41 protein-coding genes (1 of these 41 only partly in view) are annotated in these 41,062 nt (G+C 71.8%); 24 read left to right on the top strand and 17 right to left on the bottom strand.

Annotated features, from left to right (window positions below; translation table 11 throughout):
• Positions 1-296, top strand: partial view of a Xaa-Pro dipeptidyl-peptidase gene (locus tag ACFYWS_RS27865; protein ID WP_389280927.1) — the end only. The gene continues 1,633 nt to the left of window position 1, outside the view; 296 of the gene's 1,929 nt are visible here — the last part of the coding sequence; its start codon lies off the left edge, out of view; it ends in the stop codon at positions 294-296.
• A 15-nt stretch (positions 297-311) separates the two neighbouring features.
• On the opposite strand, the gene ACFYWS_RS27870 is transcribed toward ACFYWS_RS27865, so the two are convergent.
• Positions 312-782 carry a hotdog fold thioesterase gene (locus tag ACFYWS_RS27870; RefSeq protein ID WP_389280928.1) on the bottom strand — a complete coding sequence of 157 codons (471 nt, stop codon included), beginning with the start codon at positions 780-782 and terminating at the stop codon, positions 312-314.
• Between the two features lie 69 nt (positions 783-851).
• Complete coding sequence (locus ACFYWS_RS27875; protein ID WP_389280929.1) at positions 852-3,146, bottom strand: FdhF/YdeP family oxidoreductase; 2,295 nt, start codon at positions 3,144-3,146, stop codon at positions 852-854.
• Between the two features lie 238 nt (positions 3,147-3,384).
• On the opposite strand from ACFYWS_RS27875, the gene polA reads away from it, so the two are divergent.
• Entirely contained in the window at positions 3,385-6,054 is a 2,670-nt protein-coding gene (polA, locus tag ACFYWS_RS27880; RefSeq protein WP_389281069.1) for a DNA polymerase I, read from the top strand.
• 56 nt (positions 6,055-6,110) lie between these two features.
• Here the strand turns inward: polA and ACFYWS_RS27885 are convergent, their stop codons facing one another.
• Positions 6,111-6,923 carry a DUF4184 family protein gene (locus ACFYWS_RS27885; RefSeq protein ID WP_389280930.1) on the bottom strand — a complete coding sequence of 271 codons (813 nt, stop codon included), beginning with the start codon at positions 6,921-6,923 and terminating at the stop codon, positions 6,111-6,113.
• Positions 6,924-7,105: 182 nt separating this feature from the next.
• Here ACFYWS_RS27885 and ACFYWS_RS27890 point away from each other — a divergent pair, with 182 nt between their 5' ends.
• The 3 genes from ACFYWS_RS27890 to ACFYWS_RS27900 all read left to right on the top strand — a co-directional run bounded on the left by ACFYWS_RS27890 (position 7,106) and on the right by ACFYWS_RS27900 (position 10,175).
• On the top strand, positions 7,106-8,827 hold the full coding sequence (locus ACFYWS_RS27890; RefSeq protein ID WP_389280932.1) for a lytic transglycosylase domain-containing protein: 1,722 nt from the start codon (positions 7,106-7,108) through the stop codon (positions 8,825-8,827).
• 169 nt (positions 8,828-8,996) lie between these two features.
• On the top strand, positions 8,997-9,131 hold the full coding sequence (locus tag ACFYWS_RS27895; RefSeq protein WP_389280933.1) for an SPW_0924 family protein: 135 nt from the start codon (positions 8,997-8,999) through the stop codon (positions 9,129-9,131).
• 39 nt (positions 9,132-9,170) lie between these two features.
• A complete protein-coding gene (locus ACFYWS_RS27900; RefSeq protein WP_389280935.1) occupies positions 9,171-10,175 on the top strand; it encodes a DUF3068 domain-containing protein in 1,005 nt (334 codons plus the stop codon).
• Here the strand turns inward: ACFYWS_RS27900 and hrpB are convergent.
• Both hrpB and ACFYWS_RS27910 read right to left on the bottom strand, forming a co-directional pair.
• Entirely contained in the window at positions 10,165-12,678 is a 2,514-nt protein-coding gene (gene hrpB / locus ACFYWS_RS27905) for an ATP-dependent helicase HrpB (protein WP_389280936.1), read from the bottom strand. The two genes, ACFYWS_RS27900 and hrpB, sit on opposite strands and share 11 nt — an antisense overlap.
• A 25-nt stretch (positions 12,679-12,703) precedes the next feature.
• Positions 12,704-13,531, bottom strand: coding sequence for a class I SAM-dependent methyltransferase (locus tag ACFYWS_RS27910; RefSeq protein ID WP_389280938.1), 828 nt, complete (start codon positions 13,529-13,531; stop codon positions 12,704-12,706).
• Between the two features lie 364 nt (positions 13,532-13,895).
• Here ACFYWS_RS27910 and rpsA point away from each other — a divergent pair, with 364 nt between their 5' ends.
• From rpsA to ACFYWS_RS27935, 5 genes are all read left to right on the top strand, one after another.
• Entirely contained in the window at positions 13,896-15,422 is a 1,527-nt protein-coding gene (gene rpsA / locus ACFYWS_RS27915) for a 30S ribosomal protein S1 (RefSeq protein WP_389280940.1), read from the top strand.
• Positions 15,423-15,631: 209 nt separating this feature from the next.
• Positions 15,632-16,570 (top strand): PAC2 family protein, encoded by a 939-nt coding sequence (locus ACFYWS_RS27920; protein ID WP_389280941.1) that lies wholly within the window; start codon positions 15,632-15,634, stop codon positions 16,568-16,570.
• Positions 16,571-16,593: 23 nt separating this feature from the next.
• The gene (gene coaE, locus ACFYWS_RS27925; protein ID WP_389280943.1) at positions 16,594-17,202 is read left to right on the top strand and encodes a dephospho-CoA kinase; all 609 of its coding nucleotides are present in this window, start codon (positions 16,594-16,596) and stop codon (positions 17,200-17,202) included.
• Entirely contained in the window at positions 17,199-17,591 is a 393-nt protein-coding gene (locus ACFYWS_RS27930; RefSeq protein ID WP_389280945.1) for a DUF3592 domain-containing protein, read from the top strand. Before coaE ends, ACFYWS_RS27930 begins: the two co-directional genes overlap by 4 nt.
• 91 nt (positions 17,592-17,682) lie before the next feature.
• Complete coding sequence (locus ACFYWS_RS27935) at positions 17,683-18,045, top strand: tetratricopeptide repeat protein (RefSeq protein WP_389280946.1); 363 nt, start codon at positions 17,683-17,685, stop codon at positions 18,043-18,045.
• A gap of 6 nt (positions 18,046-18,051) precedes the next feature.
• Here the strand turns inward: ACFYWS_RS27935 and ACFYWS_RS27940 are convergent, their stop codons facing one another.
• Positions 18,052-18,333: a DUF6343 family protein gene (locus ACFYWS_RS27940; protein WP_389280948.1), complete on the bottom strand. Its 282-nt coding sequence runs from the start codon at positions 18,331-18,333 to the stop codon at positions 18,052-18,054.
• A 100-nt stretch (positions 18,334-18,433) separates the two neighbouring features.
• On the opposite strand from ACFYWS_RS27940, the gene ACFYWS_RS27945 reads away from it, so the two are divergent.
• Positions 18,434-19,126, top strand: a complete 693-nt coding sequence (locus tag ACFYWS_RS27945; RefSeq protein WP_389280950.1) for a class I SAM-dependent methyltransferase — start codon at positions 18,434-18,436, stop codon at positions 19,124-19,126.
• A gap of 189 nt (positions 19,127-19,315) precedes the next feature.
• Here ACFYWS_RS27945 and ACFYWS_RS27950 read toward each other — a convergent pair whose 3' ends face one another.
• Positions 19,316-19,792 (bottom strand): RNA-binding S4 domain-containing protein, encoded by a 477-nt coding sequence (locus ACFYWS_RS27950; RefSeq protein ID WP_389280952.1) that lies wholly within the window; start codon positions 19,790-19,792, stop codon positions 19,316-19,318.
• A gap of 149 nt (positions 19,793-19,941) precedes the next feature.
• Between ACFYWS_RS27950 and ACFYWS_RS27955 the strand changes: the two genes are divergently transcribed.
• The 5 genes from ACFYWS_RS27955 to pip are packed head-to-tail and all read left to right on the top strand — an operon-like array spanning position 19,942 to position 25,875.
• A complete protein-coding gene (locus ACFYWS_RS27955) occupies positions 19,942-21,333 on the top strand; it encodes a M20/M25/M40 family metallo-hydrolase (protein WP_389281070.1) in 1,392 nt (463 codons plus the stop codon).
• A complete protein-coding gene (locus tag ACFYWS_RS27960; RefSeq protein ID WP_389280954.1) occupies positions 21,330-22,871 on the top strand; it encodes a YfcC family protein in 1,542 nt (513 codons plus the stop codon). The genes ACFYWS_RS27955 and ACFYWS_RS27960 overlap by 4 nt, the downstream gene beginning before the upstream one ends.
• Positions 22,872-22,888: 17 nt before the next feature.
• The gene (locus tag ACFYWS_RS27965; RefSeq protein ID WP_389280955.1) at positions 22,889-23,635 is read left to right on the top strand and encodes a uracil-DNA glycosylase; all 747 of its coding nucleotides are present in this window, start codon (positions 22,889-22,891) and stop codon (positions 23,633-23,635) included.
• A 9-nt stretch (positions 23,636-23,644) separates the two neighbouring features.
• The gene (locus ACFYWS_RS27970; protein WP_389280957.1) at positions 23,645-24,853 is read left to right on the top strand and encodes a nitrate/nitrite transporter; all 1,209 of its coding nucleotides are present in this window, start codon (positions 23,645-23,647) and stop codon (positions 24,851-24,853) included.
• Between the two features lie 41 nt (positions 24,854-24,894).
• On the top strand, positions 24,895-25,875 hold the full coding sequence (pip, locus tag ACFYWS_RS27975; protein ID WP_389280959.1) for a prolyl aminopeptidase: 981 nt from the start codon (positions 24,895-24,897) through the stop codon (positions 25,873-25,875).
• On the opposite strand, the gene ACFYWS_RS27980 is transcribed toward pip, so the two are convergent.
• Together ACFYWS_RS27980 and ACFYWS_RS27985 are read right to left on the bottom strand one after the other, a co-directional pair.
• Positions 25,853-26,260, bottom strand: coding sequence for a (2Fe-2S) ferredoxin domain-containing protein (locus ACFYWS_RS27980; RefSeq protein WP_389280961.1), 408 nt, complete (start codon positions 26,258-26,260; stop codon positions 25,853-25,855). The genes pip and ACFYWS_RS27980 overlap by 23 nt on opposite strands.
• 41 nt (positions 26,261-26,301) lie before the next feature.
• Complete coding sequence (locus ACFYWS_RS27985) at positions 26,302-26,967, bottom strand: GntR family transcriptional regulator (protein ID WP_389280963.1); 666 nt, start codon at positions 26,965-26,967, stop codon at positions 26,302-26,304.
• Between the two features lie 79 nt (positions 26,968-27,046).
• Between ACFYWS_RS27985 and ACFYWS_RS27990 the strand changes: the two genes are divergently transcribed.
• On the top strand, positions 27,047-27,820 hold the full coding sequence (locus ACFYWS_RS27990; protein WP_389280965.1) for a nucleotidyltransferase domain-containing protein: 774 nt from the start codon (positions 27,047-27,049) through the stop codon (positions 27,818-27,820).
• On the opposite strand, the gene ACFYWS_RS27995 is transcribed toward ACFYWS_RS27990, so the two are convergent.
• Complete coding sequence (locus ACFYWS_RS27995; protein ID WP_389280967.1) at positions 27,814-28,362, bottom strand: 2'-5' RNA ligase family protein; 549 nt, start codon at positions 28,360-28,362, stop codon at positions 27,814-27,816. The genes ACFYWS_RS27990 and ACFYWS_RS27995 overlap by 7 nt on opposite strands.
• 137 nt (positions 28,363-28,499) lie before the next feature.
• On the opposite strand from ACFYWS_RS27995, the gene ACFYWS_RS28000 reads away from it, so the two are divergent.
• Positions 28,500-30,413, top strand: a complete 1,914-nt coding sequence (locus ACFYWS_RS28000; protein ID WP_389280968.1) for an FUSC family protein — start codon at positions 28,500-28,502, stop codon at positions 30,411-30,413.
• Positions 30,414-30,427: 14 nt separating this feature from the next.
• Here ACFYWS_RS28000 and ACFYWS_RS28005 read toward each other — a convergent pair whose 3' ends face one another.
• A complete protein-coding gene (locus tag ACFYWS_RS28005) occupies positions 30,428-31,390 on the bottom strand; it encodes an endonuclease/exonuclease/phosphatase family protein (RefSeq protein ID WP_389280970.1) in 963 nt (320 codons plus the stop codon).
• 163 nt (positions 31,391-31,553) lie between these two features.
• On the opposite strand from ACFYWS_RS28005, the gene ACFYWS_RS28010 reads away from it, so the two are divergent.
• Positions 31,554-32,246, top strand: coding sequence for a DUF899 domain-containing protein (locus tag ACFYWS_RS28010; RefSeq protein WP_389280972.1), 693 nt, complete (start codon positions 31,554-31,556; stop codon positions 32,244-32,246).
• A gap of 163 nt (positions 32,247-32,409) precedes the next feature.
• Positions 32,410-32,592: a hypothetical protein gene (locus ACFYWS_RS28015; protein WP_389280974.1), complete on the top strand. Its 183-nt coding sequence runs from the start codon at positions 32,410-32,412 to the stop codon at positions 32,590-32,592.
• A gap of 25 nt (positions 32,593-32,617) precedes the next feature.
• On the opposite strand, the gene ACFYWS_RS28020 is transcribed toward ACFYWS_RS28015, so the two are convergent.
• Positions 32,618-33,094, bottom strand: coding sequence for a hypothetical protein (locus ACFYWS_RS28020; protein ID WP_389280975.1), 477 nt, complete (start codon positions 33,092-33,094; stop codon positions 32,618-32,620).
• 58 nt (positions 33,095-33,152) lie between these two features.
• Positions 33,153-33,551 carry an ATP-binding protein gene (locus tag ACFYWS_RS28025; RefSeq protein WP_389280976.1) on the bottom strand — a complete coding sequence of 133 codons (399 nt, stop codon included), beginning with the start codon at positions 33,549-33,551 and terminating at the stop codon, positions 33,153-33,155.
• Between the two features lie 377 nt (positions 33,552-33,928).
• On the opposite strand from ACFYWS_RS28025, the gene ACFYWS_RS28030 reads away from it, so the two are divergent.
• Together ACFYWS_RS28030 and ACFYWS_RS28035 are read left to right on the top strand one after the other, a co-directional pair.
• The gene (locus ACFYWS_RS28030; protein ID WP_389280978.1) at positions 33,929-34,798 is read left to right on the top strand and encodes a helix-turn-helix domain-containing protein; all 870 of its coding nucleotides are present in this window, start codon (positions 33,929-33,931) and stop codon (positions 34,796-34,798) included.
• Positions 34,799-35,071 carry a DUF397 domain-containing protein gene (locus ACFYWS_RS28035; RefSeq protein WP_389280979.1) on the top strand — a complete coding sequence of 91 codons (273 nt, stop codon included), beginning with the start codon at positions 34,799-34,801 and terminating at the stop codon, positions 35,069-35,071. It abuts the gene before it with no gap.
• A 79-nt stretch (positions 35,072-35,150) separates the two neighbouring features.
• On the opposite strand, the gene ACFYWS_RS28040 is transcribed toward ACFYWS_RS28035, so the two are convergent.
• The 3 genes from ACFYWS_RS28040 to ACFYWS_RS28050 all read right to left on the bottom strand — a co-directional run bounded on the left by ACFYWS_RS28040 (position 35,151) and on the right by ACFYWS_RS28050 (position 38,139).
• The gene (locus ACFYWS_RS28040) at positions 35,151-36,686 is read right to left on the bottom strand and encodes a glutamate synthase subunit beta (RefSeq protein WP_389280980.1); all 1,536 of its coding nucleotides are present in this window, start codon (positions 36,684-36,686) and stop codon (positions 35,151-35,153) included.
• A 114-nt stretch (positions 36,687-36,800) separates the two neighbouring features.
• Entirely contained in the window at positions 36,801-37,286 is a 486-nt protein-coding gene (locus tag ACFYWS_RS28045) for a DUF1772 domain-containing protein (RefSeq protein WP_389280982.1), read from the bottom strand.
• 64 nt (positions 37,287-37,350) lie between these two features.
• Positions 37,351-38,139 (bottom strand): DUF2293 domain-containing protein, encoded by a 789-nt coding sequence (locus tag ACFYWS_RS28050; RefSeq protein WP_389280983.1) that lies wholly within the window; start codon positions 38,137-38,139, stop codon positions 37,351-37,353.
• Positions 38,140-38,183: 44 nt separating this feature from the next.
• Between ACFYWS_RS28050 and ACFYWS_RS28055 the strand changes: the two genes are divergently transcribed.
• The gene (locus ACFYWS_RS28055) at positions 38,184-38,816 is read left to right on the top strand and encodes a uridine kinase (protein WP_389280985.1); all 633 of its coding nucleotides are present in this window, start codon (positions 38,184-38,186) and stop codon (positions 38,814-38,816) included.
• A gap of 27 nt (positions 38,817-38,843) precedes the next feature.
• Here the strand turns inward: ACFYWS_RS28055 and ACFYWS_RS28060 are convergent, their stop codons facing one another.
• Positions 38,844-39,971, bottom strand: coding sequence for a magnesium and cobalt transport protein CorA (locus tag ACFYWS_RS28060; RefSeq protein WP_389280987.1), 1,128 nt, complete (start codon positions 39,969-39,971; stop codon positions 38,844-38,846).
• A 173-nt stretch (positions 39,972-40,144) separates the two neighbouring features.
• Between ACFYWS_RS28060 and ACFYWS_RS28065 the strand changes: the two genes are divergently transcribed.
• Entirely contained in the window at positions 40,145-40,945 is an 801-nt protein-coding gene (locus ACFYWS_RS28065; protein ID WP_389280988.1) for a methyltransferase domain-containing protein, read from the top strand.
• Positions 40,946-41,062: the final 117 nt, after the last annotated feature.

The following is a 41,062-nucleotide window of genomic DNA, read 5'->3' on the forward strand; positions in this document are numbered from 1 at the left end:
GCGCGAAGCACCGCACCGAGACCGCCGACTACAAGATCGTGACGCGGGGCTGGCTGGATGCCCGGAACCGGGCGTCGTACGAGCGTCAGTCCAAGGTCGTCGAGGGCCGCGAGTACCGGCTGCGCTGGGACCTGCAGCCCGAGGACTACGTCTTCAAGGCCGGGCACCGGCTCGGCGTCGTCCTGATCTCCACCGACTACGACTACACGCTGCGCTACCCGGCGGGCACGCGGATGACCGTGCGCGCCGGGGACAGCTCGGTGACGCTGCCGGTGGCGCCCACCCGCAAGGGGTAGGCGCCGGGGCGTCCGCTACGCGGTGGGCGCGTCCGGTACTTCCTTGAGCATGCAGGTCAGGCGGGCCGAGCAGACCCGCCTGTCCTGCTCGTCGGTGATGACGATCTCGTACGTCGCCGTGGAGCGGCCGCGGTGCAGCGGTGTGGCGACGCCGGTGACGAGGCCGGAGCGGGCGCCGCGGTGGTGCGTGCAGTTCAGGTCGACGCCGACGGCGATCTTGCCGCTGCCGCCGTGCAGCATCGCGCCGATGGAGCCGAGGGTCTCGGCGAGCACGGCGGACGCGCCGCCGTGCAGCAGTCCGTAGGGCTGGGTGTTGCCCTCGACGGGCATGGTGCCGACGACGCGCTCGGCCGAGGCCTCCTTGACGTCGATGCCCATGCGGGTGCCGAGGTGCCCGGCGGAGAACAGGGCGACGAGGTCGATGCCGAGTGCCGCGTACTCGTCGATGACCTCTTGCGGGAACTGCGTGTGGTTCTGCTCGCCCATGGCGCCCGGCTCCGTTCGTCGTGCAGTGCTTGAGTCGTCTGTGTGGCTGTTACCTGGCTGAGCAAACGCTCAGTCGGTCCTGGATTGTTCCAGGCGGACCACGACGGACTTGCTGGCGGGTGTGTTGCTGGTGTCCGCCGTGGCGTCCAGCGGCACCAGCACGTTCGTCTCCGGGTAGTAGGCGGCCGCGCAGCCGCGGGCCGTCGGGTAGTGCACGACGCGGAAGCCGGGCGCGCGCCTCTCGACGCCGTCGCTCCACTCGCTCACGAGGTCTACGTAGGAGCCCTCGGCGAGGTCGAGGTCCTTGGCGTCGTCGGCGTTGACGAGGACGACGCGGCGGCCGTTCCTGATGCCGCGGTAGCGGTCGTCGAGGCCGTAGATCGTGGTGTTGTACTGGTCGTGCGAGCGCAGCGTCTGCAGCAGCAGGCGGCCTTCGGGCACGCGCGGGTACTCGACGGGCGCGGCCGTGAAGTTGGCCTTGCCGGTGGTGGTGGGGAAGCGGCGCTCGTCGCGCGGGGCGTGCGGGAGCGCGAAACCGCTCGGGTCGGCGACCTTCGCGTTGAAGTCCTCGAAGCCGGGGATGATGTGGCCGATGCGGTCGCGGATCGTCGCGTAGTCCTTCTCGAACTCCTCCCAGGGCGTGGCCGATTCGGCGCCCAGGACGCGGCGGGCGAGGCGGGCGACGATGGCCGGCTCCGACAGCAGGTGCCGGCTCGCCGGGTCGAGGCGGCCGCGGGAGGCGTGCACCATGCCCATGGAGTCCTCGACGGTCACGAACTGCTCGCCACTGCCCTGGAGGTCGAGCTCGGTGCGGCCGAGCGTCGGCAGGATCAGGGCGCGGGCGCCGGTGACGGCGTGCGAGCGGTTCAGCTTCGTGGAGACGTGGACGGTGAGACGGGCGCGGCGCATGGCCGACTCGGTGACGTCGGTGTCGGGGGACGCCGAGACGAAGTTGCCGCCCATGGCGAAGAAGACCTTGGCCTGTCCGTCGCGCAGGGCGCGGATGGCGCGCACGACGTCGAAGCCGTGTTCGCGCGGCGGGGCGAAGCCGAACTCCTTCTCCAGGGCGTCGAGGAACGCCGGGGCGGGGCGCTCGAAGATGCCCATGGTGCGGTCGCCCTGCACGTTCGAGTGGCCGCGGACGGGGCACACGCCGGCGCCGGGCCGTCCGATGTTGCCGCGCAGCAGCAGGAAGTTGACCACTTCGCGGATGGTCGGCACGGAGTGCTTGTGCTGGGTGAGGCCCATGGCCCAGCACACGACGGTGCGCTTGGAGGCGAGGACCATTTCCAGGGTGCGCTCGATGTCGGCGCGGGACAGGCCGGTCGCCGCGAGGGTCTCGTCCCAGTCGGCGGCGCGGGCGGCCTCGGTGAACTCCTCGTAGCCGTGGGTGTGCTCGGCGATGAAGGCGTCGTCGGTGGCGCCTTCTGTGCCGAGGATCAGCTTGTTGAGGAGGCGGAAGAGGGCCTGGTCGCCGCCGAGGCGGATCTGCAGGAACAGATCGTTCAGCGCGGCGCCCTTGGTGAGGCCCTTCGGGGTCTGCGGGTTCTTGAACTTCTCCAGGCCCGCTTCCGGCAGCGGATTGATGGAGATGATCTTCGCGCCGCCCGCCTTCGCCTTCTCCAGGGCGGAGAGCATGCGCGGATGGTTCGTGCCCGGGTTCTGCCCGGCGACGATGATCAGGTCCGACTTGTAGAGGTCCTCCAGGAGGACGCTGCCCTTGCCGACGCCGATCGTTTCCGTGAGCGCGGAGCCGGACGACTCGTGGCACATGTTCGAACAGTCGGGCAGGTTGTTCGTGCCGAACTCGCGGGCGAACAGCTGGTAGAGGAACGCCGCCTCGTTGCTGGTGCGCCCCGACGTGTAGAAGACGGCCTCGTCGGGGGAGGTGAGAGCGGTCAGCTCGTCCGCGATCAGGTCGAAGGCGCGCTCCCACGTGACCGGCTCGTAGTGCGAGGCGCCCTCGTCCAGGCCCCCTCCTTCTAGAAGCATGGGGTGGGTGAGCCGGCCCTGCTGGCCCAGCCAGTACCCGGAGCGCGTCGCGAGGTCGGAGACCGGGTGCGCGGCGAAGAACTCCGGCGTCACGCGGCGCAGGGTGGCCTCCTCGGCGACGGCCTTCGCCCCGTTCTCACAGAACTCCGCCGCGTGCCGGTGCTCCGGCTCGGGCCAGGCGCAGCCGGGGCAGTCGAAGCCGTCCTTCTGGTTGACGCGCAGCAGCGTCAGCGCGGTCCGCTTCACGCCCATCTGCTCGCGGGCCATCTTGAGCGAGTGCTTCACGGCGGGGAGCCCGGCGGCATGGTGCTGGGGCGCCGCTACCTGCGGCGCGTCCTGTACCGGGTCGGATGCGGGCGGCTTGCTTGCCATGGTTCGGCTCCCCTTTGAGCAGGTCCTGCGATGCTGCGGCGCAGTTCTGTGAGCTACGTCTCCGATCTTCGCACGGGGGTGTGACAACGCCCGTGCCGGACCGAGGTGGGCCGCGCTGTCAGTGGGGCGTGGCAGGATCGTGGGCGTGGCAGAGAAAGCAGCAGCGAAGACGGCTAAGAAGACGGTGGATCCGGTGGCGAAGGCAGCAGACAGCAGCGCGGGCGGGCGTCCCCGCCTGATGCTCATGGACGGGCATTCGCTGGCGTACCGGGCGTTCTTCGCGCTGCCTGCGGAGAACTTCACGACGGCGACGGGCCAGCCGACGAACGCGATCTACGGTTTCGCGTCGATGCTGGCGAACACGCTGCGCGACGAGGAGCCGACGCACTTCGCGGTGGCGTTCGACGTGTCCCGCAAGACGTGGCGCTCCGAGGAGTTCACCGAGTACAAGGCGAACCGGTCGAAGACGCCGGACGAGTTCAAGGGGCAGGTCGAGCTGATCGGCGAGCTGCTCGACGCGATGCACACGCCGCGCTTCGCGGTCGACGGCTTCGAGGCCGACGACGTCATCGCCACGCTCGCCACGCAGGCCGAGGCCGCGGGCTTCGACGTCCTCATCGTCACCGGCGACCGGGACTCGTTCCAGCTGGTCTCGGAGAACGTGACGGTGCTGTACCCCACCAAGGGCGTCTCCGAGCTGACGCGGTTCACGCCTCAGAAGGTCGAGGAGAAGTACGGGCTGACGCCGGCCCAGTACCCGGACTTCGCGGCGCTGCGCGGCGACCCGTCGGACAACCTGCCGGGCATCCCCGGAGTCGGTGAGAAGACGGCCGCGAAGTGGATCAACCAGTTCGGTTCGTTCGCGGAGTTGGTCGAGCGCGCCGAGGAGGTCAAGGGCAAGGCGGGGCAGAACTTCCGGGAGCACATCGAGGCCGTGAAGCTGAACCGGCGGCTGACCGAGATGGTGCGGGACGTCGAGCTCCCGAAGACCGTCACCGACCTGGAGCGCGAGGCGTACGACCGGACGTCGATCGCGATGATCCTGGACACCCTGGAGATCCGTAACCCGTCGCTGCGCGAGCGCCTGTTCGCCGTCGACCCGGGGGCCGAGGAGGCCGAGGAGACCCCGGCGGAGCCGGGGGTCGAACTGGACGGCACGGTGCTGGCGACGGGCGAGGTCGCGCCGTGGCTGGCCGAGCACGGCAAGGCGGTCCTCGGCATGGCGTCCGTCGACACCTGGTCGCTGGGCACGGGCTCGGTCACCGAGGTCGCGCTGGCCGCCGCCGGGGGAGAGGCCGCCTGGTTCGACCCGTCGACGCTGGACGAGGCCGACGAGAAGGCGTTCGCCACCTGGCTCGCCGACGCGAAGAAGCCGAAGGTGCTGCACAACGCCAAGGCGGTCATGCGCGTCTTCGCCGAGCACGGCTGGAGTGTCGACGGCATCACGATGGACACGGCGCTCGCCGCGTACCTGGTCAAGCCGGGCCGCCGCTCCTTCGCGCTCGACGCGCTGTCCCTGGAGTACCTGGGCCGCGAGCTGGCCCCGGCCGGCGCGGCCGACGGTCAGCTGGCGTTCGGTACCGACGAGGACGACCAGGCCGAGGCCGACGCGCTCATGGTGCAGGCCCGCGCGATCCTCGACCTGGGCGAGGCGTTCGGTACACGGCTGGGGGAGGTCGGCGCGGCCGATCTGCTCACCGACATCGAGCTGCCCACATCCACGCTCCTCGCGCGCCTGGAGCGGCACGGCATCGCCGCCGACCGCGCCCACCTGGAGTCGATGGAGCAGATGTTCGCGGGCGCCGTGCAGCAGGCGGTGAAGGAGGCGCACGACGCGGTGGGGCACGAGTTCAACCTCGGCTCCCCGAAGCAGCTCCAGGCCGTCTTCTTCGAGGAACTCGACCTTCCGAAGACGAAGAAGACCAAGACCGGGTACACGACGGACGCCGACGCGCTCGCCTGGCTGGCCACGCAGACCGACCACGAACTGCCCGTGATCATGCTGCGCCACCGCGAGCAGGCCAAGCTCCGCGTCACCGTCGAGGGCCTGATCAAGACGATCGCGGCGGACGGCCGTATCCACACCACGTTCAACCAGACGGTGGCGGCGACGGGACGACTGTCGTCGACCGACCCGAACCTGCAGAACATTCCGGTCCGCACCGACGAGGGCCGTGCCATTCGGCGTGGGTTCGTGGTGGGTGAGGGCTACGAGTCGCTGATGACGGCCGACTACAGCCAGATCGAACTGCGCGTCATGGCGCACCTGTCGGAGGACGAGGGCCTCCTTGAGGCGTTCACCTCCGGTGAGGACCTGCACACCACGGTGGCCTCGCAGGTCTTCGGAGTGGAGCGGGACGCGGTCGACGCGGAGATGCGCCGCAAGATCAAGGCGATGTCGTACGGGCTCGCGTACGGCCTCTCCGCCTTCGGCCTCTCCGGTCAGCTGGGCATCGACCCGGGCGAGGCGCGCGGCCTGATGGACACGTACTTCGAGCGGTTCGGCGGGGTACGGGACTACCTGCGCCGCGCCGTCGACGAGGCGCGCGCCACCGGGTACACGGAGACGATGCTGGGGCGCCGCCGGTACCTGCCCGACCTGAACTCGGACAACCGGCAGCGCCGCGAGATGGCCGAGCGGATGGCGCTCAACGCGCCGATCCAGGGCACGGCGGCCGACATCGTGAAGATCGCGATGCTGAACGTCGACAAGGCGCTCACGGAGGCGGACCTCAAGTCGCGGATGCTGCTTCAGGTGCACGATGAAATCGTGCTGGAGATCGCTCCTGGTGAGGCCGCGGCGGCGGAGGAGCTGGTGCGGCGTGAGATGGCCGGAGCGGTTGCGCTCCGCGCGCCGTTGGATGTTTCGGTCGGGCTGGGGGCGGACTGGGAGTCCGCGGCCCACTAGGGCTTGGTCGGCCGGGTGCGGGGTGCGTTGGTTCGCGGCCTGCACCCGGGCTCACGTCACGGGGCTCCGCCCCGGACCCCGCGCCTCAAACGCCGGCGGGGCTTGAATTGGGTCACCAGTGCGTACAGCAGCACTCCTCCACCCACGCCCGCCCCCGCGCCGAAGCACAGGGTCGGGATGATTTCCCAGGGGTGCCAGGTGAGGCCGGTTCCGTTGACGTAGGACAGCCAGCGTGCCACCCGTAGGCCGCCGGCGAGGCACGCGCAGCCTGCGATCAGGGGCCACGCGAGCCACCGCTCCCCGGTGGGTGGTGCGGGTGCGGGCTCGGCGCTTCGTACCGTCCGCCACGCGAACGCGGCGAGCACCGCGAGTGCGGCGGCCGAACCGGCGTACTGGGCGTACCAGTAGAGCGGGGAGCCGGCGAACGTCTCGCCGAGGACGGGGAAGAGGCGCGTCCCCCAGCGGTCCGGGTGCGTGAAGGCGTCCCACACGACGTGGGTCGTGGCGCCGAGTGCCGCGGAGACGTACCACCACAGCGGCCACCACCCCGTACGCGGCCGGGGCCGGACCACGGCCGCCAGCCGCCCCCGTACCCGCCCCGGAACGAGCCCGAGCAGCGGCTCCCGGATCAGCCGCCACAGGGCCACCACCGCGAGCGCGAGCCCCACGTCCACGGTGAACACACCCGTGAACGAGTGCGTGAACGCGCCGAATTCCATGGCCCCCGGCACCGCCCCCGCCGCGTAGTACGTGAGGTCGGGGGCGAACGACCCGGCGACGAGCAGCGCGGGAACGAGCGGGCCGCGCCCCGCACCGTCCCGCCGCACGAAGGGCAGCACAGCGGCGGCATGGCTGATGGTGAACGGCACGTGGCCCCCCGTTGTCCCGTACGTGCGAGCGTGGAATCGTACGGCATCCGTAGCGGCGCAATCGTTCAATACCGGGCACGAACGGGTGTCTGTGCGGCGGAAGTTGTCGTAGGGTCGGCGGGATCCGCTCGCTGGGGGAGTGTGGCGGGTCGTTACAGGCGACAAGGGGAGGGGCTCGCGGCATGGCGGCGGTATTCGGCAGGCGACTGCGCAGGGGAGTCATGACGGCCGCGGTCGCCGCCGCGGCGGTGGCGGCTCTGTCCGCGTCCCAGGCACCCGGCGTGAGCCCTTCGCACGTGGACGGCGGCAATTCCGCGGCGGACCGCTCCGGCGACGATTCGCAGGACTCGGCGACGGGCCCGGACTACTACACCGACCTGCCCCCGCTGGACAGCCCCACCGACGGCCCGACCGCCTCGCCCGGCACGGGCGGGAAGAGCGGCGACGACTCCGGCATACCGGCGACCGTCCTCGACGCGTACAAGAAGGCCGCCGCCGAGATAGGCACCGCCAAGCCCGGATGCAATCTGGACTGGCAACTGCTCGCCGCGCTCGGCAAGGTCGAGTCGGGCCAGGCCCGCGGCGGCGACGTCGACGCGGACGGCAACACGCTGCACGCGATCCTCGGCCCGGTCCTGAACGGCAACGGCTTCGCGAAGATCACCGACACCGACGGCGGGTCCTACGACGGCGACACCACCCACGACCGGGCGGTGGGCCCCATGCAGTTCATCCCCTCCACCTGGGAGTGGGCGGGCCGCGACGGCAACGGCGACGGCAAGAAGGACCCGAACAACATCTACGACGCCGCCCTCGCCGCGGGCCACTACCTGTGCCGCGCCGACCGCGACCTGGCGAACGCCTCGGACCTCAACAAGGCGATCCTCAGCTACAACAACTCCTCGGACTACCTCGCCACCGTCCTGAAGTGGCTGGAGTTCTACCGCAAGCACTCGCACTCGGTCCCCGACGGCACCGGCGTGCTGCCCAAGCACCCGAGCGGCGGCGGCACGGGCGGCGCGAGCGCGTCGCCGAGCCCCACCGACCGGAACTCCGACCGCCCGTCGGACCGGCCGGCCACGAAGGACCCGTCCAAGAAACCGCCCAAGACACCGTCCGGTGGCGGTTCGACCACTCCCGGCGGGAACACCGGCGGGGGCGGCTCGGAAAGCCCCGGCGAGACCACCCCGCCGCCCACCACCAGCCCCACCCAGTCCGTCACCAAGCTCGCCGACGCGGGCACCGGCGGCCTCAGCGCCATGGCGGGCGACTCCTTCGGCGAGCGGGTCTCGGTGAAGGCCAAGAACGCGGCGGGCTCGGGCGTCGGCTCCGTGAAGATCCGCTTCGCGGTCGTCGGCGACACGGACGCCACGTTCTCCGGCGGCGCCACCAGCGCCACCGTCACCACGAGCGGTTCGGGCGTGGCCACCGCGCCCGCTCTCAAGGCGGGCGAGAAGACCGGGAAGTTCACGGTCCGCACCACCGTCGTCGGCCGCACCCTGCCCGGCCTCGACTACAAGGCGAGCGTCACCGCGCGGGCCGCCGACGAGCTGGCCCGTGTCGACGACGACGCGCTGACCTGCGAGGCGGGCGGCACCTTCGCCAAGGCCGTCGAGCTGAAGGCCACGTACAAGGGCGCCGCAGCCGACAAGGTCGCCGCGACCGCGACGCTCATCAAGGCCGCGGACGACGCGACCCAGGCGGACAAGGGCCCCTACTTCAAGGACGCGGACGGCAAGACGATCCGCACCCTCAAGGGCCTCACGACCGACGCCGACGGGCACCTCACGCTCCCGAAGCTGTACGCGGACGACACCACCGGCACGTTCCTGCTGCGCGTCACCACGACGGGCGGCGCGACGCTCGACGTCGAACTGAAGGTGACCGGGGCGACCGCCTCGTAACACCCTTCGCGCACCGCGTAGTTGAGCCCCCGACCGCACCCGGTCGGGGGCTCAACTACGTCCCGTACAACGTGTTCTCATTCCCGCTCCGCGTTGCTACGGTGCACCGACCCAGAGGCCTGACGCCTCATCAGATTCCGTCTGCCGCAAGGCTGCAGGGAGGTCGGACATGCGCGCTCTCGTCGCCGCGGCGATCGGTCTCGCCGCGGCGCTCGCCCTGGTCCTCACCATGACCGCGGTCGGTGCCCCGCCGGGCGAGACATCCCCGAAACCGCTGCTGCACTCCGTACCCGCACACCCGTAGAAGCCCGTGCCACGCCCGTAGCTGAGGAGGGCCGCCGCGATGCGCCGCAAGGCCAGCCTGATCCTGCTCGCCTTCGCCGTGTTCTTCACGGCGATGTCCCCACTGATGCGCTGGTACGCGTTCCCGCGCCTCGCGAAGATCCCGCCGAGCCAGTACCAGACGATGGTCCTGGAGGCGAAGAACGCGACCCTCGTCGACTACGGGACCATGAAGGAGAAGAAGGTCCCCAAGCTCAACATCGTGCAGACCCTCAAGGGCAACGTCGAGGCGTCCGACAAGGTGGAGAAGACCGCCGGACGCGACGTCGTCGTCTGGGACGGCCTCACCTACGTGACGGGGCCCGACGGCAAGATGGTCTCCCAGATCCCCGAGCGCTACATCTTCGACGCCCACAGCTCGGCGCCCGTGCACGCCAAGGGTGAATCGGTCGACGGCGACCCGGTCAAGCGCGAGGGCATCGAGTTCAAGTGGCCCTTCCTTACGGAGGCGCGCGACTACGAGTACTTCGACGCGCGTGCCCGCGTCACCCGGCCCATCCACTACAAGGGCACGGAGAACTTCCACGGCCTGGAGATCTACCGCTTCGAGCAGACCATCCCGTGGACGAAGGTTCCGTTCCCCAAGAAGCTGCCCGTGAAGGGCATCACTCCGGAGTCCGTCGCCAAGACCGGCACACAGATGTGGTACTCGACCGTCCGCACCTTCCTGGTCGACCCGACCACCGGCGCCCCCGTCTACGGCGAGGAGCAGCACAAGGAGGAGATGCGCGGCGGCACCCTGCTCGCCGGCGACCCCGACAAGAAGGTCACCGCCTTCGCCGGCGACGTCAAGATGCGCCCCGACTTCATCGAGTCGACGGTCGACCTGGTCAAGTCCCAGCGCGTCCTGGTCCTGCTGCTCACCGCCTACCTGCCGTGGGGCTTCCTCGGTCTCGGTGTGCTGCTGCTCGCCCTGTCGCTGTGGCTGGAGGCGCGCAGCCGGCGTCCCGGCGAACCGGAGGAGACGCCGGTGGCCGAGCCGGAGCCGGACCCGGTCAGCGTCTGAGGCGGGCGTTCGTGTGCCGCGTGGGCTCGGCCGCCGCCGGGTCCTCGGGCCACGGATGCTTGGGGTAGCGGCCGCGCAGATCGGCCCGTACGGAGCGGTAGCCGTCGCCCCAGAACGAGGCCAGGTCCGCGGTGACGGCCGCGGGCCGTCCCGCGGGCGACAGCAGATGCACGAGCACCGGAACACCCGCCACACGCGGTGTCTGGCGCAGCCCGAACATCTCCTGCAACTTCACTGCCAGTACGGGCTGTTGGGGATCGGAGTAGTCGAGCCGCACCCGCGAGCCGCTCGGCACCTCGAACCGCTCCGGCGCCAGCTCGTCCAGGCGCGCCGCCCGGCCGCCCGCCCACGGCAGCAGCCGCCTCAGCGCCTCCCCGGCATCGATCCGCCCGAGGTCGGCCCGGCGCCGCGCCGCACTGAGCTCGGGCTCCAGCCACTCGTCCACGCGCGCGTGCAGCGCATCGTCGCTCACGTCCGGCCACGGCTCCCCGACATGCCGCCGCACGAACGCCAGCCGCTCCCGCAGCGCCACGGCGTCCTTGCTCCACCGCAGCAGCCCGAGCCCCTCGCGCCGCAACCCTTCGAGCAGAGCGTCCCGTACGAGGCCGGGGGCGGGGTTCTTCAGGGGGCGTACGGCGAGTTCGACGGCGCCGAGCCGGGTGACGTGCCGGGCCACCAACTCGCCGCCCGCCCACGCCACTTCGTCGCCCTCCTGGAGGAGTGAAGCGGCGGCCCGGCGCGCGGTCCCCTCGTCCACGACCGCGCCGAGCCGCACGCGCGCGTGCCCGGCTCCCACAGGCCGGTCGGCGACAGCGACGGCGACCCACTCGGCGTCCCGCAGGGCGGACCCGTCGGGAACGTCGGCGCGGGTGCCGGAGACCATGAGCAGCGAGCCCCCGGTGCGACGGGCGACGCGCTCGGGGAAGGCGAGCGCGGCGACGAGCCCGGCCACCTGGTCGTCCGTGTCGTCCCGGACCCGGCCCTGGTCCGCCCCGGACTCGCTCACGAGGCCGGCGAGCCGTCGTACCTCCTGACGCCACCGGGCCGCGTAGGCGTCACCTCCGCGCCGGGCCGCGCGCAGCGCCCCGCCCAGGTCGTCCCCGTAGTCGCGCGGCGGCTCGTCGCCGAGCAGCGCCACGACCTCCGCCGCCCGCTTCCCGGAGACGACCGGCGCCGCGTCCACCAGCGCCCGGCCGAGCCGTGGATGCAGCCCGAGCCGCGCGAGCCGCGCACCGCGTCCGGTGGCCCGGCCCGCGTCTCCCCCGACCGCTCCGACCGCCGTGAGCACCGACCGTGCCGCCGCCATCGCCCCGCCCGGAGGAGCGTCGAGCAGCGCGAGCCCCGAGGCGTCCGGGTCGCCCCAGCACGCCACTTGCAGCGCGAACGCCGTCAGGTCCGCCACCTTGATCTCCGGGGAGGGGAAGCGCGGAAGCCGCCCGTCCTCCGCCTCGTCCCAGCACCGGTACACCACACCCGGCGCCTCACGCCCGGCCCGCCCCGCCCGCTGCGTCCCGGCCGCCCGGGAAGCCCGTACGGTCGTCAGCGCGCTCAACCCGCGCGCGTGGTCCACCCGCGGCTCCCGCGCGAGCCCCGCGTCCACGACGGACCGCACCCCCGGCACGGTCAACGACGACTCGGCGACGGCAGTGGCCAGGACGACCCGTCGCCGCGCACCCGCCGAGAGCACCGCGTCCTGCACGGCGGCCGGCGCCCGCCCGTGCACCTGAAGCACATCCACCTCGCCCAGGCCGCCCAACTGCCCGGCCACGCGCGCGATCTCCCCGACACCCGGCAGGAAGCACAGCACGTCCCCGTCCCGCTCGGCGAGCGCTCGGCGCACCACGGACGCCACATGCGTGAGCAGCGCCGGATCCACCCGCATCCCGTGCGGCGGCCGCACCGGACGCGCGGGCGGCGCCCACACCACGTCCACCGGATACGAGACGCCCTCGGCCTCGACGACCGGAGCGCCCCCGAGCAGCGACGCCCACCCCTCGGCGTCCGTCGTCGCGGACGCCGCGACGAGCTTCAGCTCAGGACGCAGCGCCTCGCGCACGTCCCACAGGAAGGCGGCCACGGTGTCCGCGTCGAGGTGCCGCTCGTGCACCTCGTCGAGCATCACGGCATCGACGCCGCGCAGCTCCTGGTCCCGCTGCAGCCGTTGCAGCAGCACGCCCGTCGTGACCACCTCGACGCGGGTACGCGGCCCGACGACGCGCTCGCCGCGCACCGTGTAGCCGACCCGTTCCCCCACCTGCTCGCCGAGCAGCCACGCCATCCGCCGCGCCGCCGCCCGGGCCGCGATCCGCCGCGGCTCGGCGACCACCACACGACGTACGGGAGCGTCCTCGTCGAGCAGCCCGGCGAGCACGAGCGGTACGAGGGTCGTCTTGCCGGTGCCGGGCGGCGCCACGAGCACCGCGGCCCCGTCCGCGTCGAGCGCGGACGTCAGGGCGGGCAGCGCGGAACGTACAGGAAGGGCTTGCAGCGCGTCGTTACGCACAGAAGGAGGGGGTGAGGTCACACCTTCAGTCTCGCTCGCACACGAAGATCGACGTGCCCGGGATCAGGTTCCCGCGCAGCGGCGACCAGCCGCCCCACTCCTGCGTGTTCCACTCGGGCCACTCGGGCTCCACGAGGTCGACGAGCCGGAAGCCGCCCGCCACCACGTCCCGCACCCGGTCCCCGATGGTCCGGTGATGCTCGACGTACACCGCCCGCCCGTCCTCGTCCTGCTCCACATAAGGAGTGCGGTCGAAGTACGAGGCGGAGACGGACAGGCCCTCGGGGCCCGGCTCGTCGGGGAACGCCCAGCGGATCGGGTGCGTGACGGAGAAGACGAACCGTCCGCCGGGCCGCAGCACGCGGTGCACCTCGCGCAGCACCTGCACCTGGTCCGCGATGAAGGGGAGCGCACCGTACGCGGAGCAGGCGAGGTCGAACGAGCCGTCCTTGAAGGGGAGCACGCTCGCGTCCGCCTCCACGAGAGGCACCTTGCCGCCGTCGATGCGCAGCGCGTGCTGGAGCTGGCGGTGCGAGAGGTCGAGGGCGACGGGGCGCGCGCCCTGGGCGAGCAGCCAGCGCGAGCACTGCGCGGCGCCGGCCCCGATCTCCAGGACGTCCTTGCCGGCGAGCTCGTCGAGCGGGCCGAGCAGCTCGGCCTCGATCTCGTCGAGCCCCTCGGGGCACCACACGAAACGGTCGTCGCCCAGAAACGTGCCGTGCTCCACCTGGTAGTCGTCCGCGTTCCTGTCCCACCAGCCGCGGTTGGCCCGCGAACTCTCCGTGGTGTCCGCGTCCCGCCGGGTCGCCGTCGAGTCGTCGTCGACCGTAGAGGGGGAGTCGTGCGCTTCCATTGGTCCGGACTCTTGGATGATCCGCTCCCTCGTAATAATGTGCGGGCCCTGCGGTGCCAGTGGCCTCGTGTGACAGGTTTTGTGCCGGGTATGCGGCGATCCGCCCCGGGTGTGCGCCTTCGCGCATTGACCCTGTCCGGCTGCCCCCGTATGCTACAAGTTGCGCTGCGGGCCTGCGCACCTCAGACATAGCAGGCTGTGCTCGCATCTGTTGCATGTCCCCTCGGTTATCGAGGCGCCACCGGTTCCTTACGGAAATCCGGATTCGGCGCTTCCTGGGCTGTCCGGCTTCTTCGGGTGCGAAACAGGTTCCCGGCGTGGCAGTACCCCCCGACTTTCAATGTCCGCCGGAGCCCTTTCCCACATGACGAGCAGCACCGAGACCACCGCCACCACCCCGCAGGTTGCGGTCAACGACATCGGTAACGAGGAAGCATTCCTCGCCGCCATCGACGAGACGATCAAGTACTTCAACGATGGCGACATCGTCGACGGCGTCATCGTCAAGGTTGACCGGGACGAGGTCCTCCTCGACATCGGTTACAAGACCGAAGGTGTCATCCCGAGCCGCGAGCTCTCGATCAAGCACGACGTCGACCCGAACGAGGTCGTGGCCGTCGGCGACGAGATCGAGGCCCTGGTTCTCCAGAAGGAGGACAAGGAAGGCCGCCTCATCCTGTCCAAGAAGCGCGCTCAGTACGAGCGCGCCTGGGGCACGATCGAGAAGATCAAGGAAGAGGACGGGATCGTCACCGGTACCGTCATCGAGGTCGTCAAGGGTGGTCTCATCCTCGACATCGGCCTCCGTGGCTTCCTGCCGGCCTCCCTCGTCGAGATGCGTCGTGTCCGCGACCTCCAGCCTTACGTGGGCAAGGAGCTCGAGGCCAAGATCATCGAGCTGGACAAGAACCGCAACAACGTGGTCCTGTCCCGCCGTGCCTGGCTCGAGCAGACCCAGTCCGAGGTCCGCCAGACGTTCCTCACGACCCTGCAGAAGGGTCAGGTCCGCTCCGGCGTCGTTTCCTCGATCGTCAACTTCGGTGCCTTCGTGGACCTGGGTGGCGTCGACGGCCTCGTCCACGTCTCCGAGCTCTCCTGGAAGCACATCGACCACCCGTCCGAGGTTGTCGAGGTCGGCCAGGAAGTCACCGTCGAGGTCCTCGACGTCGACATGGACCGCGAGCGTGTCTCCCTGTCGCTGAAGGCGACGCAGGAAGACCCGTGGCAGCAGTTCGCCCGTACGCACCAGATCGGCCAGGTCGTTCCCGGCAAGGTCACGAAGCTGGTTCCGTTCGGTGCGTTCGTCCGCGTCGACGAGGGCATCGAGGGCCTGGTCCACATCTCCGAGCTGGCCGAGCGCCACGTGGAGATCCCGGAGCAGGTCGTCCAGGTCAACGACGAGATCTTCGTCAAGGTCATCGACATCGACCTCGAGCGCCGTCGCATCAGCCTCTCGCTGAAGCAGGCCAACGAGGCGTTCGGCGCCGACCCGTCGGTCGTCGAGTTCGACCCGACCCTGTACGGCATGGCCGCGTCGTACGACGACCAGGGCAACTACATCTACCCCGAGGGCTTCGACCCCGAGACCAACGACTGGCTCGAGGGCTTCGACACCCAGCGCGAGGCTTGGGAGGGCCAGTACGCCGAGGCGCAGCAGCGCTTCGAGCAGCACCAGGCCCAGGTCATCAAGTCCCGCGAGGCCGACGCTCAGGCCGAGGCCGAGGGCGCTGCGGCTCCCGCCGCCGGCGGTGCGGCTCCGGCCGCCTCCGGTGGCAGCGGTGCCGGTGGCGGCGGCTCGTACTCCTCGGAGACGGCCGACAACTCCGGCGCGCTCGCCTCGGACGAGGCGCTCGCCGCGCTTCGCGAGAAGCTGGCGGGCGGCCAGAGCTGAAACGCTCTGCGCTAGCAGGTAGTTAGGCGGCTGGGTCGCACCGGAAGGTGCGGCCCAGCCGTTTTTTGTGCCCTGGGCCACAGGGCGGTGCGTCGTCGGCCGTCTCCGCGGCGATGTGCCGCGCGCGCGGTTCCCCGCGCCCCCAAACAGGGAATGTCCGTGGCCGCTCCGTGCGTTGTTCTGGTGGAACACGAGGAGGAGCGGTCACTGTGCTTGATCCGCAGGATTTGTACTCATGGGAGCCGAAGGGGCTCGCCGCCGTGGACATGGCGCTTGCCCAGGAGTCGGCCGGGTTGGTCATGCTCTATCACTTCGACGGCTACATCGACGCAGGTGAGACCGGCGACCAGATCGTCGAGCGGCTCATCGACTTGTTGCCGCACCAGGTGGTGGCCCGCTTCGACCACGACAGGCTCGTGGACTACCGGGCACGCCGTCCGCTGCTCACGTTCCGCCGCGACCGGTGGAGCGAGTACGAGACGCCGGTGCTTGAGGTGCGGCTCGTACAGGATGCGACGGGGGCGCCGTTCCTGCTGCTCGCCGGGCCCGAGCCGGACGTCGAGTGGGAGCGTTTCGCCGCCGCGGTGCGGCAGATCGCGGAGCGTCTCGGGGTGCGCCTCGCGGTGAACTTCCACGGGATCCCGATGGGCGTCCCGCACACCCGCCCCGTCGGCCTCACCCCGCACGGCAACCGCACCGATCTGGTGCCCGGGCACGCCAGTCCGTTCGACGAGGCGCAGGTGCCGGGCAGCGCCGCGGCCCTCGTCGAGTACCGCCTCATGGAGGCCGGGCACGACGTCCTCGGCGTCGCCGCGCACGTCCCGCACTACATCGCCCGCTCCGCGTACCCGGACGCCGCGCTGACCGTCCTGGAGGCGATCACTGCGGCGACCGGCATGGTGCTGCCGGGCGTCGCGCACGGGCTGCGCACGGACGCGCACCGTACGCAGACGGAGATCGACCGTCAGGTGCAGGAGGGCGACGAGGAGCTGGTCTCCCTGGTCCAGGGCCTTGAGCACCAGTACGACGCCGTCGCGGGAGCGGACCAGCGGGGCAACATGCTGGCGGAGCCGCTGGACATCCCGTCTGCGGACGAGATCGGCCAGGAGTTCGAGAAGTTCCTGGCGGAACGCGAGGGCGACGCCTGATCGCAGGGCCTAAGCTTCCGCTTATGTTGAAGGTGGGGCTGACCGGCGGTATCGGTGCCGGCAAGAGTGAGGTGTCACGGCTGCTCGTGGAGCGGGGGGCCGTGTTGATCGACGCCGACAAGATCGCGCGGGAGGTCGTCGAGCCCGGGACCGAGGGGCTCGCGGCCGTCGTCGAGGCATTCGGCGGGGAGGTGCTCGCTCCGGACGGGAGCCTGGACCGGCCCAAGCTCGGCTCGGTCGTGTTCGCGGACGCCGACAAACTGGCCACCCTCAACAAGATCGTGCACCCGCTGGTCGGCACCCGCTCCGCCGAACTGGAGGCCGCCGCGGGCCCCGACTCCGTCGTCGTCCACGATGTGCCGCTGCTCGCGGAGAACGGGCTGGCCCCGCTCTACGACCTGGTGATCGTCGTCGACGCGGGCACCGGGACCCAGCTCGACCGCCTCACCCGCCTGCGCGGCATGAGCGAGGAGGACGCGCGGGCCCGGATGTCCGCGCAGGCCACCCGCGAGAAGCGGCTGGAGATCGCGGACATCGTGATCGACAACGACGTACCGCTGGAGCGGTTGAGGGAGCGGGTCGACGAGGTCTGGGCGGAGCTGGCGCGCCGGGCGCGTGCCGCGACCGCGTGATCGTCCTCGCCGCCTGCACCGCGCTCGGCGGCCTGGTGGCGCTGGTCGCGGGTGCGTACGGAGTGCAGCGGAGCCTTCGCGTCCAGGGCGCGGGGAACATCGCGCAAGCCCTGGTCAAACCGCCGCAGCCGGGGTCCGAGCGGCCTCTGCTCCAGTTCGAGACGGACGACGGTCGGGTCGTGGAGGTCGTCTCGCCCGTGCCGCCCAGCAAGCGGCGACCGCTGCCCGCCGGCGGGGTCGTCAGCGTCGCGTACGACACCGAGGACCCGCGCGAGACCGTGCTGCTCGGGGGTGAACGGCCCGGCGTGGACCGGGCCTTCATGATCGCGGGAGCGTTTCTCGTGCTCGTCGGGATGGTGCTCACGGTGTCCCTGAGCCGCTCGCGCTGATCGCGTCGCGTGTTCCGCCGAAGGGCGGCGGGCAGGAATAGGCCTTACGGTCCACGGTGTTGACCTTGTCGACACCAGGAGGAGGTTCGTCGTGCCCGAAGCCACGCCGGAGACACACGTCATCGACTACCGCGCCGCCGAGCAGCTCCTGGCCGCGCGTGATCCGCGCGGAGCGGTGAAGCTTCTGGACGACGTGATCGCCGTCTACCCGGAGCACACGGCGGCCCGGCTGCTGCGGGCCCGCGCGTTCTTCGCCGCCGCGCAACTGCGGGCGGCCGAGCTGGAGTTCACGATCGTCCTGGAGCGCGAGCCGGACAACGCGTTCGCGCACTTCGCGCTGGCCAGGACGTACGAGCGGTGGTCGCGCCCGCAGCAGGCCCGGCGGCACTTCCGCCTCGCCGCCGCGCTCGACCCGCAACCGGACTACCTGGCGGCGGCCCGCTTCGACGACTGAGCGCCGCTAGCGCATCTTGCGGTACGGCGGGACGTTCCGGCCCGGCTGGTAGTGCGGGCCCTGGCGGATGTGCCGCAGGATCATGAACAGGTCGACCGTCGTGATCAGCCACAGGATTGCGCAGGCCAGCGCCCACCACGGGCGGTGCGCGAGCAGGAACGCGACGGTGCCGAAGACCGTCCACACGAGGCCGAACAGCGCGAGGCCGAGCCGCATGCGCAGCGGGCTGCGGGCGGTGACCGGCTCGTCACCGGTGCGGACGAAGTGCGGCGGGTGCGTCGGGCGCATGGTCACCATCCCCTCGGGGTGCGGCACCTTCCAGGATGCCACTCACGGGTGAAGCGGCGGGGGGTGGGAACGGGGCCGGTGGTCGGTTCGTTGGCCGTGCATGGGTCTTGAGATGCGTAGGGGATACGAGGGCACGGGGCCGGGAGCCATCACACCGGACGGATGTGCCGTGGAGCTGTACTCGCGGCTCGTGGTCGAGGACGAGCCGGATGTCGTCGCGGGTGCCGTGCCCGCCGGTGCGACTCTGCTGGAGCTCGGCTGCGGGGTAGGCCGCGTCACGCATCCGCTCGTCGAGCGGGGGTTTCGGGTGACGGCGGTGGACGAGTCGCCGGAGATGCTGGAGCGGGTCAGGGGCGCGCGCACGGTGTGCGGCGCCATCGAGGGGCTCGACCTCGGCGAGACGTTCGACGCGGTGATACTCGGGTCCATCCTCGTCCACACCGGGGACGCGGAGGTGCGGGCGGGGATGCTCGACACGTGCAGGCGCCATGTCGCCGAGGGCGGCAGCGTGTTGATCCAGCGGGAGCGGCCGGGGGCGCACGAGAACCTGCCGCGTGAGGTGACCGGGCCCGGTGGTGGGTTCACGATCCGCAAGCTCTACTCGGAGCCGGTCGGGGACGGCGTGCGTTCGGTGAAGGTCGAGTACGTGTTCCCTGACGTGGTGTGGACGCAGACGTATCGGGCCCGCCCGCTTGGTCCGGAGGAGTTCGAACGGGTGTTGGCGCAGGCGGGGTTGAAGGTTGACCGGGTGTTGACGGGGGACGGGGCGTGGGTGCGGGCGGTGGTGGCGTGACGGTGCGCGGCCCCCACGGCTCCGTTGCGGGACACCGGTCCCACGCCGCGGGGCTCTGCCCCGGACCCCGCGCCTCAATCGCCGGCGGGGCTTGATTTTGCCCTCGGGGGCCGGAATGGGTAAGCCCCTGCGGCGATTGAGCAGCGGGGTATGGGGCAGAGCCCCAATGCTTCACCCCGGTCCCGTGCCTCAAGCGTCGGCGGGGCTTGATTTGTCCCCGGGATCCGGGTCCGGACCCGGGCCCTGGCCGAACACGCCGCGGAGGCGTTCCAGTTCTCTGCGGTCGCGTTTCGTCGGGCGGCCGGTGCCGCGGTCGCGGATGCCGACCGGGGTGATCACCTCGCGCGGGGGCGGCGGCGGGGAGTTGTCGACGTAGGCCTCGGCGGCGACCGGCGCCCCGACCCGCTTGCGGATCAGGCGTGTGACCTTGACCAGCCGCTCGCGCTCGCCGGGCCTGCGCACCCGCACCTCGTCCCCGACGCGCAGCGCGTAGGCGGGCTTGACGCTCGTCCCGTTGACCTTGACGTGCCCGCCCTTGCAGGCCGCTGCCCCCGACGCGCGCGTCTTGACCAGGCGTACGGCCCAGATCCAGCTGTCGACCCGCACGCTCTCCCCGCCGCCCGAACCGTCCGGCGCCTGTGGTGTCCCCGGTGTCTGCGATGCCATGCGTCCGACGATAGCCCCGCGTGGGCCGCGCCCCGAACCCGTAGTCGCGTCCCTCGGCGAGCCCCGGCCGAACTGCCCCCGCACTGACTGGATAATCCGGGCGAAAGGAGCGTATTCGACAGCGAGGGGTGCATGAATACATGGACGGCATGGATGCCATCGATCCGAACGGCGATCCGAACGGTGGCCCGAACGGTGACCTGCGGGCCGCGGTCGACCGGCTGATGGACGGGCTGCGGTCCGACCTGGAGCGGCTGGCCGTCATTCCGTCCATCGCCTTTCCCGGCTATCCGGCGGAGCCGGTGCGTGAGGCGCACGACCTGCTCGTCGGGCTGCTGCGGGACGCGGGCGTGGAGCACGTCGAGACCCTCGACCTGCCCGACACCGCGCCGGTGATCTTCGGCGAGATCCCGCCGCCCACGCCCGACGCCCCGACCGTCCTGCTCTACTCCCACTACGACGTGCAGCCGCCCGGCGACGAGGACCTGTGGAAGTCGCCGCCCTTCGAGCCGACCGCGATCGAGGGCGGACTGCGGGCCCGTGGCATCGCGGACGACAAGTCGAACGTCATCGCGCATCTGGGGATGCTGCGGGCCTTCGGTGGGCGTCCGCCGGTCGGCGTGAAGATCGTCTTCGAGGGGCAGGAGGAGTACGGCAGCCCCTTCGACGAGTACCCGCCGACCGACCCCGAGCGGTTCGCCTGTGACGCCATGGTCATCGCCGATCTCGGCAATCTCCGGCCCGGTACGCCGACCCTCACCACAGGGCTGCGCGGCGCCGCCGAGGTCACCGTCGAGGTCCGTACGCTCGAAGAGGCCCGCCACAGCGGCGAGTTCGGCGGCGCGGCCCCCGACGCCCTGCTCGTCCTCCTCAAGGCCCTGTCCACGCTCCACGACGTGCACGGCGACGTCGCCGTCGAGGGGCTGCGCCGCGACCGGTGGACGGGAGCCGGCTACACCGACGAGGAGTTCCGCGAGCTCGCCGGGGTGGCGGAGGGACTTCCGCTGATCGGCAGCGGCACCCTCGGTGAGCGCCTCTGGAGCGGGCCCGCCATCACCGTCATCGGCCTCGACGCGCCGAGCGTGGCGGGCGCCGCCTCTGCCGTCGTCCCGTACGCCCGCGCCAAGCTGAACCTGCGCTTCCACCCCCAGCAGGACCCGCGCGAGGCCCAGGACCTCCTCGTACGGCATCTGCGCGCCCTGCGGCCCTTCGGTGTCGCGCTCACCGTCACCCCCGGGGACACGGGCCCCGGATACGAGGCGGCGACCGGCGGCCCCGCCTACCGCGCCGCCCGCGCCGCGCTCAAGGAGGCGTGGGGCGCCGACGCCTCGTACGTCGCGACCGGCGGCTCCATCCCGCTGGTCAACGGCCTCGCGCAGGCCGCGCCGGACGCCGAGGTGCTGCTCTTCGGCGCGCAGGACAACCTCTGCAATCTGCACGCCCCCAACGAACGCGTCCTGTTCTCCGAACTGCACGCCACGGTCGTCGCGATGTGCGCGTTCGTGCGGGAGTACGCGGCCGACTTCCGGAGCGGAGCATGAGCACCGCAGGGCCGAAGGACACGACCGAGGCCCCCGAACAGCCCCCGGCGAAGCGGAAGTTCACCTTCCCCAGTGCCCTCGCCGTCCTCGCCGTCGTCACGATCGCGATCTGGCTGCTGGCGTTTCTGATCCCGTCGGGGGAGTACGACAGGAACAGTGACGGCGCGCCCGTCGAGGGCACGTACCAGCGCGTCGACTCGGGGCAGTCCTTCGTCGACCGGCTGAACGACCTGTTCCTCGCCCCGGTCAATGGTCTCTACGGCATCCAGGACCCGAAGACCGCCCTCGTCTCGCCCGACAACTCCGGTGATCTGTACGGCAGCGCGGGTGTCTTCCTGTTCGTGCTCGCCATTGGTGCCTTCATCACCGTCGTATTCGCCACCGGCGCCCTCGACCGCGGCATCGGGCGCCTCGCCCACCGGCTGCGCGAGCGCGGGGCGCTGCTCATCGCGGGCGTCATGGCCGTCTTCTCCGTCCTCGGCACGGTCGAGGGCTTCGCGGAGGAGACGCTCGGGTTCTACGGCCTGATCGTGCCGCTGATGCTCGCGCTCGGCTACGACCGGATGACGGCGGTCGGCGCGATCATCCTCGGCGCGGGCGTCGGCGTGCTGTGCTCGACCGTCAACCCGTTCGCGACCGGCGTCGCCTCGTCGGCCGCCGACATCTCGCTGGGTGACGGCATCGCGCTGCGGTTCGCGATGTGGATCGTGCTGACCGCGGTCACCATCGCGTACGTCATCCGCTACGCGAAGCGGGTGCGGCGCGACCCGGCGCACTCGATCTCGGGCTTTCTGCCGGGGGACCGGGACCTCGACGAGACGGCCACAGAGGCGGCCGAGGTTCCCGAACTGACCGGCCTGCACAAGGGCGTTCTGGTCGCCACGGCGCTGGTCTTCGCCTTCATGATCTTCTCGGTGGTGCCCTGGGCGAGCGCCCTGACCGGCGACGCAGAAGCAACCCCGTACGGCTTCGAACTCGACTGGTCCTTCCCGCAGTTGGCGGCGCTGTTCCTGGTCGCGGCCGTGCTGGTGGGGCTCCTCGCGCGGATGGGCGAGCAGAAGCTCAGCTCGACGATCGTCCAGGGCGCGGCCGACTTCGTCTCGCCCGCGCTCGTCATCCTGCTGGCCCGCGGCGTCACCGTGATCATGAACAACTCGAAGATCACGGACACCGTGCTGCACACGATCGAGGGCGTGGTGAAGGGCACCTCGTCCGGCGTCTTCGCGATCATCGTCTTCCTCGTGAACCTGCCGCTCGCCTTCCTCATCCCGTCCACGTCCGGGCACGCGACCCTCGCCATGCCGATCCTCGCGCCGCTCGCCGACTTCGCGGGCGTCTCGCGCGCGGTCGTCGTGACCGCGTGGCAGGCGGCCAGCGGCTGGATGAACCTGTGGGTGCCGACGACCGCCGTCACCATCGGCGGCGTGGCCCTCGCCAAGGTCGGCTACGACCGGTATCTGCGGTTCGTATGGCCGCTGCTGGTCATCTTGTTCGTGCTGATCTGCGTGTTCGTCGCGCTGGGGGCCGCGCTGACGTAACCCCTATCGTCGGGGGCATGGACGGTCTCGGTGAACTCGACGAGCGGATCAGCGGGTGCCGGGCCTGCCCGCGGCTCGTCGAGTGGCGTGAGGAGGTCGCGCGCACCAAGCGCGCCGCCTTCGCCGACTGGACGTACTGGGGGCGCCCGGTGCCCGGCTTCGGCCCGCACGACGCGTCGCTGCTGATCGTCGGTCTCGCGCCCGCCGCGCACGGCGCCAACCGCACGGGCCGCATGTTCACGGGGGACCGCTCGGGCGACGTGCTCTACCGGGCCCTGTACGACATCGGGCTCGCCTCCCGGCCGGACGCCGAGAGCGCCGACGACGGGCTGACCCTGCACGGCGTCCGGATCACCTCGCCCGTGCACTGCGCGCCGCCCGCGAACAAGCCGACCCCGGCCGAGCGCGACACGTGCAGGCCCTGGCTCGTCCAGGAGCTGAACCTGCTGCGGCCCACCCTGCGCGCGGTCGTCGTGCTCGGCGGGTTCGGCTGGCAGGCGGCGCTGCCCGCCTTCACCGAGGCCGGCTGGGCGGTGCCGCGCCCGCGCCCCGCCTTCGCCCACGGCACCCGCGTCGACCTCGAAGGGACCGAAGAGGCCGAACCACTGGCTCTTTTCGGCTGCTTCCACGTCAGCCAGCGCAACACCTTCACCGGGAGGCTCACCCCGGAGATGCTGCGCGGTGTGCTGCGGGACGCGGCGGGCGCGGCAGGACTGCACCCGTTCGGCCCAGCTCAGGAGGACCGCGACCCGCCCGCTTCCTAGCGTGGGCGTGTGGCAGCACTGACAGCGCAGGAGACGACGTCCAAGCCGCCCGCGGCGGCCTACCGCAACCTCATCGTGGCGACCGTGGGCTTCGCGCTCACGTTCTGGGCATGGAACCTCATCGCCCCGCTCGGCAGCGCCTTCGGCGAGTCCCTGGGGCTCAGCTCGTTCGAGCAGTCCTTCCTGGTCGCCGTGCCGGTGATCGTCGGATCGCTGGGCCGGATCCCGGTCGGCGCCCTGACCGACAAGTTCGGCGCCAAACTGATGTTCCCGCTGGTCACAGCGGCGACGATCATCCCCGTGCTCCTGGTGACGGTAGCCAGGGACTCGTATCTGGCCATGATCCTCGTCGGCTTCCTGCTGGGCCTCGGCGGCACCACGTTCGCCATCGGTGTCCCGCTGGTGAACTCCTGGTTCCCGCCCGCCAAGCGCGGCGCGGCGATCGGCATCTTCGGCATGGGCATGGGCGGTGTGGCGCTCTCCGGGTACTTCACGCCGCGCATCGCCAAGCACGGCGAGAACCTGCCGTTCTACATCGTGGCGATCGCACTCGCCGTGTACGTGGCGATCTCCTGGTTCCTCATCAGCGACCACCCCGGTCGCACCATCCCCACGACCTCGCTCGGCGAACGCCTCGGCGAGGCCGGGAAGCTGCGGGTGACCTGGGAACTGTCGGCGCTCTACGCGATCGGCTTCGGCGGCATCGTCGCGTACGGCACCTATCTGCCCACGTACCTGAAGACCTGGTACGACCTCGACCCCATCGACGCGGGGACCAAGGCCGCCGGGTTCGCCCTCGTCACCGTCATCTTCCGGCCGATCGGCGGCTGGCTCTCCGACCGGGTCCACCCCGCGGTCGTCACCGCGTGGGCGCTCGCCGTCGTCGCGATCTTCGCCATCGTGCAGGCGTTCAACCCGCACCTGGCCCCCGGCGGCACGATCGACATGCTCGTCATGGGCGCGGGCCTCGGCACCGCGAGCGGCAGCGTCTTCGCCCTCGTCGCCCAGGTCACGCCACCGTCCCAGGTCGGCTCGGTCACCGGCATCGTCGGCGCCATCGGCGGCCTCGGCGGCTTCGTCCCGCCGCTGGTCATGGGCGCGATCTACAGCGCGCAGAACTCGTACTCCATCGGCTTCATGCTGCTGTCCGACCTGGCGCTCGCCGGCTGTGTGTACGCGTACGGGCGGATGCGCAGCATCAACGTGCACCAGCAGTAATCCGGAGGCGGTGCGCGGCGGGCGGGTAGTAGGTTCGCCGGATGTCTCTGTACCCGCCCGTCGAACCGTACGACCACGGCCTGCTCGACGTGGGCGACGGCAACCGGATCCACTGGGAGACCTGCGGCAACCCGCACGGGAAGCCCGCCGTCGTGCTGCACGGCGGGCCCGGAACCGGGGCCTCGCCCTTCCCCCGGCGCCTGTTCGACCCGGAGCGCTACCGGATCGTGCTGCTCGACCAGCGCGGCGCGGGCCGCTCCACGCCGCCGGCGAGCGCGTACGACACCGACATGAGTGTCAATACGCTCCCGAAGCTGATCGCCGACCTGGAGCTGCTCCGTGCCCACCTCGGCATCGAGCGCTGGCTGGTGTGGGGCGTGTCCTTCGGGTCCGTCCTGGCCCTGCGGTACGCGCAGACGCACCGGGACGCCGTCTCCGAACTCGTCCTGACGGGCCTGGCGACGGGCAGTCAGGAAGAAGTCGACTTGTTGACGCGGGGGCTCGGCAAGGTGTTCCCGGAGGCGTTCGCCGCGTTCCTCGACGGGCTGCCCGAGGGGGAGCGGGACGGCGATATCGCGGCCGCGTACAACCGGCTCCTGGAGTCGCCCGACCCGTCCGTGCGCGAGCGGGCGGCGCTGGCCTGGACCGACTGGGAGACGGCGTGCGTCTCGCAGCCGCCGCGCTCCGTGCCCCGCTACCAGGACCCGGACTTCCGGTACGGCTTCGCGCGCACGGTGACGCATTACTGGGGGCAGGGGCACTTCTTGGACGGGCCCGACACGGTGCTGCGTGACCTGCCGCTCCTGGATGGGCTCCCGGCGGTGGTGGTGCAGGGGAAGGTGGACCTGGGCAATCTGCTCGGCATCCCGTGGCGCCTCGCGCGGGCGTGGCCGGACGCCGAGCTGATCGTCGTGGACGACGCGGGGCACAACGCGGGGGCGCCAGGCATCACCGATGAACTGGTCGCCGCCCTGGACAGGTTCAGCGGGCCGGGCCGGTTCAGCGGGAGCGGCGCCGCCTGACACGCTCGCCCTGCGCCTCGATGAACTGCAGCTCCAGGGCGATCGGGGCGGGCGCCAGACCGGGCCCGCCGGCCTCCGCCCACGCCAGGACCTCGTCGGTCGCGTCGTCGCCCATCGACCAGCCGATCCACGCGGCCTTTCCGCCACGGGCGCGGCCCTGGGCGGAGGGCTGGAGGACGACGACGTTCGCCTGGTCGCACGGCCCGAGACAGTCGACGACCCGCACGGCGAACCGCCCCTGCGAGGCCCGCGCCGCCGCCTGCCAGCGCTCCAGCTGCCAGTCGTGGTCGTAGCCGGGGTACTTGCGGGCGTCGCCGCAGCAGCAGCCCCGGCACACGACGAGGGTGCAGGGACGGGTGCGGGCGGCGCCGATCAGGGTGGGCACGGGGGTGGGGCTCCTGGTCCTACGGGTACGGCGGTCGGCGGTTACGCGGTGGTGTCGGCGTCGAAGAGATGACGCACGGTCGAGCGGTAGTTGGTGCGGACGTGGGTGAGGGCCATCGCCCGCGCCCGGTCGGCGTCGCCCTCGGCCATCGCCTCGTACAACTCCCGGTGTTCGGCGAGCTGTTGGGCCCACTCCTCACCGCGCCGGGTCAGCCAGCGCAGCCGCCCGCCGACGGGCTGCATCACGGACACGATGAGCTCGTTGCGCGCCATCTCCAACAGCCGGTCGTGGAAACGGGAGTTGACGTCGGTGTTCGTCTCGGCGTCGCCCTCGCGCGTGGCACGCGTGGCACGTTCGAGCAGCCCCTCCAGCTCCGCGAGGTCGTCCTTGGTGGCCCGTTCGGCCGCGAGCCCGGCGGCGTAGACCTCCAAGGCCTCGCGCAGCTCGTACAGTTCGGTGACATCGGTGCGGGTCAGAGTGCGCACGACGGCCCTGCGGGGCGTCTCGTACGTCACGAAGCCCTCGGCGAGCAGCGCCCGGATCGCCTCGCGGACGGGCACCCGGGACACCCCGAACCGCTCGGCGAGCTCCCGCTCGACGAGCCGCTCGCCCGGCCGCCGGTGCCCGCCGATGATGTCCTCGCGCAAGGCCGCGAGCACGCGCTCGCGCACCGCGCCCAGGGGCTCCACCGATTCTGCCGTCGTCATGGGCCCATCTTCGTCGATGCGTCCGAGGGGGAGGGGGAGCGGGGTGGGTTTACGGCATCGCTCGGTTTAGCGTGGGCGCATGCCCGAGTTCACCGATGACGTCTTCCTCGACCGCCTCGCCGACCGCCTCGACGCCCTCCCCGGTGTGCACGCCGTGACCCTCGGCGGGTCCCGGGCCCAAGGCACGCACACCGCCGCGAGCGACTGGGACACCGCCGTGTACTACCGGGGGAGCGAGGGGCTGTTCGAGCCCCGGCACCTTCGGGACGTCGGGTGGGAAGGGGAGGTCTCCGAGATCGGTGGCTGGGGCGGGGGTGTCTTCAATGGCGGTGCCTGGCTGAACGTCGACAGGCGGCGCGTCGATGTGCACTACCGGGATCTGGATGTCGTCGAGCACGAGTTGAGTGAGGCCGAGGGCGGGCGGTTCCGGGTCGAGCCGTTGATGTTCCACCTCGCCGGGATCCCGTCGTATCTCGTCGTCGCCGAGCTGGCCGTCAATCGCGTGCTGCGCGGCGGGACGCCCAGGCCCGACGGGTATCCGGTCGCCCTGCGCGAGGCCGCCCCCGACGTGTGGTGGGGGCGCGCCTCGATCACCCTCGATTACGCGAAGGGGAACAACGCGCCCCTCGGTGGGCGCACCGAGGTCCTCGGGGCCGTGGCCGGCGCCGCGATGCAGGCCGGGCACGCGGTGCTCGCCGCGCGCGGGGAGTGGGTGACCAACGAGAAGCGGTTGCTGGAGCGGGCCGGGCTGCGGGGGATCGACCACGTGCTGGCCGACTCCTCGATTCCGCTCGGAGAACTCGTCGACCGGGCGCGGGAGTTGATGGCGCGGGCCGTCGCCGGCGCTCAGTAGCCGGGAAGTCCCAGCGGGTACGTGCGCAGGTCACGCCAGCCCGTTCCCGCGCCCTCCGTCGCGATCAGCTTCACCGACTCCACGTGCGCGTGGAGCGGCAGCGCCGCCGTGAACTCCGTCTCCGGGATGCCGTCCGTGCCCGCGCCGCTCGCCAGCGTGAGGTGGGGGTCCAGGCCCTCGTCGCCGAAGATGCCGCGGTAGGGGACCGCCTCCGGCCAGCGTGACCTGATCGCCTTCGTCAGCGTGCGGAGGGGGTCGTCCGGGGTCGGCGGCAGGTAGAGGACGCCCGGCCAGCGGCGTACCTCGGCGAAGGTGAGGGGGAGCGGGGGCGTCGACGCGAAGAGCGCGCGCAGTTCCCTCTCCGTGTCCGGCGTGATCCGCTCCAGCGGGAGGAACGGGTAGAGCACGGTGATGTGGGCCCGCGACGGTGTGCGGACCAGCGCGTCCGCCTCCGGGACGTGGATCGTCAGGGCCGTGTCGCCGGGGACGTCCGGCCAGCCGCCGTTGTCCTCGTCGTCCTGTGATGTACGTCGCGTGGGCACGGTCAAGTGTCACATTCCGGAAACCTCGCTGTTTCCTCCCCTCCAACAACTCCGCCTACTCTTGACAGACCAGTTCAGGCTGGCCGACGGCGTCCGGCACCCCTCCGTGTTCGTACGACAGGAGTCTGCCCACCGTCATGCGCCGCCCCCATTCGCTTCCGCCCTGGCTGAACCACGCCCTGCGCGCTCAGCGCGCGCCCGTGCCGTGGCCCGCCGTCGTGCGCGGGGCCCTGGCCGGCGGGCCGTTGTTGCTCGTCGCCGTCGCCGCCGGGCGGCCGTCCAGCGGGGTGCTGCTCGCGCTCGGGACGCTGCTCGCCGGGGTCAACGACCGGCCGGGGCCGCGGCTCGCCGCCGTGTCGCGGCTGGGCGGGCCGGCGCTCGCGGGTGCGCTGGGGATGACTGTCGGCAGCTTCGTGGGCGGCGCGCTGCCGACCGGTGCGCTCATCGCCTGCCTGTTCGCCGTGCTCGGGGTGGTGGGCGGTGCGTTCAGTGCCGTCGGGCCCATCGCGTCCTCCGCCGGGACCCAGTTCCTCGTCACCGTCGCCATAGGTGCCGGGATGCCGCTCCCGGAGCCCGGCTGGCAGCGCGCGCTGCTGTTCGCCGGGGGCGCCGCGTGGCTGATCCTGCTGCGACTGCTGCTGCCCTCTCCCGTACGCACGAACGTACGCACGAAGGGGTTCGGATACCTCTACGACGGTGAGCGTGCCGCCGTCGCCTCCGTGTACGAAGCCGTGGCCCGGCTGCTCGACGCGGCCGGTGGACCCGAGGCCCAGACGCGCCGCGTCGCGCTGACCGCCGCGCTCGACCAGGCGCAGGACGCCCTGCGGCGCGGCCGCTCCCAGGCCTCCCTGCGCCTGCGCCGCCAGTACTCCGCCGCCCTCCCGCTCGCCGAGGCCGCCACCGCCCTCGCCTGGACCGGACAGCCGGTGCCCGCGCGGGCCGGCCAGGGGCCGCGCCGGCTCGCCGCCGCCGTACGGACCGGGGAGGCCCCCGGCGCACTGCCCGCTCCCGCCCGCGCCGACGCGGGCCTGCGCGCCCTCGACGAGGCGCTGCTGCGGGCCGCCGAGGCGTTCGACGGCGCCGGTGTCCGGAGCGTGGTGGCCGGACGGCGCCCGCCCGAGTCCGGGATCGGGCTGCTGGACAAGGTGGTCGGGCCCGCGGCGGCCCGCGTCGGACTGCGCTTCGGGGCCGGTGTCCAGCTGCCGGCGCCCCGGCGGCGCGCGTCCGTGGGCGGGGTGCTGCGCAGGGTGGCCGGGCCCGCCGGGCGCGAGTACGGCGTCCGCGTGGGGCTCTCCTTCGGTGCCAGTGCCGCCGTCGCCCAGGCCCTGCACCCGCTGCACTGGTACTGGCTGCCCGCCACCGCCGTCTTTCTCGTGAAGCCGGACCTCGGGCCGCTCGCCTCGCGCGCGCTGTGCCGGGCCGCCGGGACCGTCGCGGGCGCCGTCCTCTTCGCGGGACTCGCCGCGGTACTGCCCCAGCCGCTCGGGCTCGTCGCGCTCGTCGCCGCCTGCGGGACGCTGATCCCCGTCGCCACCCGGCACTTCGCCGCGCAGACCGCCGTCGTCACCGTCCTCGTCCTGTCCCTGGTGATGGTGGGCGGAGAGCCGCAGGCGTCCTGGGGCCGGATCACCGAGACGCTGCTCGCCTGCGCCATCGTGCTGGTCGCCGGACATCTGCCGCTGCCGGGCGGGCACCGCGGGGGCGGGGTGCGGGTGCGGCTGGACGTCGCGCACGACGCCGCCCACGCCTACGTACGGCATGTGCTGAGCGAATCCGGCGAGGACGTGACCGGCGTCGACCGGCACGGGCGGTGGGCGCTGCGGCGCGAGGCGTACCGGACGCTCGCGCAAGCGCGCGCCGCCGTGGACGTCGCCGCCGCCGAACTGCCGGTGCTGGCGCGGCACTCGGACGGCTCGCGGCAGGTGACCGTCGTACTGGAGCGGCTCGTCGACGCGACGACCGCGTGCGCGGTGCAGGTCGACGACACCGGGCGGGTGCCCGAGCAGCACGCGCGCAGGATCGACGTGCTGCTCGCGGAACTCGCCGCCTGACACACACGTACGGTTCAGGGCCGCAGATCGATCCACACGGGCGCGTGGTCGGAGCCCGGCGCGTCCCGCCGCTCCTGCGGATCCGCGCCCACCGACGGCAGCGGTTCGGGCGAGGCGCCCTCGCCGGGCGGCACGCCCGTCCCCGCGCGGACGACGTGGCCGAGCAGTTCGTGCGAGACGAAGACGTGGTCGATCAGCTCGCGGTGGCCCGCGTGCATCCGCGAGTACCTCTGCTCCTCGGGGATCAGCGGCGCCACGTTCCACAGCCGCTTCGCGTCGCCCTTGTCGGCGTGGTCGAAGCCGGGCGTGCCGATCTCGGAGCCGGGCGGACCCTGGAGGATCTGCGTGGTCGCGGCGGACGCCTCGTCGTTGAAGTCGCCCAGGACGGCGACGCGTTCACGGCGGCCGTCCTCCCCGACGAGGGTGTCCGCGAGGGCGCGTACGGTCGCCGCTTCCGCCGCGCGCCGCTGCAGCGCGTACGTCGCGTAGCGCGCCCGCTCACCCTCGTCGCGCGGCACGAACCGGCCGCCCGGATAGCCGAGCAGCTTCGACTTGAGGTGGCAGACGGCGGCCGTGAGCCAGGTCGCCCGTGTCGAGAAGTGCACGGCGAGCACGCCCCTGCCCGCCCGCTCCACCGTCCTGCCGCCGTCGTCCACCTGCACCGGGCGCACCGCCTCCGGGAACGCGGCCGTGTCCGCGACCACCTGCACGCCGACATCGGCGAGGAAGCCGACCCGGATCCCGCGCTCGTCGGGGTACTGCGACAGCGTCGCCGTGCAGCGGCCGTCGAGCAGCTGCACCAGATCGTCGAGCGCCGCCGGGTCGCCGACCTCCTGCACGCCGAGAAGGGTGGGCCGGAGCCGGTTCACGGTGGCGGCGAGAGAGGCGAGCTTCGCCTCGTACGTGGCCTTGTCACGGGGGCCGTAGGGGCCGCCGGGGCGGTAGAGGTTCTCCAGGTTCCAGGTTCCGACGAGCATGGCGTGCTCCGTCCGCTGGCCGGCCCGGACGGGCCGGGGCGGCCAGCGTGCCAGCGGCTCCGCCGGGAGGACAGCGCTCCTTCAGAAAATGTTCCGCCGCAGCGATGAGTTCCGCACAGCCCGCCGGTCACCCCTCACGAGAAACACGACCGGAGGAGGAACCATGGGGCTGCCGAAGGTGGTCACGCGCGAGGAGTGGCGCGCCGCGCGCGAGGAACTGCTCGCCCTGGAGAAGGCGGCGACCCGGGCGCGGGACGCGCTGAACACACGGCGGCGCGAGCTGCCCATGGTCGAGATCGACAAGTCGTACGTCTTCGAGGGCCCGGACGGGAAGTCGGAGCTGCTCGACCTGTTCGACGGGCGCCCCCAACTCGTCGTCTACCACTTCATGTTCGCGCCGGACTGGGACGCGGGCTGCCGTAGCTGCTCCGGCTTCCTCGACCAGATCGGGCACCTGGCCCATCTGCGGGCCCGCGGCACGGAGTTCGCGGCGGTGTCCCGCGCGCCGTTCACCCGGATCCTGCCGTTCAAGGCGCGGATGGGATGGACGGTGCCCTGGTACTCGTCCCATCTCAGCGATTTCAACCAGGACTTCGGGGCCACGTACGTGGACGAGGACGGCACCCCCCAGGAGCAGCCCGCGATCAGCTGCTTCCTGCGCGAGGGGGAGCGGGTGTTCCACACGTACTCGACGTTCGCCCGCGGCATGGACCACATCGGGTTCACCACGAACCTCCTGGACCTCACCGCTCTCGGCCGCCAGGAGGAGTGGGAGAAACCGGAGGGGCGCGCGTCGGCTCTCGGGGCGCCGGCGGGCAGTGTGCGGGTGCGGTATCACGACGAATACGTCGACTGAGATCCGCCGGGATCTCCGTACGTACGACCTGACCTCGTATCAACTCGGTGTCATTCTCGTCACGTTGCGAGCCGTGAGTGGCCCTGTCAGCGTTCTCCCTCATGAAGCGCCCGGACGCGTGGGGCGCCGTACATCGGCACGATCACGGGGGCAGGGACGAGTGATGGTGAACGGACGAGTGGTACTGCAACGCTTCCCGGCAGGCGGGCCCCGCGGCTCCTGGCCCGCGGAGGAGTACGCGAAACTGCGCCGCCAGGAGGGCCAACCGGCCGAGGTGGTCATGGACTTGGCGACGGACGCGTTCCTGGTGATCGTGCGGGAACCGGCGGCCGATCTCGTGGGCTGACGCCTTCGCTCGCGGTACGGGTGCGCTACGAAGCGCCGACCGACCGCGACCACACCGGCGTGGTCCCCGTGACCCGGCACAGCGCGAGGTACAGCGGAATCGGCGGCGTGTACGGCACCGAACCCTCCGGACAGTGCACCAGGTCGGGTGTCCGCGGGGCGTCGAGCACCAGGGCGCCCGCCGTGTAGCACGCGGGCGCGGGCCACTCCAGGGACACATCGGAGTCCGACGGTACGAGCCACCACCAGTGCGCCCCGTCCGCGTACACGCACCCCATCCGCGGCAGGCGCTTCGCCATCGCGCGGCCGAACTCCTCGGGCACCGCGACGGCGTCGCAGCCGAGCGGTGCGGTCATGCCCGCGGGCACGCTGAGCCGTACGGGAGGCGTGCGGCCCGAACGCGGAGACTCCGCGTGCTCCGGACGCCGGGGGCGACGCCTCCGGGCCAGTCCGGCCAGCGAGTTCAAGTGCATCGTCCGCTTGCCCGTTGTCACCACGCCCATCCGATCCTGTTTCGCACGTTCGTCGTTCCTCCGCCCGCCGTCCGGCAGCGGCGGACGTTCACCAGGCCCATCCGGCGCCGTCCGACGCGCCGGGGACGGGGCCCGGCGGCTGCGGCGCCAGGGCGTCGCGGGGCAGTTCGGCCCAGACGAGGAGACCGGGCCCGGTCTCCTGGGCGCCCCACGCCGTGGCGACCGCGGCCACGAGGAGGAGCCCCCTGCCGTGCTCCTCCTCGGGCGCGACGCGGCCCGCGTGGGCGTCACCGGGGATGCAGCCCTCGTCCCTGACCGCTATGCGCAGGCGGTCACCGGAGTCGTCGCGCAGCTCGCGCAGTTCGCAGTGGATGCGCCGGCTGGCGGTGTGCACGATCGCGTTCGTGACCAGTTCAGACACGACAAGAGCCGCCGCGTCACAGGTGTCCTCGCACGCGCCCCACGCACTGAGGTGGGTACGCGTCACGCGCCGGGCCTGAGCGGCGGAGCCCGGATGGGGAGCCAGTTCGAAACTGCTGCGGCGGGTCGACGGACGGGCCCCTGTCGGGGTACCCGAACGGTCACCGAACGTAGTTTCGCTGACTTCTGTTCCTAAGGGCGCAGACGGAGTCACGCTTGCCACTATCTCCCCGCCATGAACACTTGGCAAGGGCCACTCTGAAAAGTGCAGAGTGGCGTATGCCGTGTGGAGCGGGCATGGCAGACTGCTCGCAACAGCGCGCCACACGGCCCCCAACGGGGGTGAATCGCAGGGAAACGGCCGGTGAGGGACGTCTTTCGGTCCTTTTCCCGCGATGAAAAGTGGCGGGATTCAGACATCGGGACTACTGGGAGGTAGGGGGCGTGAGCGAACCTCGGTCCGCGCCGACGGTCGGCCAGGTCGTTCTCGGCCGCCGCCTGCAGGACCTGCGCGAGGGCGCCGGGCTCAAGCGCGAGGAGGCCGCGAAAGTACTCCGCGTGACCGCCGCGACGATCCGCCGCATGGAAACCGCCGAGGTCTCCCTGCGGATCCCGTACGTCCAGCTGCTCCTGAAGGCCTACGGCGTCGCCGAGGACGAGGCGGCCTCCTTCGTGCAGCTCGCGGAGGACGCGAACAGGCCGGGCTGGTGGCAGCGCTACCACGACATCCTGCCCGGCTGGTTCTCCATGTATGTGAGCCTGGAGGGCGCCGCCCGCCTCATCAGGTCGTACGACCCGCACTTCGTGCCCGGCCTGCTGCAGACCGAGGACTACGCGCGCGGGGTGCTGGATTCCGGAGCGATAGGGCGGGCGCTCGCCGAGGACCCGGACGTCGTCGAGCGGCATGTCGCCCTGCGGTTGCAGCGTCAGGCCCTGCTCACCCGCGAGGACGCGCCCCGGCTGTGGGTCGTGATGGACGAGACCGCCCTGCGCCGCCCGGTCGGCGGCGCGGACGTGATGCGCGCCCAGATCGACCGGCTGCTCGAAGCGATGGAGCTGCCGAACGTGACGCTTCAGGTCGCGGAGTTCGCCGCGGGCCCGCACCCGGGCACGTACGGCCCGTTCGTCCTGTTCCGATTCGCGATGCCGGAACTGCCGGACATGGTCTACAGCGAGTACCTGACAGGCGCGGTCTACCTCGACGCGCGCCCCGAGGTGGCCACCCACCTGGAAGTCATGGACCGCATGGCGGCGCACGCCGCGACGGCACAACGCACAAAGGAGATCCTCCGCGATCTCCGCAAGGAGCTGTGAATGGACTCGATCAAGGGCCGAATACGGGGCGTCGACGGCGAGCCGATCTACAACGGCATGCCCGCGCGCGAGCTCGGCAGCGAAGGCTGGCACAAGCCGTGGAGCGGCGGCAACGGAGGCAACTGCCTCGAAGCCATGAAGCTGGCCGACGGGCGCGTCGCCGTACGTCAGTCCTCGGACCCGGACGGGCCCGCGCTGATCTACACCATCGGTGAGATCTCCGCGTTCATCGAGGGAGCGAAGTCGGGGGCGGCGGACTTTCTGCTGTCGTGACGCGCGGCGGGTCGCCCGTGTTCAGGTGGGTGGTCCGGGTGGTCCGGGTGGTCCGGGTGGTCCGGGTGAGCCAGGTGGTTCAGACGGTCATCGGGCGGTCGTGCGCCCCGATCGGCTCCGGCAGCCGCGTCCGCCCCGTCAGCCAGCGGTCGACCGCGGCGGCCGCCGCCCTCCCCTCGGCGATCGCCCACACCACGAGCGAAGCCCCGCGCCCCGCGTCGCCCGCGACGAACACGCCCGGCACGCCCGTCGCGAAGGCGGCATCCCGCGCGAGACGGCCCCGCTCGTCGAGACCGAGGCCCAACTGGTCGATGAGGCCGCCGGCTTGACGCTCGGGCCCGTGGAAGCCGAGCGCGAGCAGCACCAGATCGGCGGGCAAGGCCCGCCCCGTTCCCGGCAGCGGCCGGCGCGCCGCGTCCACCTCCACGAGGTGCAGCGCACGCACGTGTCCCGCGGCGTCCCCGGTGAAGCGCAGCGTGGAGGCGGCGAAGAGGCGGGCGTCGGCATCCACGTCGGCCGCCGGCGCGGTGCGCAGCTCGCCGGCCTCCTCGTGCGCGGCGGAGAGCCGGTACAGCTTCGGGTACGTCGGCCAGGGCTCGGCGTCCTCGTCGCGCGCCTCGCCGGGCCGGTCGTAGATGTCCAACTGCGTGACGGACGCGGCCTGCTCGCGCACCGCGGTGCCCAGACAGTCGGCGCCGGTGTCGCCGCCGCCGACGATGACGACGTGTTTGCCGGTCGCGGTGAGCGGCGACTGTGGTGTGTTCTCCCCGTTCCCGTTCCCGTTCCCGCTGCCGTTGCCGTTCTTCTCGTACGTGCGGTTGGTCCATGGCAGGTACTTCATCGCCTGCTCGACGCCCGCCAACTCCCGTCCAGGTACGTCAAGTTCACGCCACTGCGTGGCCCCGGTCGCGACGATCACGGCGTCGTAGCGGGACCGCAGGACGGCGGCCTCGATGTCCCGGCCGACCTCCGTCGACGTACGGAATCGCACCCCCTCCTTGGTCAACTGGTCGAGGCGGCGGTCCAGTTGACGCTTCTCCATCTTGAACGCGGGGATCCCGTAGCGCAGCAGCCCGCCCGGCCGGTCGTCCCGCTCGTACACGGCGACCGTGTGCCCGGCGCGCGTCAGCTGCTGCGCGGCCGCGAGCCCGGCGGGGCCCGAACCGACGACGGCGACGGTCAGACCGCTGTGCCGCTCGGGCGGCTGCGCGGACACGAAGCCCTCGTCCCAGGCCCGGTCGGCGATGGCGACTTCCACGTTCTTGATGGTGACGGCCGGCTGGTTGATGGCGAGGACGCAGCCGGCCTCGCACGGGGCCGGGCACAGACGGCCGGTGAACTCCGGGAAGTTGTTCGTGGCGTGCAGCCGTTCGCTCGCCGCCTGCCAGTCGTCCCGCGAGACCAGGTCGTTCCACTCGGGGATCAGGTTCCCCAGCGGGCACGCCTCGTGGCAGAACGGGATCCCGCAGTCCATGCAACGGTCGGCCTGCGCTTCGACGATCGGCAGCAGGCCGCCGGGGACGTACACCTCGTCCCAGTCGTGGACCCGCTCCCCGACGGGGCGGCGCGGTGCCTCCTGGCGTGACGTGGTGAGGAAGCCCTTGGGGTCGGCCATGGCCGTCTCCCTACGCCGTGACTGCTGGCTATGCCCCTCTTCGTCACGATACGTCGGGTGGGCGCGGACCGCCGCAGCTCACGTCAGGCCTCACGTCAGGCCTCACGTCAGGTCTCACGTCAGGGCGAGTACGAACAGCAGCGAGGCGGCGGCTCCCGTCGCGGCCCGTACGTGGTTCCACCGCACCCACTCGGCGACATACGTCCGCCACTGCGCGGCGCTGCTCTCGGACTCCTCGTCGCCGGAGAGACCGGCGAGCGCCGCGTTGCGCGGCACGTTCGCCAGGACCGTCACGCCGAAGGAGCCCGTCAAATACAGCGCGCAGCCGAGTAGCAGCTCGATGGTGCCCGCATCGGGCCAGAGCACGAACGTCACGACCGCGATCACCGCGCACAGCACCGCCGCGCCGAGGAAGACGGCCATGAACGGCGGCGTGAGGGCGGCGACGTTGATCGCGTTCATCGCGGCGATCCCCTGCGCGGCGGGCAGCGCGCCAAGGCCGCGCATCACGAATGTGGAGAACGCGACGAACACCCCAGAGCTCACCCCGCACCAGACCGCCCCCAGCACGACCAGCACGAAATACGGACCTTCGATCATGTGCCCCCCCCCTATCAAGGGGGATCATCCCGCAGTTTGTCGGTCGTGGACAGTGATTTCACGATTACATTGAGCGAACGGTGCCGGTTGTGGCGGTTTTGTGGAGTACGGCGGGGGTGGTGGTGGACGGGGTGGAGGTCGAGGTGGGGGTTGGGGCGGGGGTCGCTGCCTGCCATCCGTCCAGTACCGCCGCCACCGCCTCGGCCACCCGCGACCGCGCCTCCCACCGGGGCACGCCCTCCATCAGCAACCGGTCATAGGGCGTATCCACATGGCGCACGGCGGCCCGCACCGCGGCCGCGACCGCCCCCTCCGAAAGCGCCCGCCCCGCCGCGCTCCGGCCCACCCGCCCGCTCCCGCGCGCCCCGGCATGCGCGGCGATCGCCGCCGCCCGGCCCTCGGGGCAACCGGGAAACAGCCGCCGGATCCGCGCCGCGAACTCCGCCACGAACACCACGTCCTGCGCCGCCCGCCGCGCCGCGTCCCGCGCCCGGCGGCGGGCCCGCGCCTCCGCGTCCGCCAGGCAGCGCGCCTCGGCCCGCGCGAGCGCCGGCTCCTCGACGAGCACGCCCTGCCGCTCGTACCGACCGCGCCGCCTGTGGAAGCGCACGACGACGGCCGAGAGCGCGCTCTCCTCACGTGCCCTGCGGGTCAGCGCCGTGTCTCCGCGCGGCAGGAACACGAGGTGGCCGAGGTCGGCGCAGTCCAGACAGCGGGGCTGCCCGCCCTCCAGGGTCAGGAACCCGAGCGGCCCCCGCCGGCAGGCGCCGCACCGCTTGCGCTTGACCGGCTGGAAGACGAGCGGGCTGCGTGTGGCCGCTCCTGTGGGTGGCGGCGGGGCGGCTCTGGTCATACGAGCGTGATGCCCGCCCGAGAGCGCCCTGCATCATGGAGTGCGTGCGACTCGAAGCGATCACCTGGGAACGGCTCGGCGGCGCCCTCGCCGAGCGGCTGCTCGACCTGAAGCCGGCCGACGGCGGACCGTGGCTGAAGGTCGCCCTCGACGGAGCGCCTGCCGCCCGCCCCGGCGAGCTCGCGGCGCTCGTCTCCGAGTCTCTGCGCACCCGCGGCCGGTCTTCGCTCACGGTCGGCACCGAGGGCTTTCTGCGCCCGGCCTCGCTCCGGTTCGAGTACGGGCACCGGGACGTCGAGGCGTACTACAGCGGCTGGTTCGACACGGGCGCCCTGTGGCGCGAGGTGTTCGGCCCGCTCGAACCGGACGGCACGGGCCGCGTCCTGCCCGACCTGTGGGACCCGGTCACGGACCGCGCGACCCGCAGCGGCTACGTCCAACTCCCTCCCGGTGGCGTGCTGCTGATGCACGGCCCCCTGCTCCTGCACCACTGGTTCCCCTTCGATCTGACCGTGCACGTGAGCCTGTCGCCGGGCGCGCTGCGGCGACGCACCCCCGAGTCCGAGCAGTGGACGCTCCCGGCCTTCGAGCGCTACGACTCCGAGACCGGACCCGCGACCAGCGCCGACGTCGTCATCCGCGCGGACGACCCGCGCCACCCGGCGTGGAACGGGTGACCGCTCCGCCCCGCGCGGCTGCGCCGCTCACAGCCAGCCGTTGCGCTTGAACCCCCGGTACACCACGAAACAGATCGCCGCTATCACCGACATCATCAGCGGATAGCCGAACCGCCACTGCAACTCCGGCATGTTCTCGAAGTTCATGCCGTACACGCCGCAGCCCATCGTCGGCACGGCCACGATGGCGGCCCACGCCGTGATCTTGCGCATGTCCTCGTTCTGCGCGACCGTCACCTGCGCCAGATGGGCCTGCAGAATCGAGTTGAGCAGTTCGTCGAAGGCCGCTATCTGCTCCGCCGCCCGCAGCAAGTGGTCCGACACGTCACGGAAGTACGCCTGTATCTCGGGCGGCACGGCGGGGAGCGGGCGCCCCGCAAGCTCCTGTATCGGCCGGGACAGCGGCACCACGGCCCGCTTCAACTCCAGCAGTTCACGCTTGAGTTGATAGATCCGGCCGGGGTCGGCCTTCGCGCTGTTCGGCGCGAAGACGTCCGCCTCGACCTCGTCGATGTCCGCCTGGACCTCGTCGATCACCGTCAGATAGTCGTCGACGACGCTGTCCGCGATCGCGTGCAGCACCGCCGCCGGGCCCTTGGCCAACTGCTCCGTGTCCGCCTCGATCCGCTCGCGCACGGGGCCGAGCGAGCCGTGCCGGCCGTGCCGCACCGTGATCACGAAGTCCTGGCCGAGGAACACCATGATCTCGCCGGTGTCCACCACCTCACTGGTCGCGGTGAGCTCCGTGTGGTCGACGTAGCAGACCGTCTTCAGGACGGCGAAGAGCGTCTGTCCGTACCGCTCCACCTTGGGCCGCTGGTGTGCGTGCACCGCGTCCTCGACGGCCAGGGGGTGCAGGTCGAACAGCTCGGCGATGTCCGCGAACTCCAGCTCCGACGGCTCGTGCAGCCCCAGCCAGACGAACCCGTCCGCCGCCTTGCGCACCGCGCGCACCGACTCGACGAGATCGCTGTCGCCCGACTCGCGCACGCCCTCCCGATAGGTCACGCAGTTCACCACCGCTGAGCCCAGCGGGGAGCGCGCCGGGTGGCTCAGGTCGACCTTGGGCGTGCGCCGCGCGAGCCGTGCGACCTTGCGCAGGCTGCCCACCCTGCGCAGACCGCCGACCTTTCGCAGATTGCCCGCCATGGACATGCTCGGCCCCTCCCGTGTTCCATCCGTTTTCCGTCGCGTTTCCGTCGCGAAGACGACTTGGTGGGCCAGTCTGCCAGCGGCCACCGACAGTGCGTCCACCCCTGGGGGAACGGAAGGTTCCGCTCCGCTGCGCAATGTCCCGTATCCAACGATTGGGCTGGGATGATCGGTTCATGATGCGATCAGGCGAGCACGCGTACCTCCTCGACAACCAGCAGCCCGAGGCGGGGCGGCGCTTCGACGCCTTCTCGGTCCTCTTCGACCCCACGACGTTCCGGCACATCGAGCGTCTCGGCATCGGTTCCGGCTGGCGCTGCTGGGAGGTCGGGGCCGGTGGCACGTCGGTGGTCTCGTGGCTCGCCCGGAAGGTCGGCCCGACCGGACGGGTCCTCGCCACCGACATCGACACGTCCTGGCAGACCGCCACGCCCCGCACCCCCGTCGAGGTGCGGCGCCACGACATCGGTGTCGACGAGCCGCCCGCGGAGTCCTTCGACCTGGTGCACGCACGGCTGGTCCTGGTCCATGTCCCGGACAGGGAACGGGCGTTGGCGTCGATGATCCGTGCGCTGCGACCCGGCGGCCGGCTGCTCATCGAGGACGCCGACCCCGCGCTTCAGCCTCTGCTCTGCCCGGACGAGGCGGGTCCCGCGCAGGAGCTGGCCAACCGCCTGCGGCACGGCTTCCGTTCCCTGCTCGCGGAGCGCGGCGCCGACCTGTCGTACGGCCGCAAGCTGCCCGGACTGCTGCGTGCGGCCGGCCTGCGGCAGGTCGAGGCGGACGCGTACTTCCCGCTGGCGTCACCGGCCTGCACGGCGCTGGAGACGGCGACGGTGGGGCAGATCCGCGCGCAGCTCGTGACGGCGGGCCTGGCGACGGACGACGAGATCGACCAGCACCTGGCGCATGTGGCCGAGGGCGCGATGGACCTGGCGACGGCTCCGCTGATCTCGGCGTGGGGGAGGAAGGAGTAGGGGGCTACGGAGGTGGGGGTGGTGGGGGGGGCCCGGGGCGGGGGGCCCCCCCCCCCCGCCCCCCCCCCCCCCCCCCCCCCGCCCCCCCCCCGGGGGGGGCCCCCCCCCCCCACGGAG

The sequence above is a fragment of the Streptomyces sp. NPDC002795 genome, assembly GCF_042888725.1.
Lineage (GTDB): Bacteria > Actinomycetota > Actinomycetes > Streptomycetales > Streptomycetaceae > Streptomyces.

What these genes read in the sequence shown, in the direction of transcription:
- ACFYWS_RS27870 (WP_389280928.1), bottom strand. Translation starts at nt 782, where the DNA reads ATGGGCGAGCAGAACCACACGCAGTTCCCGCAAGAGGTCATCGACGAG.
- ACFYWS_RS27875 (WP_389280929.1), bottom strand. Translation starts at nt 3,146, where the DNA reads ATGGCAAGCAAGCCGCCCGCATCCGACCCGGTACAGGACGCGCCGCAG.
- polA (WP_389281069.1), top strand. Translation starts at nt 3,385, where the DNA reads ATGCTCATGGACGGGCATTCGCTGGCGTACCGGGCGTTCTTCGCGCTG.
- ACFYWS_RS27890 (WP_389280932.1), top strand. Translation starts at nt 7,106, where the DNA reads ATGGCGGCGGTATTCGGCAGGCGACTGCGCAGGGGAGTCATGACGGCC.
- ACFYWS_RS27895 (WP_389280933.1), top strand. Translation starts at nt 8,997, where the DNA reads ATGCGCGCTCTCGTCGCCGCGGCGATCGGTCTCGCCGCGGCGCTCGCC.
- ACFYWS_RS27900 (WP_389280935.1), top strand. Translation starts at nt 9,171, where the DNA reads ATGCGCCGCAAGGCCAGCCTGATCCTGCTCGCCTTCGCCGTGTTCTTC.
- ACFYWS_RS27910 (WP_389280938.1), bottom strand. Translation starts at nt 13,531, where the DNA reads ATGGAAGCGCACGACTCCCCCTCTACGGTCGACGACGACTCGACGGCG.
- rpsA (WP_389280940.1), top strand. Translation starts at nt 13,896, where the DNA reads ATGACGAGCAGCACCGAGACCACCGCCACCACCCCGCAGGTTGCGGTC.
- coaE (WP_389280943.1), top strand. Translation starts at nt 16,594, where the DNA reads ATGTTGAAGGTGGGGCTGACCGGCGGTATCGGTGCCGGCAAGAGTGAG.
- ACFYWS_RS27940 (WP_389280948.1), bottom strand. Translation starts at nt 18,333, where the DNA reads ATGCGCCCGACGCACCCGCCGCACTTCGTCCGCACCGGTGACGAGCCG.
- ACFYWS_RS27945 (WP_389280950.1), top strand. Translation starts at nt 18,434, where the DNA reads ATGGGTCTTGAGATGCGTAGGGGATACGAGGGCACGGGGCCGGGAGCC.
- ACFYWS_RS27950 (WP_389280952.1), bottom strand. Translation starts at nt 19,792, where the DNA reads ATGGCATCGCAGACACCGGGGACACCACAGGCGCCGGACGGTTCGGGC.
- ACFYWS_RS27955 (WP_389281070.1), top strand. Translation starts at nt 19,942, where the DNA reads ATGGATGCCATCGATCCGAACGGCGATCCGAACGGTGGCCCGAACGGT.
- ACFYWS_RS27960 (WP_389280954.1), top strand. Translation starts at nt 21,330, where the DNA reads ATGAGCACCGCAGGGCCGAAGGACACGACCGAGGCCCCCGAACAGCCC.
- ACFYWS_RS27965 (WP_389280955.1), top strand. Translation starts at nt 22,889, where the DNA reads ATGGACGGTCTCGGTGAACTCGACGAGCGGATCAGCGGGTGCCGGGCC.
- pip (WP_389280959.1), top strand. Translation starts at nt 24,895, where the DNA reads ATGTCTCTGTACCCGCCCGTCGAACCGTACGACCACGGCCTGCTCGAC.
- ACFYWS_RS27985 (WP_389280963.1), bottom strand. Translation starts at nt 26,967, where the DNA reads ATGACGACGGCAGAATCGGTGGAGCCCCTGGGCGCGGTGCGCGAGCGC.
- ACFYWS_RS27990 (WP_389280965.1), top strand. Translation starts at nt 27,047, where the DNA reads ATGCCCGAGTTCACCGATGACGTCTTCCTCGACCGCCTCGCCGACCGC.
- ACFYWS_RS28000 (WP_389280968.1), top strand. Translation starts at nt 28,500, where the DNA reads ATGCGCCGCCCCCATTCGCTTCCGCCCTGGCTGAACCACGCCCTGCGC.
- ACFYWS_RS28005 (WP_389280970.1), bottom strand. Translation starts at nt 31,390, where the DNA reads ATGCTCGTCGGAACCTGGAACCTGGAGAACCTCTACCGCCCCGGCGGC.
- ACFYWS_RS28010 (WP_389280972.1), top strand. Translation starts at nt 31,554, where the DNA reads ATGGGGCTGCCGAAGGTGGTCACGCGCGAGGAGTGGCGCGCCGCGCGC.
- ACFYWS_RS28015 (WP_389280974.1), top strand. Translation starts at nt 32,410, where the DNA reads ATGGTGAACGGACGAGTGGTACTGCAACGCTTCCCGGCAGGCGGGCCC.
- ACFYWS_RS28020 (WP_389280975.1), bottom strand. Translation starts at nt 33,094, where the DNA reads ATGGGCGTGGTGACAACGGGCAAGCGGACGATGCACTTGAACTCGCTG.
- ACFYWS_RS28035 (WP_389280979.1), top strand. Translation starts at nt 34,799, where the DNA reads ATGGACTCGATCAAGGGCCGAATACGGGGCGTCGACGGCGAGCCGATC.
- ACFYWS_RS28040 (WP_389280980.1), bottom strand. Translation starts at nt 36,686, where the DNA reads ATGGCCGACCCCAAGGGCTTCCTCACCACGTCACGCCAGGAGGCACCG.
- ACFYWS_RS28045 (WP_389280982.1), bottom strand. Translation starts at nt 37,286, where the DNA reads ATGATCGAAGGTCCGTATTTCGTGCTGGTCGTGCTGGGGGCGGTCTGG.
- ACFYWS_RS28050 (WP_389280983.1), bottom strand. Translation starts at nt 38,139, where the DNA reads ATGACCAGAGCCGCCCCGCCGCCACCCACAGGAGCGGCCACACGCAGC.
- ACFYWS_RS28060 (WP_389280987.1), bottom strand. Translation starts at nt 39,971, where the DNA reads ATGTCCATGGCGGGCAATCTGCGAAAGGTCGGCGGTCTGCGCAGGGTG.
- ACFYWS_RS28065 (WP_389280988.1), top strand. Translation starts at nt 40,145, where the DNA reads ATGATGCGATCAGGCGAGCACGCGTACCTCCTCGACAACCAGCAGCCC.